Source organism: uncultured Ruminococcus sp. (genome assembly GCF_934476685.1).
Classification (GTDB): domain Bacteria; phylum Bacillota; class Clostridia; order Oscillospirales; family Ruminococcaceae; genus Hominimerdicola.
Window position 1 is genome coordinate 1 of the sequence record NZ_CAKSNX010000006.1, and the last position, 57,671, is coordinate 57,671.

Annotated in this window: 46 protein-coding genes, 1 tRNA gene and 1 CRISPR repeat array (1 of these 48 running past the window's edge); of the genes, 6 read left to right on the forward strand and 41 right to left on the reverse strand. The window is 44.1% G+C overall.

What is annotated here, in order from left to right; genetic code table 11:
* Nucleotides 1-42 precede the first annotated feature (42 nt).
* A CRISPR array of direct repeats spans nt 43-2,131; the repeat unit is 32 nt; unit sequence ATTTCAATCAACACTCCCACGAAGGGAGTGAC.
* Between the two features lie 157 nt (nt 2,132-2,288).
* The 14 genes from cas2 to metA form a co-directional block, all read right to left on the reverse strand.
* On the reverse strand, nt 2,289-2,579 hold the full coding sequence (gene cas2 / locus Q0E19_RS07435) for a CRISPR-associated endonuclease Cas2 (RefSeq protein WP_294408542.1): 291 nt from the start codon (nt 2,577-2,579) through the stop codon (nt 2,289-2,291).
* A gap of 9 nt (nt 2,580-2,588) precedes the next feature.
* Nucleotides 2,589-3,620: a type I-C CRISPR-associated endonuclease Cas1c gene (cas1c, locus tag Q0E19_RS07440; RefSeq protein WP_294408688.1), complete on the reverse strand. Its 1,032-nt coding sequence runs from the start codon at nt 3,618-3,620 to the stop codon at nt 2,589-2,591.
* Nucleotides 3,621-3,645: 25 nt separating this feature from the next.
* The gene (cas4, locus tag Q0E19_RS07445) at nt 3,646-4,308 is read right to left on the reverse strand and encodes a CRISPR-associated protein Cas4 (protein WP_294408544.1); all 663 of its coding nucleotides are present in this window, start codon (nt 4,306-4,308) and stop codon (nt 3,646-3,648) included.
* Nucleotides 4,308-5,165, reverse strand: a complete 858-nt coding sequence (cas7c, locus tag Q0E19_RS07450) for a type I-C CRISPR-associated protein Cas7/Csd2 (protein ID WP_294408546.1) — start codon at nt 5,163-5,165, stop codon at nt 4,308-4,310. The genes cas4 and cas7c overlap by 1 nt, the downstream gene beginning before the upstream one ends.
* A gap of 2 nt (nt 5,166-5,167) precedes the next feature.
* On the reverse strand, nt 5,168-7,018 hold the full coding sequence (gene cas8c / locus Q0E19_RS07455; RefSeq protein WP_294408547.1) for a type I-C CRISPR-associated protein Cas8c/Csd1: 1,851 nt from the start codon (nt 7,016-7,018) through the stop codon (nt 5,168-5,170).
* A 1-nt stretch (nt 7,019) separates the two neighbouring features.
* Nucleotides 7,020-7,799, reverse strand: coding sequence for a type I-C CRISPR-associated protein Cas5c (cas5c, locus tag Q0E19_RS07460; protein ID WP_294408549.1), 780 nt, complete (start codon nt 7,797-7,799; stop codon nt 7,020-7,022).
* Nucleotides 7,800-7,814: 15 nt separating this feature from the next.
* The gene (gene cas3, locus Q0E19_RS07465) at nt 7,815-10,313 is read right to left on the reverse strand and encodes a CRISPR-associated helicase Cas3' (protein WP_294408550.1); all 2,499 of its coding nucleotides are present in this window, start codon (nt 10,311-10,313) and stop codon (nt 7,815-7,817) included.
* Between the two features lie 289 nt (nt 10,314-10,602).
* Nucleotides 10,603-11,658, reverse strand: a complete 1,056-nt coding sequence (locus tag Q0E19_RS07470) for an FkbM family methyltransferase (protein ID WP_294408551.1) — start codon at nt 11,656-11,658, stop codon at nt 10,603-10,605.
* Between the two features lie 65 nt (nt 11,659-11,723).
* Nucleotides 11,724-12,131 carry a PH domain-containing protein gene (locus tag Q0E19_RS07475; RefSeq protein WP_294408552.1) on the reverse strand — a complete coding sequence of 136 codons (408 nt, stop codon included), beginning with the start codon at nt 12,129-12,131 and terminating at the stop codon, nt 11,724-11,726.
* 914 nt (nt 12,132-13,045) lie between these two features.
* Nucleotides 13,046-13,122, reverse strand: a tRNA-Arg gene (locus Q0E19_RS07480).
* 168 nt (nt 13,123-13,290) lie between these two features.
* Nucleotides 13,291-14,685 (reverse strand): C40 family peptidase, encoded by a 1,395-nt coding sequence (locus Q0E19_RS07485; RefSeq protein WP_294408689.1) that lies wholly within the window; start codon nt 14,683-14,685, stop codon nt 13,291-13,293.
* Between the two features lie 1,472 nt (nt 14,686-16,157).
* Nucleotides 16,158-18,917 (reverse strand): glycoside hydrolase family 3 protein, encoded by a 2,760-nt coding sequence (locus Q0E19_RS07490; RefSeq protein WP_294408553.1) that lies wholly within the window; start codon nt 18,915-18,917, stop codon nt 16,158-16,160.
* Nucleotides 18,914-19,597: a YoaK family protein gene (locus Q0E19_RS07495; protein ID WP_294408554.1), complete on the reverse strand. Its 684-nt coding sequence runs from the start codon at nt 19,595-19,597 to the stop codon at nt 18,914-18,916. The genes Q0E19_RS07490 and Q0E19_RS07495 overlap by 4 nt, the downstream gene beginning before the upstream one ends.
* 2 nt (nt 19,598-19,599) lie before the next feature.
* Entirely contained in the window at nt 19,600-20,532 is a 933-nt protein-coding gene (metA, locus tag Q0E19_RS07500) for a homoserine O-succinyltransferase (protein WP_294408555.1), read from the reverse strand.
* A 255-nt stretch (nt 20,533-20,787) separates the two neighbouring features.
* On the opposite strand from metA, the gene Q0E19_RS07505 reads away from it, so the two are divergent.
* The 3 genes from Q0E19_RS07505 to glyA all read left to right on the forward strand — a co-directional run bounded on the left by Q0E19_RS07505 (nt 20,788) and on the right by glyA (nt 25,560).
* A complete protein-coding gene (locus tag Q0E19_RS07505; protein WP_294408556.1) occupies nt 20,788-21,363 on the forward strand; it encodes a phosphate propanoyltransferase in 576 nt (191 codons plus the stop codon).
* A gap of 1,112 nt (nt 21,364-22,475) precedes the next feature.
* Entirely contained in the window at nt 22,476-23,291 is an 816-nt protein-coding gene (locus Q0E19_RS07510) for a DUF6709 family protein (protein ID WP_294408557.1), read from the forward strand.
* Nucleotides 23,292-24,312: 1,021 nt separating this feature from the next.
* Nucleotides 24,313-25,560, forward strand: coding sequence for a serine hydroxymethyltransferase (gene glyA / locus Q0E19_RS07515; RefSeq protein ID WP_294408559.1), 1,248 nt, complete (start codon nt 24,313-24,315; stop codon nt 25,558-25,560).
* An 82-nt stretch (nt 25,561-25,642) separates the two neighbouring features.
* Here glyA and nspC read toward each other — a convergent pair whose 3' ends face one another.
* The 10 genes from nspC to Q0E19_RS07565 form a co-directional block, all read right to left on the reverse strand.
* On the reverse strand, nt 25,643-26,803 hold the full coding sequence (gene nspC / locus Q0E19_RS07520; protein WP_294408560.1) for a carboxynorspermidine decarboxylase: 1,161 nt from the start codon (nt 26,801-26,803) through the stop codon (nt 25,643-25,645).
* Entirely contained in the window at nt 26,796-27,083 is a 288-nt protein-coding gene (locus Q0E19_RS07525) for a hypothetical protein (RefSeq protein WP_294408562.1), read from the reverse strand. Before Q0E19_RS07525 ends, nspC begins: the two co-directional genes overlap by 8 nt.
* A gap of 30 nt (nt 27,084-27,113) precedes the next feature.
* Complete coding sequence (locus Q0E19_RS07530; protein WP_294408564.1) at nt 27,114-27,353, reverse strand: hypothetical protein; 240 nt, start codon at nt 27,351-27,353, stop codon at nt 27,114-27,116.
* A gap of 37 nt (nt 27,354-27,390) precedes the next feature.
* Complete coding sequence (locus tag Q0E19_RS07535) at nt 27,391-28,593, reverse strand: saccharopine dehydrogenase family protein (protein WP_294408565.1); 1,203 nt, start codon at nt 28,591-28,593, stop codon at nt 27,391-27,393.
* 28 nt (nt 28,594-28,621) lie between these two features.
* A complete protein-coding gene (locus tag Q0E19_RS07540) occupies nt 28,622-29,530 on the reverse strand; it encodes a DUF1963 domain-containing protein (RefSeq protein WP_294408567.1) in 909 nt (302 codons plus the stop codon).
* Nucleotides 29,531-29,544: 14 nt separating this feature from the next.
* The gene (gene speB, locus Q0E19_RS07545; protein WP_294408569.1) at nt 29,545-30,396 is read right to left on the reverse strand and encodes an agmatinase; all 852 of its coding nucleotides are present in this window, start codon (nt 30,394-30,396) and stop codon (nt 29,545-29,547) included.
* Entirely contained in the window at nt 30,386-31,237 is an 852-nt protein-coding gene (gene speE / locus Q0E19_RS07550) for a polyamine aminopropyltransferase (protein ID WP_294408570.1), read from the reverse strand. The genes speB and speE overlap by 11 nt, the downstream gene beginning before the upstream one ends.
* A 16-nt stretch (nt 31,238-31,253) precedes the next feature.
* Nucleotides 31,254-32,714: an aminotransferase class I/II-fold pyridoxal phosphate-dependent enzyme gene (locus Q0E19_RS07555; protein ID WP_294408571.1), complete on the reverse strand. Its 1,461-nt coding sequence runs from the start codon at nt 32,712-32,714 to the stop codon at nt 31,254-31,256.
* A gap of 12 nt (nt 32,715-32,726) precedes the next feature.
* Nucleotides 32,727-33,542, reverse strand: a complete 816-nt coding sequence (speD, locus tag Q0E19_RS07560; protein ID WP_294408573.1) for an adenosylmethionine decarboxylase — start codon at nt 33,540-33,542, stop codon at nt 32,727-32,729.
* A 227-nt stretch (nt 33,543-33,769) separates the two neighbouring features.
* Nucleotides 33,770-35,665: a collagen-binding domain-containing protein gene (locus Q0E19_RS07565; RefSeq protein ID WP_294408575.1), complete on the reverse strand. Its 1,896-nt coding sequence runs from the start codon at nt 35,663-35,665 to the stop codon at nt 33,770-33,772.
* A gap of 390 nt (nt 35,666-36,055) precedes the next feature.
* Between Q0E19_RS07565 and Q0E19_RS07570 the strand changes: the two genes are divergently transcribed.
* Both Q0E19_RS07570 and Q0E19_RS07575 read left to right on the forward strand, forming a co-directional pair.
* Nucleotides 36,056-38,002 (forward strand): ABC-F family ATP-binding cassette domain-containing protein, encoded by a 1,947-nt coding sequence (locus Q0E19_RS07570; protein ID WP_294408576.1) that lies wholly within the window; start codon nt 36,056-36,058, stop codon nt 38,000-38,002.
* A gap of 71 nt (nt 38,003-38,073) precedes the next feature.
* Nucleotides 38,074-38,604, forward strand: coding sequence for a hypothetical protein (locus Q0E19_RS07575; protein WP_294408577.1), 531 nt, complete (start codon nt 38,074-38,076; stop codon nt 38,602-38,604).
* A gap of 10 nt (nt 38,605-38,614) precedes the next feature.
* Here the strand turns inward: Q0E19_RS07575 and rpe are convergent, their stop codons facing one another.
* From rpe to Q0E19_RS07595, 4 genes are all read right to left on the reverse strand, one after another.
* A complete protein-coding gene (rpe, locus tag Q0E19_RS07580; protein ID WP_294408578.1) occupies nt 38,615-39,259 on the reverse strand; it encodes a ribulose-phosphate 3-epimerase in 645 nt (214 codons plus the stop codon).
* 107 nt (nt 39,260-39,366) lie between these two features.
* Nucleotides 39,367-39,951: a 5'-deoxynucleotidase gene (gene yfbR, locus Q0E19_RS07585; protein ID WP_294408579.1), complete on the reverse strand. Its 585-nt coding sequence runs from the start codon at nt 39,949-39,951 to the stop codon at nt 39,367-39,369.
* A 69-nt stretch (nt 39,952-40,020) separates the two neighbouring features.
* Complete coding sequence (locus Q0E19_RS07590; protein ID WP_294408580.1) at nt 40,021-41,244, reverse strand: sodium ion-translocating decarboxylase subunit beta; 1,224 nt, start codon at nt 41,242-41,244, stop codon at nt 40,021-40,023.
* Between the two features lie 41 nt (nt 41,245-41,285).
* Nucleotides 41,286-41,735 (reverse strand): OadG family transporter subunit, encoded by a 450-nt coding sequence (locus Q0E19_RS07595; RefSeq protein WP_294408581.1) that lies wholly within the window; start codon nt 41,733-41,735, stop codon nt 41,286-41,288.
* A 244-nt stretch (nt 41,736-41,979) separates the two neighbouring features.
* Here Q0E19_RS07595 and Q0E19_RS07600 point away from each other — a divergent pair, with 244 nt between their 5' ends.
* Complete coding sequence (locus Q0E19_RS07600) at nt 41,980-42,783, forward strand: mechanosensitive ion channel family protein (RefSeq protein ID WP_294408582.1); 804 nt, start codon at nt 41,980-41,982, stop codon at nt 42,781-42,783.
* 15 nt (nt 42,784-42,798) lie between these two features.
* On the opposite strand, the gene Q0E19_RS07605 is transcribed toward Q0E19_RS07600, so the two are convergent.
* From Q0E19_RS07605 to Q0E19_RS07665, 13 genes are all read right to left on the reverse strand, one after another.
* Nucleotides 42,799-43,059 carry a hypothetical protein gene (locus tag Q0E19_RS07605; protein WP_294408584.1) on the reverse strand — a complete coding sequence of 87 codons (261 nt, stop codon included), beginning with the start codon at nt 43,057-43,059 and terminating at the stop codon, nt 42,799-42,801.
* A complete protein-coding gene (locus Q0E19_RS07610) occupies nt 43,056-43,253 on the reverse strand; it encodes a hypothetical protein (RefSeq protein ID WP_294408585.1) in 198 nt (65 codons plus the stop codon). The genes Q0E19_RS07605 and Q0E19_RS07610 overlap by 4 nt, the downstream gene beginning before the upstream one ends.
* A gap of 87 nt (nt 43,254-43,340) precedes the next feature.
* Entirely contained in the window at nt 43,341-44,015 is a 675-nt protein-coding gene (locus Q0E19_RS07615) for a phosphoribosyltransferase family protein (RefSeq protein ID WP_294408587.1), read from the reverse strand.
* Complete coding sequence (locus tag Q0E19_RS07620) at nt 43,990-46,236, reverse strand: ATP-dependent RecD-like DNA helicase (protein WP_294408588.1); 2,247 nt, start codon at nt 46,234-46,236, stop codon at nt 43,990-43,992. Before Q0E19_RS07620 ends, Q0E19_RS07615 begins: the two co-directional genes overlap by 26 nt.
* A complete protein-coding gene (locus Q0E19_RS07625; protein WP_294408590.1) occupies nt 46,202-46,591 on the reverse strand; it encodes a hypothetical protein in 390 nt (129 codons plus the stop codon). The genes Q0E19_RS07620 and Q0E19_RS07625 overlap by 35 nt, the downstream gene beginning before the upstream one ends.
* Nucleotides 46,592-46,732: 141 nt before the next feature.
* Nucleotides 46,733-48,847, reverse strand: a complete 2,115-nt coding sequence (locus tag Q0E19_RS07630; protein WP_294408591.1) for a polyribonucleotide nucleotidyltransferase — start codon at nt 48,845-48,847, stop codon at nt 46,733-46,735.
* A 168-nt stretch (nt 48,848-49,015) separates the two neighbouring features.
* Complete coding sequence (gene rpsO, locus Q0E19_RS07635) at nt 49,016-49,282, reverse strand: 30S ribosomal protein S15 (protein ID WP_294408592.1); 267 nt, start codon at nt 49,280-49,282, stop codon at nt 49,016-49,018.
* Between the two features lie 219 nt (nt 49,283-49,501).
* Nucleotides 49,502-50,356, reverse strand: a complete 855-nt coding sequence (gene folD / locus Q0E19_RS07640; RefSeq protein WP_294408593.1) for a bifunctional methylenetetrahydrofolate dehydrogenase/methenyltetrahydrofolate cyclohydrolase FolD — start codon at nt 50,354-50,356, stop codon at nt 49,502-49,504.
* A gap of 5 nt (nt 50,357-50,361) precedes the next feature.
* Nucleotides 50,362-51,636 carry a prolipoprotein diacylglyceryl transferase gene (gene lgt, locus Q0E19_RS07645; protein WP_294408594.1) on the reverse strand — a complete coding sequence of 425 codons (1,275 nt, stop codon included), beginning with the start codon at nt 51,634-51,636 and terminating at the stop codon, nt 50,362-50,364.
* A gap of 33 nt (nt 51,637-51,669) precedes the next feature.
* Nucleotides 51,670-52,947, reverse strand: a complete 1,278-nt coding sequence (locus Q0E19_RS07650) for a pitrilysin family protein (RefSeq protein WP_294408595.1) — start codon at nt 52,945-52,947, stop codon at nt 51,670-51,672.
* Nucleotides 52,940-54,229, reverse strand: coding sequence for an insulinase family protein (locus Q0E19_RS07655; protein ID WP_294408597.1), 1,290 nt, complete (start codon nt 54,227-54,229; stop codon nt 52,940-52,942). The genes Q0E19_RS07650 and Q0E19_RS07655 overlap by 8 nt, the downstream gene beginning before the upstream one ends.
* A gap of 118 nt (nt 54,230-54,347) precedes the next feature.
* On the reverse strand, nt 54,348-54,512 hold the full coding sequence (locus tag Q0E19_RS07660) for a hypothetical protein (RefSeq protein ID WP_294408598.1): 165 nt from the start codon (nt 54,510-54,512) through the stop codon (nt 54,348-54,350).
* Nucleotides 54,484-57,671: the 3' portion of a DNA polymerase III subunit alpha gene (locus Q0E19_RS07665; protein WP_294408599.1), read on the reverse strand. 319 nt of this gene lie beyond the right edge of the window; only the last 3,188 of its 3,507 coding nucleotides appear in the window; its start codon lies beyond the right edge, outside the window; the stop codon is at nt 54,484-54,486. Before Q0E19_RS07665 ends, Q0E19_RS07660 begins: the two co-directional genes overlap by 29 nt.

The window sequence follows — 57,671 nt, forward strand, 5'->3', positions numbered from 1 at the left end:
GAGTGACAACCAATCTACAGGCGCAGACTCTGGATATAATACATTTCAATCAACACTCCCACGAAGGGAGTGACAACAGTAACACAAAAATCGTAGGTTGGACACGTAAATTTCAATCAACACTCCCACGAAGGGAGTGACTTTGTGCAATATGTGGTACTATATTGGTATGGAATTTCAATCAACACTCCCACGAAGGGAGTGACATGCGGAAGACTTTAAATCTTCCGCATATTTTTTTATTTCAATCAACACTCCCACGAAGGGAGTGACCTATCTGTACAAGGGTGCTTGTCTTACCAGTACCATTTCAATCAACACTCCCACGAAGGGAGTGACAGGTTTTTTGTCGTATAAATTTTCCTATATCCCACATTTCAATCAACACTCCCACGAAGGGAGTGACACAAAATAATTAAAGGTTTGTTCAATGCTATGGTATTTCAATCAACACTCCCACGAAGGGAGTGACCATTGTTTTTAACAAAGTGCTTCGTGCAATTCAATTTCAATCAACACTCCCACGAAGGGAGTGACCAGAACAAGAAGAAGAAATTATGCAAGCCTTTTATATTTCAATCAACACTCCCACGAAGGGAGTGACGCATAGCGACAGGTACAGGAAATACGAGTTATTTTATTTCAATCAACACTCCCACGAAGGGAGTGACCTTGGACGTTGGAAACTTTTTTTACAAGCAAAAATATTTCAATCAACACTCCCACGAAGGGAGTGACTGATTGTTCACCTTTACCTCTTGCAACTGACGTGTATTTCAATCAACACTCCCACGAAGGGAGTGACTCAGCAAATTGTAATGGTGCAGAGGTTCAAATTTATATTTCAATCAACACTCCCACGAAGGGAGTGACGATAAAGCGAATTAACATCTGCGGTTGTCCCGTTGTATTTCAATCAACACTCCCACGAAGGGAGTGACCATTATAAAATAATCAAGGCTGTGGAACAAACGTATTTCAATCAACACTCCCACGAAGGGAGTGACTGTGTTTTGTAAATACAAAGCAGATTGTAAAAGTATTTCAATCAACACTCCCACGAAGGGAGTGACGATTGTTCGCCTTTACCCCTTGCAACGGACGTATATTTCAATCAACACTCCCACGAAGGGAGTGACTGACATTTGAGGAATTTGTAAAAAAGTACAACGATTTCAATCAACACTCCCACGAAGGGAGTGACCAATGTAGCACAGGACGGCGAAAACCTTACAGGCATTTCAATCAACACTCCCACGAAGGGAGTGACGCACCGCAGACCGTAAATTGGAGTGTTGATAATATTTCAATCAACACTCCCACGAAGGGAGTGACTATAATGGTTCGTTGTTCTGACGGCAAAGGCGCAATTTCAATCAACACTCCCACGAAGGGAGTGACGAAATCAGAAAAAGTTGAGATACACAATAGCATTATTTCAATCAACACTCCCACGAAGGGAGTGACTAACGAGTGCTTAACAACTTCTGACATTTGGGTTATTTCAATCAACACTCCCACGAAGGGAGTGACTTTACAATCAGGATAACGTAATTTACATTTAAAAAATTTCAATCAACACTCCCACGAAGGGAGTGACAAATGTCTTAGGATAATCAAGCGAAAATTGATAAATTTCAATCAACACTCCCACGAAGGGAGTGACCTACTTAGCGGTAATGATTGTAGTCCAAGCAGGGATTTCAATCAACACTCCCACGAAGGGAGTGACTTACCACTTTTGCTGTGCATTACTGATGGATAAAGAATTTCAATCAACACTCCCACGAAGGGAGTGACTTGCATCACAGACAAGAGCAATAACTGTTGTTACAATTTCAATCAACACTCCCACGAAGGGAGTGACGGCAAGCTAGACGTTTATAACAACCCGATAAACCATTTCAATCAACACTCCCACGAAGGGAGTGACTGCGTGACAGCTTGAAATTATTGCCTTTTTCCGTTATTTCAATCAACACTCCCACGAAGGGAGTGACTTGTCATAGTCCTTATTGTCCGACTTCTCATTATATTTCAATCAACACTCCCACGAAGGGAGTGACGCAGGAACGAACGATTATAGACAAAACGTTGCAATTTCAATCAACACTCCCACGAAGGGAGTGACTGCGAAATATACAAAAATATTCCGCAACCAATATTCATTTTGCATAAATATTGGATTTTTTTATTGTTCTTTTCTTTATTTGTCTGCACTTCCTGGCTGATAAAGCACTTGTTTTTATGTTCACAACGCACTCATTTTATGAGTACTTGGGGTTCGCTCAGAATATCATATCGTCTTCGGGAAGGTATGTTTCCTTTGCGCCGTAATGCTCTATCTTTGATTTATAGCTGCTGCCCAGATTATATATCCGCAGACTGTCTGTTGACGTGTTTATTACTTTCAGCAGCTTATCTCTCACCACACACAGCTGCACTGGATCAAGGCTGCATTCAAACACCGAATTCTGCACACGCTGTCCGTAATCTACACATATTTTTGCGGCTTTTCTCAGCCGTTTCTTCCCTGCCGCTGTTTCTGTATTCACATCATATGTTATAAGCACAAGCATTTTTTACACCTACTTCCACATATAGGGAGGGTAACTTTCCATATCTCCCCTTATGGTTCTTGCCAGCAGCATTGCCTGAACATATGGCAGCATTCCTATCTCGACTTTTTCATTAAGGAATGGGTGCGTCAGCGTTTCACGCTTTTTAGTCTGCCATGCTGACAGCAGCTTTTTTCTGCCGCTGTCATTGAGCAGAACTCCGTGATTTTCCTGTTCGTGAAAGTCTTTATAGGTCAATATCTTCCTGTTTATGAGAGTCAGCACAAATCTGTCGCATACACACGCTCTGAACTCCTCTACCATATCAAGAGCAAGTGAACATCTTCCCGGACGTTCGGTATGATAAACTCCGCAGTAGGGGTCAAGTCCCACACTTTCCAGAGCGCTTACGCACATTGAGGTCATAAGGCTGTAAACAAAGGAAAGCAGCGCATTTACGTTATCCATAGGCGGCCGCCTTGAACGTGAGCGGTAATAAAAATCTTCTTTCTGCTGAAGTATAAGATCGTCGAACAATGAAAAATAGATGTTCGCAGCCTCCCCCTCTATACCTCTCAGACTGTCTGCATTTGTACATTCAAAAGCCTGCATTGACGCTGTTTTAAGCATTTCAGAACTGTTCATAAAACGCTGCTCGTCTATACGCATAGGGTGGTCACGCAAGGCTCGCTGAATTACGGAATTTGAGTTATGTATTTTTGCACATATTATATTTGCCGCAAAAGATATCTTCTCATCTTCCCTGTCGCAAAGCCTGTACTGCTGTCTGCGCAGAAGAATATTTCCGTATGCTTTGCCGGTTATTTTCGCAAGAAATTTTCCGCTTGGTTTGAGAAAGACCAGCTGTTTGTTAAGCTCCGAACATTTTCCCATTAGTGCAGGACTTGCGCCGACATAACCGAACAGCATTATGCCGTCGATCGTATGTATCGGCACTCGCCCCAGCACCTTGCCGTTTTCGGATACCACAACGTTCTCTCCGTCAAGAGAAAGATATGCCTGTTCATTTGTAACATAAAGTGTATTAAGCAGCTTTTTCAAATGTATCACTTACCTTTCTCTTTTATTACGGCTGTTCCTCAAGATTTTTCAGTATGTACTTCTGCGGATCTCCTGCCCTGCCGAGTTTAGGCAGACAGAGGTCTTTCAGCGAACAGGCATTGCAGCTTTTGGTCGGCTTTACCTTTGGTATATACGAATTTTTCATATAGTGGTGCATAAGCTCAAACATCTCACGGACTTCTGTTCGCATAGCGTCGGTAAACTGCACCTTTGTCCGCCGTTTTGTTTCGCCGTAAAACAACGCACCTTCTGATATTTCACAGACCAGCATTTCTTCAAGGCACATTGCCTGTGCGCACAGCTGGAAAACGTCCGCATTATGCTCTTTCGGACTGCCGTGCTTGTACTCCACAGGATACACCTTGTATCTTCCCTCTCTTCCGCTGAGGGATATACCGTTATCATCTCGGATAAATTCTACCACGTCACATTCTCCGCTTACGCCCATAGCTCTTGAAAATACAGGCAGTCCTCGTGATATCAGTATATCTCCCCTGCTTTCGGAGGACATACTGTCATGGCATTTATCGTGCATTATCTCTCCCTCAGCCGTCCGCAGGTTTTCTTCCCACAGCATATCTATATGTATTAGCGCCCATTGCCGCTGACAAAAGCAGAAATGCTGTATACCCGACAGCATAAGGAAGTCTTCCTCACGATATTCCATTATATGCCTTCGATTATCTCAGGCTTAAGACCTTCAAGGTCTGTTTCGCAGATATCGTAGTCGTCGAAGCTTGCAGGAACATCAACGCCGTCCTTTGGTGTGATCTTTATTGTATTGTGTACCTTTGCGGAGGAATACTGACCTATCTTATTGTTATGCTTCCACCAGTAAACTCTGCAAACCTCCATACTTCCGTCAGGTCTTGCCGCTGAACAATCGTTTACGAAAAGCGTTCTCAGGCACTCCTTTATCTTCTCTGCGTCCTCTTCGGAGAATTTTGTCTTTTCAGCCAGCTGAACATTGATTGAACCCTTTATAACATACAGCCCGAATGCTACCATATGCTTGCTTCCCATTGTGTCGGAGGACTTTCCGCCGTCGGAAGTAGTTTCGGAGTTCACGCTCTTTGTTATCTGCATTGTGGATACGTCAACAGGTGAAACGCTCAAAGCCTGATGTAAAGTAACAGGTCCTCTTACGCCTACAGAAACGCCAGCTCCCTTTTCCTTTTTGGACTTGTATGCAAATACCTGTCCGAAGCTTCTTACATCTATCCACTTTGCGCAAGCCTGTTCAGCATAATCATCTGTGGAAGAATATGATGTTATAGTACCCGACGCTCTGTCGCTGAGGCTCTTGAACTCATCGTCTGTTTTTTCTGCCGACTGAACAAAAATGCTTTCGCCCATATCCTGAAGTCTGTTTCTTATTTTCCTCTTTATGCATACGTCTGATATCTCGCCATGACCGCTGTATGTTGTTCTCGGTCTGTTTCCATCGATAGGATCTCCGTTCGGATTAGCGTTGTTTACTGTGCAAAGTACCATAAAGTCGATTTTGTTAGCAAGTGTTCCCATAATTAATTTTCCTCCTTAGTTTTTGTAAACATTTCTTTTCTCTGAAGATAATATCCAAGCAGATAACTCTCGCTGAGCGGTCTGTTAAGAGCCGTAACATCATCTGTTTCAAACATTGAAAGTATCTTTCCGATAAGCGATTTGTAATATGCCACCGAGGCTGGGGCAGTCTGTTTGAAATACGGCACAAGCTTGTCCTCCAGCAGACTCCATGTATGTAATGGGTGATTTACGAACGCAGGCTGTAACTGTGTTGCATTTGTCACTCTTGCGCTCTTGTCAGAATTATTGTACGTTCTGTACTCGACCACCTCTGCTATGGCTAAAAGCCTGCCGAAAAGGTAACTTCTGTCTGTTTTGTTTTCGTCAAGTTTCATTTCAAATTTCACATCCTTTTTTAAATCATTGTAATATTTAGCTGCAACGGCGCAGGCTGTTGACAGCACATTTCTGTAATTACTGCGGTTTTTATACCTCTGAGGATTTGAGGCTCTTATGAAAAGCGCCCTTACGATATCTCTCGGAACAGGCTGACAGTCTGCTATGCAGTGAACTATTCTCTGTACCTGCTCTTTAAGTATCTTGTCATTCAGATCAATAAAATCTCCTCTTTCATCTCCGAAAGCGTACTTTATTATCCTTATCGTATCGGGTGTTTTTACCCTGTCTCCGTAACTTCCGTCCGAAAGCTTTGCAGTAAAGTACCAGCAGCAGCTTTCTGCCCAGCGTTCCATTCTGTCCATAAAGTCGGAAGCTTTAAGCTCATTATAATAGGTTATGGAAAGCCGTCCTGTCGTAGCCGCATCTAGTGCAATGATTATATTCACATCAGTTTCGGAAAACTTTGCTTTCTGACCATTAAAAAGGTTTCTGACCTCGTTTTTATACTCCTCATGAGTACCGCCGTCTATCTCTTTCTGACCCCACCTTGGATCAACAAGGTTTATAGTCTTTTTTCCTCCCGGACACCAGCATATATATGTACGCTTAGTCTGCATACCTACTGTATATCCCTGATTTTTAGCAAGCCATGATAAAGCGTTATGCGCCTTCTGAGTTGCCTCATAGCTTACTGTGCAGGCTTCGTCCGAATCCAAAAAACGTCCTCTGAAAGTAAAATTTGCTTTATCATTTGCAGAGATAAGCTTTGCACCATAGTTTGACGCAACTATTCCTTTCGGGTGGTTTACGCATACGGTCTGCTCTTTTCCGCTCACATAGCATTTATCACGTCTGCCGTCATTGACGGAAAAATAATAATCTATAAATGCCTTATACAATGATTTATCCTTCCAGCAAGCCTCTTGTGTATCTTCCATACTGCGCACTCTGAATCTTACCAAAGCTTTTTCGTATGAGTTTCCTGCTATCTTCTTATCCGAAAGTATCCCATTATCATCAAGCTGAACGACGCCAGCCTTTACAAGGTCGGATATTACCTGTCCTTTGCTGAGATATGCATATATCGCCTTTACTTTCGGGTGTGAATATTCTGACTCAGACCAGTTTTTCAAACCCTCGATATACGCATTAAATTTGTCATTCTGCTTCTTTATCTCTTTTTCATCTCGGATATATTCTGAATAATCCCCTGCAATATATGAAAGAGTATCGCTGAGGGGGTGTGGAGCAATGCCCGACGCTCTTCCTCCCGATTCTTGCGTTACCGGGATAAGCGTCGTACAGTTATCCTTATCGACTGTTTCAGCTTCAAGAAAATTACCCTCGCTGTCTATTATCATCTCGATCTGAGCCTTTGCATTCATATGCGAGATAACAGGCATTGCTTTATCTCCGTTGTCTAAGCCGACGTTGTTGTCGTAGGTTTCACAAAGTGTGCTTATCCATGACATATTACTCCACCTCCTTTTCCGTTTCTTCAACGCTCTTGAAATTCTCATGCTCTGTGCCGAAAGGCTTTATGCTCATTTCGTGCAGAGGTCTTTGGATACAGCTGCCGTAAACGTGGTTAAGCTGTGCTTTCATATCCCCCAGACCACGCTTTATTTCATCGGGGTCTGAATAAGATATCACTCCGTTTTTCATTACTGTATGTTTAAGCCTTACTGTCATTCTGCCTTTGGTTTCTTCCGAATAAGCTTCATCGGCATAGGTTATGCCGTGATACATTATTCCGTAGTCTATCTGAGGTACATTATCGTATGCACCCTCCCCTTCATCAAACACTGTGGGAGCGGCATATGCCTGACACTCTCTTGTGCCGAGAAAGATATCACGAGTACCTCCCCTTTCTATCATTCGCTGTGCGATATTGTGGTGCTTGTTTTCATTCCTGTCCTTTTCTAGTTCAGGTCTGTTCTCATTCCATATTAAATGCGCCCGAACCTTGTACCGCACATCTTTTAAATAGGTATAGTAGGAAAGGTCATTGCCGCCTGTATTGTATTTTATCGGACGTATTCCCTTTGTTTCCGTCTGTATGGGATTCATTACTCTAACCTTGTCTATCACCCATATAAAAGTCGGTTTCCAATAAATGCTTTTCAGCACTCCTTTTATGGCTTCATATGTTGGTATCTGCATGGTGAATTTCTCTCCGCCTATCCTTGTTATCGGGTCGGAGAACAAGGCATATTCACCCCATACTTCAAACTCTACTGCATTTTCATGCATTACATTTTCCTCCCTTCAATATATCTCATCACGCTGCAAGGCGATACCTGTCATTTCATCGTAACAGCTTGCGTCAAGCGTGAATATATGACCGTCATTATATGATTTTATCATTCCGCTGTGTGTCAGCTCTTCAAAAACATTTGAAAATACCGATACGGTATATGGTTTCGCCATACTCACAAGCTTAGCCATAAATCCGATGTCAAATTCCGCCTTTTGTGAATTCATATCTGCGATTATCTTCTTCGCCGTTTCGTCATAGGGTACGATAAGATCGTATGTATTATCATCAAAGACAGTAAACTGCTTTCCTGCCTCGGCAAAAGCCTGATTTAAAATGTATTTATTCTGCGGCGACCATTTCTGATTACTGCTGAGCATATCAAAAATATTATTATTATAAAACGGTTTAACTATCTGATATCTGTAATACTTCTTATCTATTATGTTCTTGAACAGCAGTTGATAATACTCCGCCACGGACTTGCCGCTCAGTATATCATCGTCATACCTTGAACTGTCATTGCGGAAGCGATCAAGCAAACTGCCTGCTGCATGACGTGCGTTCTTTATTTCTTCAAGCTTATCAAGCTTTTCAAAATTCTCATCTGCTCTCACAAGATATACGCTGCATATATGCCCGTAATCAAAGCTTCTGTTGCATCTTCCTGCCGACTGGGCAAGATTATCAAGTCCTGCCTGCAAACGGATAAGGCTCTCAAAGGAGAAATCTACTCCTGCTTCCACAAGCTGAGTGGAAACGCATATCATTTTCTCACCGCTTTTCAGACAGCGGTTTATTTTCTCCAGCACGTCCTCCCTGTGTTTCATACACATAGCCGCTGTCAGACAGTACAGCTTTATATCCTCCGAACATCTGAGTTTAAGCTCCTTGAACAAACTCAGCGCAGACCTTTTCGTATTGCATATGACAAGAAGATTTCTGCTATCTTCCATTATCTCCAAAGACAGGTCTGTCAGTCCGTCAAGACTGATATACTTTTTTGCCATATCCTTTATCCGGGTACGTCTGAAAGTATCTGTTATGCGGCTGCATGGCTTTATTATATTGCTGTCCTCCTGCTGAGCGATACAGTAGCCGACCTTTTCAAAGCAAGGCTGTGTTGCAGAGCAAAGGACAACTTTACAGCCGCAGAAATATGCTAAAAAGTCCACCGCAAGGTTGAACATATACAGCATTTTAAACGGAACAGACTGCACCTCGTCTATGATTATGACCGAACCTGCAAGGGCGTTCATTCGCCTTATGCAGCTTGTCTTTCCCGAAAAGAGCGTGTTCAGCAGCTGAACAAGTGTTGTTATGATCATCCCGTTGTTCCAGTTTTCACATATAAGCTCATATCTGTCAAGCTCATCAGCGTCAAGATTTTCTTTAATGACATTGCTGTGATGTTCCGTCACGATATCCTTGTCAAAAGAATTATCCCTTATGACCTTTGCATTCTGGTCAAGCACCGAAAGCAGCGGCATTACGCAGAATATCCTGCTTACATTATCTTTCTCATTCACCGCCGCTGTATAAGCATACCTCAGCGCTGTAAGGGTTTTTCCTGCGCCTGTGGGGACGTTAAGGCGGTAAACCCCTCCGCCCGAATGATTTGCGGCAAACCGAGCCGCCTCATCGGAGATATCCTTTCTCACGCAGTTTATAACGCTGTCAGCTTTAAATTCTCCCAGCTTTTTTTCCAGGTAGTCAAGCTGTCCCTGCCACAAAGCCTTGTCCGCTTTGAACTTGCTGTGAGATGAGCCGCTCATAAATTCTGCCGTATCACGTCTGTCCGCATCAATAAGTGCGGAGAGCAGTATTCTCGCAAGCATACCAAGCATAAAATCATACGAAGTTTGTATATCTCCCTTTTCTTCCAAGTTGCAGAATGCTTTGTCTTTGCACATACGAATCATCTTATCTTCAAAGACTTTCAGTTTTTTTCTGGCAGCTTGAAAATACTCTTCAAGCTTTTTCTCTGCCGCACAGCACTTATGAAATCTTTCTGCGGCTAGTCTGTACTCTATATCCTGCCTTGAACATTCAAGTCTGTGGTCAAAGCCGCTGTTTTTATCAGGATCATAGCTGTCGAACATACCGTGATGACTTCCCACAGCAAATGCCGCAAGCTCGGCGGTTATTTTTGCTATGATATCGCCATTATTAAAATTTTTATTAAAATTTTCAAGGATATATATAACTCCTGCAAAGGTGTGATTTACAGAACCTCGGCGGACGTTCTCGCCGTTGGCGGAACTTCTCAGATACTTTTGAAACTTATCCGAATATTTTCCCATATCGTGAACAAGACCGATAAAATATCCAAGCTCCCCAAGTCCCAGCGGAGCTAAATTCTCACGGCAGTATTCAGCCGTTTTCCTGCAATGCTCTTCTACTGTCTGAACACATTCCCTGCCGTTATCGTTTCTAATGTGCGCAAAGAACTGTTCTTTCAGTTCATCATTATTTTCGCCTGTTTTTCCCTGATAATTTTTACCGTCCATTTGTTACACCTCAACAAAAAATCTGTTTATTTCTTTTGTCTTATTGTAATTATACACATCTTTTCATATTTTGTCAATAATTTCATTGCCTTTGTAAGTTTTTATTAACAAACGTCGAAAGATTAGACAAAAGCTGTTTTTTCTGACTTATCTTTGTTTATTTTCTACATTATAGCACATATAAAATCATTTGTGGTAACTTTTTTTGGACAGTTAAGACTTTTTCACAAAAAAACAGGAAAGATCAGATGTGATCTCTCCTGTAAAGTCTGTAAAGCACATATTAAATTTAATTGTCAGCATTTACCGCATAGATATTTGTTTCCCAAGCGGGGTAATACGGCGACTGACGCATATAGAATTTATAGCCGCTTTTTATACTATTTATATACAGCGGTATATCCACATGATCGTAACAGCGGTGATAGAGCGCACAGCATATTTTCGGCGAAAACTTTTTAATAGTATTCTTTGAACCATTCAGCGCAGGTATATCCGCACCCTCAACATCATACTTGATATATGTACATTCTCTTCCGCCCAGCAGGTCATCAAGACTGCGGACGGCAGCTTTTTTCGTATTGTTTTTTACTGATCTGTCTGTTATCTTTGCCTGTCTGCCCGAACCGCCGTCAAAGATCTGCTCTCCGTCCTCCGACCAAGCGGCGGCATTATAAATCTCGACATTATCCAGTTTCATATCCACAACACTGCGCAGGCATTTCTGAAAGTTGCGTTTTTCCGGTTCAAGGGCATATATCCTGCGGTAGCGGCAGTTTGTTCTTTTCACAAATTCTCTTATAGTATCGCCGTTATACGCACCGAGGTCGCAGTATATTTCCTTATCGTCAAGGTGCAGGGGCGGCTGTTCATTTGTAAAAATGCTCCTTAAATAATCAAGCTTGCCTGTTATTTTATATGCGTTAAGGTACACAAAGGTTTTCCTTGATTCATCATCGGAAAGCAGTTCATAGGCTTTTTTCGCTCTGCCGATATCGCTAATAAAATCCTGCTTATCGAAATGCTTTTCCCCTATAACGGGAACATCAGGGGCATAAAGCTCATGCTTTTTCCCGATATTTTCGATATGCTCCATTACGTCCGGCAGGCTTGTTCCGAACGCAAGGAGGACTAAGAGATCTGCGTTATCTGCGTCACTTCCGCACTCCTGCTCCGCCTCGCCGAGAGTTTTAACTGTATATCCGCAAAAGCTTTGTCCACGGACGAACTCATCACTTGCAAAGACACCCGAAACTTTTATATTATAGTACTCACACCAGCGGATTATCTTCTCTGCGCCGTTGCCCATACCATATATATAGACAGGTTTTTTGCTGTTCAGCACTCTGTCGGGGCAGGATTCAAGTGAGCGGAAAAACTTTTCGCACTCGTCCCAGTTATTATATTTTATCAGAATTCATCTCCGTCCATAAGGTCAGCGTCGTGCATATAGAGATCTCCGCCGATCATATCTCTTCCACGGGTGCGGTACCTATCACGGTTGATATTTATATACTCATCAAGCTTAGCAAGCACCTCTCTCGGAGCTTTGACCGACTTGACCTCTTTAACAGGAGTATCGACATCACGGACGTTCATAATTATTGTGCCGCACTTAAATATCCTCTGACCCAGCGGCAGGACAAGCTTTTTATCTGTCACACGATAAAGTTCCAGTTCGTCCTCCTCAACATTGAGAAAGCCTTTTCTGGTAATAAATTTTGTTTCGGTAAGAAAATATCTTGTAAACGAAAGCGGCAGACCGAACAGCGTTCTTTTCTTATCCGTCCAGATATAATCAAACATATCTTTTTTCATAATGCGACCCCCACACACTTATAATACTTCTATAACTATACCACACTCCCCTCCCCTTGTCAATGGTCTTCCCAGACGGGTCGTTCGGGACACTCGTAAACTCGCTGTCTGCTGTCGGGTCTGTTACTATGCGCTCGGAAGAAACCAATATATGACTTTTACTAAAACCGACTATGCTAAGGTCTTGTATCGGCTCTTTTCAATTTGATGAGGTCTTATCTCACTTTTCAAATCCTGCACACAAACCATAAACACCAAATAAAGAAAAAGCAATCACAAACCCTCAAACGCACAAAGCAAGTTTTAGGCTAAAGCCCTTTTCCAAAAGGGCTTTCAGGGGCTCAAAGGGGGCAGCGCCCCTTTGTCGCTCCCGCAGGAGCGAAACTCCCCCACGGAGGAGCTCCGCATAGGGTGAATTTGAAAATAGTCCAGCGGACTGTTTTCAAAGAGGGGCACGCCCTGCGATAGAGGGCTGCCACTTACTTGCCTACCGCACAAACTCCCCCGCAAGGGCTTGCCCCTTGCGACCTCACCGGTCGGGGTCGTTCGTGACACTCGCAAGCTCGCTGTCTACTGTCGGGTCTTCTCATTTTGTTCTCGGAAGAAACTGAGATATGACTTTTACTGAAACAGGGTTTGATGAGGTCTAATGTGGATTTTCTCTCAATGTTTCCGTAGGGGCGACCTGTGGTCGCCCGCTTCTACCACCGCCGACTTTAATGAGGTCTTATCTTCTCTTTTTTTGCAATTCTAGCACATACATAATTTAACAAAGGCTTATTTTTTTATATTTAATTGCCTGCTCATGTTAAACTAAACCTTAATACGGTCTTGCATTGACAAAACTTAAATAAGCACCCATTTTAAGCAACAAAAAAACGCACCCTGCGAACTTGCAAAGTGCGTAAATACGTTGGTGCGCCAGGAGGGACTCGAACCCCCGACCTACTGGTTCGTAGCCAGTCACTCTATCCAGCTGAGCTACTGGCGCACATTCAACTATAATATTATATCATTACTATGCAATATTGTCAAGCTTTTTCTTGCTCGCATATCACTTTTTACATTTTATTCACATTTACACAAGCGGCATATGGAATTTTAATGCTTAATACCTTTACTGCCGCCTGTGCTGTGAATAATTGGAAGCATACCATAATTACAGCAAACGCTTTATGGTTGTGATATTGTTATATATTGAGAATGACGCAAGGTTTGAGATAACTATGCCTGTGTATGAATTTTCTGCGTGAACTATCCTGCCGTCACCTATGTAAAGTGCAACGTGGTATATGCTTGAATATGACGAGCCGCCAAAGAAAACAACATCTCCCGGCTGAAGATTGCTGTATGAAACAGTTGTGCCGTAGCTTGCCTGTGAAGCTGCATAGTGCGGAAGAGAAATTCCTGCCTTTGCAAAGCTTATCATAATAAGTCCCGAACAATCGCAGGCACGGAAAGCCGAGCCGCCCCACACATACGCTCCCCCGACATTGCTCTTTGCATATGCTATTACAGCATTTATTTTATCCTGTCTGCTGCTGTCGCCGCCGTTATTATCCCCTCCGTTGTCAGAAGGTGAAGTTGTTGTGGTCTGCGGTTTCTGAGTAGTTTCGGGTGCTTCTGTGGCAGTCTGCTTTTTGGTAGTTGTTGTACCGTCATTATTATCTGCTTTTTTGGTAGTGGTGGTCTGCTTTTCAGTTTTCTTTGTGGTAGTCTTGCCGTCATTATCCGAATTTTTCTTTGTGGTGGTTTTGGAGGTTTCCTTTGTGGTGGTAGTTTCCGCAAGGCTAGATATCATGTCATAGTCCTCTGCAATGCTCTGTGACTGTGACTGAAGCTTATCACGTTCCGCCTCAAGGTCAACTATTTTTCCGCCCGATTCCTCTTTCATTTTCAGCAGTTCAGCCTGCTCGTCCGCAAGCTCGCTCTGCTTTTCGGCATAGTCCTGCGCCTTTGTTTTAAGCTGCTCAGACTGCTCCTCGACCTCTTTCTGTGTTTTTTCCAGCTGACGTTTTTGCTCCATAAGATTATCGAGTGCATCGCTGTCATGCTTTGCCACACGCTTAACAAGCTCCGTCCGCATAAGAATATCATAGAAATCAGAAGAATTTACCAATATGTTTTCATATGAAGCAGAGCCGCCCGCCACATACATAGCACGGACACGCTCCATAAAATCCGCTTTCGCCGCCTCGATCTCCTCGTTCTGCTTATCAAGGCTGTAACGTGAATCACGCAGCTTTGCATCTATATCCACCATCTGATCTTCCAGTTCGGCGGTCTGTTCCTCTATATTTTTTATTTTCTTTTTAAGCGCCTTATACTTATCGTTTATTGCCTCAAGATTATTATTCTCGTCGTCGATTTTGCTTTGAGCCTGAGCGATCTGTGCATCTATCTCATTCTGCTGTTTTTTCAGCTCTTCCAGCTGACTTTCGTACTGCTCCTTAGCGTCATCGGCGGAAGTCCTGAGTGCGGCATCATTTTCAGAAGCACCAAAAACGGCAAGTGCCATCAAAAAGGCAACACAAGCGGCGCATATTTTTTTCATCCCGTACAATTTACGCATAAAATCCTCCCGATTTTCACGCCCTATATTCAAGGTTTGTAACTCTTTTGTAATCATCTCAATTATACCACACTCCCCTCCCCTTGTCAACCGGTCCTAAGGCCGGACGGGCCATTACGCTACGCTCGATAAACTCGCTGTCTGCTGTGCGGACTTCTCATTTCGTGCTCGGAAGAGTCTTCCCAGACGGGGGCGTTCGGGACGCTCGGCAAGCTCACTGTCTGCTGTCAGGTTTTCTCATTTTGCGCTCGGAAGAAACCAAGATATTACTTTTACTGAAACATACTTTGATGAGGGCTTGTATTGGCTCTTTTAGGGGTTGATGAGGTCTTATGCAGGTTTTTTCTCAACGTTTGCGTAGGGGCGACCTGCGGTCGCCAGTTCCTACCAACTCCGACTTCACTACGCTCTTATCTCGCTTTTCAAATCCTGCGGTTGCCCACTTATACCGACTTTGTCAAAACCTACCGCCATTCCCAATTATCTGCATTCCCCTGCTCTCGCAAGAACAAACTTTGCAAGGTTTTATCTCGGCTTAATAAGATTTACATTTTGGTGTGGGCAACCTGCGTTTGCCTGTTTTCACCACCGCCGACTTTAATAAGATTTTATCTTTTTTTCATTTCTAACACATACATAATTTAACAAACCATTATGCCTTACAACCTTTGTATAACCTTTATGCTGTGAAAAAGGCATACAAAAAGAGGCGGTCAAAAACCGCCCCTTATACATTATAAATTTACAATAATATTCGCTCGCATTTTGTTTCTTTAAAATATAAGTGCATTGCCTACGTCTGAGAGGACATTGGCAACCGCAGGTAGTTGAGAAACAGCGGCAAGTTTAACAAAGTTCATGCGTCAAAACTGGCGACCACAGGTCGCCCCTACCTAATTATCGAACCTTGTAAAGCCTAGATAAAGCCCTCATCTAACCGAAAAGAGCAAATATAAGACCTTAACAAAGTCGGTTTAAGTAAAAGTTAGCACTCCGTTTCTTCCGAGAACTAAATGAGAAGTTCGGACAGCAGACAGCGAGCTTGCCGAGTGTCCCGAATTACCCCGTCCGGGGAGGACTCTTCCGAGCACTAAATGAAAAGACCGCACCGCAGACAGCGAGTTTACGAGCGTCCCGAACTGGCCCGTCCGGCCTTAGGACTGGTACAGGCTTGCGGGAGTTTACCCTCTGCCTGCTCGTCTGTCCCCAACCCAGAGGACAGTCTATGATTCTGTTGGCTTGTGACCAATCAATCATTTCCCTGCTCATTAAAATATAAAACTTTAGGTAATGAGCCGTCCGTCATGTGCTTTTTTGCCAGCAGACATATGCCCGCAGCTGCACACAACGTTTGATATTATACCATACTCCACTTGCCTTGTCAACAGCTTTTTTGCCATTCGGTGGTAAATATTGCATGGATAAATAAAATTATTTACCTATATGCCGATCGCCTATAAAACCTTGTCTGTAAGCTCAAAATCAACGCTGCGAAGTTTAAGTCCGCTCTGCGCAAAGAACATCTTCATGGAAATAAATCTTGAAAACATAGGTATCTCCAGCGACTTTTCTGCGACCTCACCGTTAGTTCCGCTGAAAGTGAGAGTTCCGAACGGCGTTCCTACTGAGAATATCGTGACAGGTATCTGCGCAAGTTCGCTCTGATCGGAGCTTGCCTTTACCGTTACCTTGTAAACTCCGGGCTTGTCAACTATGAGCGCAAAACTCTTGTATGTTCCCTTTTCTGAAACGTAGCCCTCCATCGGCAATTCAAGACTGCCTTTGAGATCAAAAAATTCTACACTGTCTGAGTCAACGTCCTGCTCGTCAGCAGGCTTTCCTGTTACTTCAACACTTGTGTCTTGTCCCATAATGCGCTTCATAGCGTTGGTTTCCATAAGCACACGAAGTATGTTTTCTGCGTTGCGCTGAAGTTCACTGCGGCGCAGTGTTCCGCTTTTAAGACAGCTCAGAGTGTTGTCATTATTGTTCTCACCGTCTGCACAAACCATATATACGTCATTCTGCGCAGCTGCCATTGCCGCAAGGTCTGTCTTGTCAGGCTCGCAGCCACGGCGGTTTATGTTTGCCCACCAGTCTGTCATGGTAAGTCCCTTAAAACCCCATTCATTGCGCAGTATCTGCGTGTTCAGGTCAAAACTGCCTGCCGTCCACAGTCCGTTCACCTTGCCGTATGTGGTCATGATAGTCTTTGCTCCGCCGTCCTTGACAGCAAGTTCAAAGCCTTTGAGATATATCTCCCTCAGCGCCCTTTCAGATACAACAGAATCAAGGAAATGCCTGTTGGTTTCCTGATTGTTGGCGCAGAAATGCTTTATCGTGCCTGTTACACCCGAAGAATGCATACCCTTAAGCTCCGCACAAGCCATTGTTCCTGTGAGAAAAGGATCTTCGGAGAAATATTCAAAATTACGTCCGTTGAGAGGGTGGCGGTGAATGTTCATTCCGGGACCAAGCAGACAGTCTACCTTGTTGGCTGCCATTTCAAGTCCCATATATTCAAACAGCTTTGTTACAAGCTTCTTGTTGAATGTGGAGGCTGTCATTGTTCCGTTAGGCAGGCTGAAAGCATTTGTTCCGCAGTCAAGACGCATTCCCGAAGGGCCGTCTGAACAGCAGCCGCATGGTACACCGAACTCACCGAGCCTTTTTGAAACTCCGCCGAAAGCCGCAGCCGTTCCTGCTGTGACCTTTGGACTTCCCATACCCTCGCCACGAATTATGCAGGCAAGGTCTTCGTCAGCAAGCTGTGCGGTAAATTCATCAAGAGTGTTCCTGCCCTTGACAACGTCGGCAAGCTTTATCCCCCTGTCACCGGTGTATTCAAGTTCAGCAGGCATATTCTCTTCACGGCGTTTTGCCTCATTGACCTGTGAAACAGGCACTTTTTCATATGTGACCTCGTATTTTCCGTCCTTGCATACCGCTTTCATTCTGTCAAATCCCACAACAGGAGCAAGAGCCTGTGCGTGTCTTGAGATAACGATATCCTCAGACAGCTCGAAAGAAAGTGCCTTTTTTGCACTCCTTACGTCTGTGCCAACATAGAAAACATATTCTCCCGCTTCAAGTACAAAGCAGTTTTTATTGCCCGTAACACCGCTGTCGTCATAAGATGCGATATCACTAAGGCGAACGCTTATTTTCAGAGTTTCACTTTCGCCAACAGCAAGCTTTTCTGTCTTTTCATAACCGCAAAGCACCCTTGCCGCCTTGCCAAGCTTTCCCTGCGGTGCCTGACAGTATACCTGCACAACTTCCTTGCCGCTGTATTTTCCTGTGTTTTTTACAGCCACTTCAAAGTCAGCCGTATCTCCGTTTTTCTCTGCGCTTACTGTCTTTACGTCAAAATCAGTGTATGAAAGACCATATCCAAAAGGATACATTACTCTATCCTTTGCAAAGGTTTCAAAGTACCTGTATCCCACAAAAATATCCTCGCTGTAAACATCTCTGTCCTCACTGCCGAAATTCTTGTCCGACGAATAATCATTTACATTGTATGCAATGGTATCAGGCAGTTTTCCGCAGGGAGATACCTCGCCTGTCAGAACTCTTGCCGTACCTGTTCCGCCTGTCATACCGCCCTGCCATACATAAAGCACAGCGTCAGGGTCAGCCTCATTGATATCATTCATATCGATTATATTGCCCACGTTCAGCAGCAGAACAGTCTTTTTGAAATGTCTGCACACCTTTGAAAGCATATCCTTTTCAAGCTCCGTGAGGAAATATGAACCAGCCGTAAGTCGGTTGTCCTGTTCCTCGCCTGCTGTTCTGCCGATAATAACGACCGCCGTATCACAGCTTTCAGCTATCTTTTCCGCAAGCTTTTCGTCAAGGGGCATTTCCTGCTGACACCAAGGCTCGCCGCCCCAGCCTGCTCCTTTATCGAAAGGATTTTCCTCGTCCCATTTCTTGTAGACGTTTAAAAGCTCCTCATTTACCTTTACACCGCATTCGGTCAGCCCCTCAACGATATTCGTGACCTTTGAAACGTTCACCATTCCGCCCGAACCTGTACCGCTTTTATAATAGTGCAGCTGTATCCTGCCGAAAACGGCTGTTTCGCTGTTCTTATCCAGCGGCAATGCGTTGTTTTCATTTTTCAGCATTACTATTCCCTCGGCAACTGTCTGTGCGGCAGTTTCAAGGTACTCGTTCCAGTCAAGTTTCATAGTTTTAATGTTCATACATCTCCGCCTTTCTTTTCCGACATTTCGTCTGCTTTAAGAACCGTCAGCGCAGCACAAAGGCTGATAAGGCATATCCAGCTTGCCCTTGTATTCAAAGCTTTCGTCATCACCGCTCCGAACCCTGCGCCGCATATGAATATAAGTATTATTCCGTAATACTGCAAAGCGTTTTTTAATTTCTGCTTATCTCCGCCCGATATGAACTGAAAAAGGTTATCCGTTCCGCTGCGGAGATTTCCTGTACACATTGTGGTTGCATATGGGTTTCCGTTCATTCTTCTGAAAGCCTCCACCTGCATCGCACAGGTCAGCGAAACAAGGACGTTTGCTGCGCTGTTCATACTGTCGGGGAGAAATCCCACAGCAGCTATGACGACCATTTCTATCATCAGTATCACCTGATGCCAATGGACTTTCGGATGCTCGTTGAACTTTGCTTTGAGCATCTCCACCACAAGCACGCCCAGCATAAATGACACTATCGGTATAAGATAGGTCAGCGCTCTGAGAAAATTTCCTTCGGAGAGGTTAAGTCCGAAAAGGACGATATTTCCCGTCTGCGCATTCGCAAAAACTCCGTCCCTGCTGATATAGGTGTACGCATCGAGAAATCCTCCCGAAAATGCCAGCAGAGCGCCCACACCGTAAAATTCAGCTATATGTCTGCCGTTGTGCATATTCAGTCCTCCCTGAGAGGCTGGATATTGCTGAGGTCATACGGCGTTCTCTGATATACGCAATAGTTCAGCCAGTTTGAATAGAGCAGGTTCGCCGAACAGCTCCAGTTGAAAACAGGTGTTTTGGATGGGTCATCGTCTGGGAAATAATTGTATGGGAGCTGTATATCCAGTCCCTTTTCCTTATCCCTGAAATACTCTCCTGCAAGAGTTTCCCTGTCATACTCCCAATGTCCGAAAAGGAAATACTGTCTTTCCGCCTTGTCACACACAAGATGTACGCCCGCCTCGTTGGACAGCGCAACGATAGTCAGCTGAGGAACTTTCTCTATATCCTCCTGCCTTACTTCGGTGTGTCTTGAATGAGGACAATGGAAAACATCTCCAAAGCCTTTGAGTATCATACTTTCGGGAACGTCTATATGATGCTTGAAATTGCCGAACATTTTCTGATCCAGCATATGCTTTGGTATACCATAATGGTAGTACAGACCTGCCTGCGCACCCCAGCAGATATGGATAGTCGAAAACACATTCGTCTTGCTCCATTCCATTACTCTGCAAAGCTCGTCCCAGTAGTCCACCTCTTCAAATTCCAGCTGTTCAACAGGCGCACCTGTGATAATAAGTCCGTCATAGCGGTTATCCTTCACCTCGTCAAAGGTCTTGTAAAAGGCGAGCATATGCTCCTGCGAAGTATTCTTTGAGGTATGGCTGCTCATCTGGATAAGGTCGATATCCACATGGAGCGGAGTGTTGCTGAGCAGTCTGAGCAGCTGAGTTTCAGTAGTTATTTTATCGGGCATCAGGTTAAGTATGGCTATTTTCAGAGCACGGATATCCTGATGAGCCGCTCTGTCATCGGGTATAACAAATATACGTTCTTTCTCCAGCGTTCTGAACGCAGGGAGATCGTTTGGTATTTTAATAGGCAAAACTTTTCCCACCTTTTGATAATACTATATTATTATTCTAAAACATTATTGTATCATATTTTTATTTTTAATTCAACGTCCGAAAAATTATTTCACAATTTATTTAACTTTCGACATATTTCACAGATACAGGGAAATATGGTACTGCCGACAGGTGGTTCTGTTTAACAAAAAAGTGCGAAAATATACTTGACCTGAACACAAAATAGTAGTAAAATAAATGTATGAGATTTATATTGAAAGGATATGTTAAAAATGGCTGAATTTATTGTAGAAACATCTGCCAGACATGTACACGTTACTAAGGAAACACTTGAGACCCTCTTTGGCGCAGGTCACGAACTTACAAAGAAGAAGGATCTTTCACAGCCTGGACAGTTCGCTTGTGAGGAAAGAGTTACTGTTGTGGGACCTAAGAAGGAACTTGCAAACGTATCTATTCTCGGACCATGCCGTCCTGCTGACCAGATCGAGCTTTCAGCTACTGACGCAAGATCTATCGGAATTGCCGCTCCTATCAGAGAGTCAGGCGATGTTGCAGGCTCAGGTGCTTGCAAGCTTGTAGGACCTTGCGGTGAGGTAGAAGTCAAGGAAGGTGTTATCGTAGCAAAAAGACACATTCACATGACACCTGCTGACGCAGAAGCTTTCGGTGTATCAAACGGCGAGATCGTTGCTGTTAAGATCGAGTCACCTGAGAGAACAGCAATCCTCTGCGACACAGTTATTCGTGTAAGCGAAAAGTACGCTCTTGCAATGCACATTGACACAGACGAGTCAAACGCAGTAGGCGCAGGCAGAGATCAGAAAGGCACAATCATAAAGCTCTAGTCCTCGCCGGACGGGCGACCTCACCGGTCGGGGTCGTTCGGGACGCTCGTAAACTCGCTGTCGGCGGTGCGGACTTCTCATTTAGTTCTCGGAAGAAACGGAGATATGACTTTTACTTAAACTTACTTTGATAAGGTCTTATATTTGCTCTTTTCGGTTAGATGAGGGCTTTATCTAGGCTTTCCAAGGTTCGATAATTAGTTAGGGGCGACCTGCGGTCGCCAGTTTTGACGCATGAACTTTGTTAAACTTGCCGCCGTTTCTCAACTACCTGCGGTTGCCAATGTCCTCGTGCGGACGGCTCAGTTCGGGACGCTCGGAAGAAACAATATGCGAGCGAATATTATTGTAATTTTATAATGTGTAAGGGGCGGTTTATGACCGCCTCTTTTTGTATGCCTTTTCACAGCATACAGGCTATACAAAGGTTGTAAGGCATAATGGTTTGTTAAATTATGTATGTGCTGTAATTATCAAAAAAGGAAGATAAGACCTCATTAAAGTCGGCGATGGTAAAAAAAGGCGAACTCAGGTTCCCACACCAAAACGATAAATTTTATTAAGCCGAGATAAGACTGTGACAAAGTTTGTTCTTGTGAGAGCAGGTAAATTAAGGTAAGTAGGAATAGTTTCAAGTTTTAGCGAAGTTGGTATAAGCTGGCAACCGCAGGATTTGAAAAGCGAGATAAGAGTTTAGTGAAATCAGAGTTGGTAAGAATAGGCGAATTAAGATAATTGGGAATAGCGTTAGGTTTTAACAAAGTTGGTATAAGCGGGCGACCGCAGGATTTGAAAAGCGAGATAAGAGCGTAGTGAAGTCGGAGTTGGTAGGAACTGGCGACCACAGGTCGCCCCTACGCAAACGTTGAGAAAAAATCCACATTAGACCTCATCAAACCTAAAAAGAGCCATTACAAGACCTCATCAAAGTATGTTTCAGTAAAAGATATATCTTAGTTTCTTCCGAGAACTAAATGAGAAGTTCGGACAGCAGACAGCGAGTTTACGAGTGTCCCGAATTACCCCGTCTGGGAAGACCTATTGACAAAGGGAGGGGAAAAGGGTATAATTAGGGTAGCCGTTTGGCAAAAAAATTATAGGGAGAATTGAATATGAAAAGAATTGTATCAGTCTACATCGTAGCTATGCTTATTGGGCTTTTTATGGTCATAACCAGCATAGGCGATTGCATGAACCTCGTGAAAAATGAACCTGCGGAATTTTCAACAAAAACGCTTGAAAATTTCAAAGAGGGTGAAATGGTGGAGGGCAATGTCCAGTATGTTTTCGACGTCGTTGCTACTCTTGAAACGAGCAAAACTATGTACGGAGTGCCTTACCACAAGGAAGAAACACCATACTATCTTGTTATGGTAACAGACAAAGATGACATTATTCAGGGGTATGTCGTTATGCATATAACGAACAAGAATAATATCACACAGTTTGATAAACTTTCTCTCAGCACATACAAACTGATGACTGACGAGAATTACAATGGCGATCTTCCTGATCCTGTAAAGGTTCAGACAAAGACTCAGGAAATGCCGAAAGATCTGAAAAAGTGTGTTTATGACTACTTTGCAGACGGCGGAATGAGCAAGTCTGAATGTGATGAGCTGGTTTCAAACTATGTTCTTGAGCAGAAGAATTTTGAAACCCTTAAGAAAATGCCTATATACGGCGCAGCAATAATGATCGTTGCAACCGTTATATTCCTCATCATACTGTTTGCAGTAAAGGGCAGAAAAAAGAAGGTTTATGTAAACGAAATTCCTAACTTCAACGCTGCTAACCCTGATTTCAATGCTACTAACAACGGAAACAATTATTACAGCGCACCTCAGAACGCAGCCAGCACAAGCCGTTACGGAGATGCTTACAAGGAAATAAACAAAGGCGTCAACTCCGACGACTTCCTCTCCTAGTCCTCGCCGGACGGGGTCGTTCGGGACGCTCGTAAACTCGCTGTCGACGGTGTGGTCTTTTACTTTTGCGCTCGGAAGAAACGAAGATATGGCTTTTACTAAAACCGACTATGCTAGGGTCTTATCTTGGCTCTTTTTAGGTTTAATAAGGTCTAATGTAGATTTTTTCTCAAAGTTAGCGTAGGGGCGACCTGTGGTCGCCAGTGTCCTATCAGACGTAGGCAATGCATTTATATTTTGAAGAAACAAAATGCGAGCAAATATTATTGTAAATTTATAATGTGTAAGGGGCGGTTTATGACCGCCTCTTTTTGTATGCCTTTTCACAGCATACAGGCTATACAAAGGTTGTAAGGCATAATGATTTGTTAAATTTATATGTACTAAAATTGAAAAAAAGAAAGATAAATCTTATTAAAGTCGGTGGTGAACATAGGCGAACGCAGGTCGCCCACACCAAAACGATAAATCTTATTAAGCCGAGATAAAACCTTGCAAAGTTTGGTCTTGTGAGAGCAGGTAATTGGAAATGGCAGTAGGTATAGGAAAGCTGAGATTGGTGAGAACAGGAAAATGTGGGTAAGTAGGAATAGTTTCCAGTTTTAGCAAAGTTGGTATAAGTGGGCAATCAAAGGTAATTTGAAAATTGCAGTAGGTATAGGAAAGTTAGGATTGATATACGCAGGCGACCACAGGTCGCCCCTACGGAAAACGTTGAGGAAAAATCCAAAATAGACCGCATCAAAGTGGGTTTTAGTAAAAGATATATCTTGGTTTCTTCCGAGCGCAAAGTAACAGCCCCGACAGCAGACAGCGAGCTTGTCGAGTGTCCCGAATTACCCCGTCCGGCGAGGACTCTTCCGAGCGCAAAAGTAAAAGACCACACCGCGGACAGCGAGTTTACGAGCGTCCCGAACTGAGCCGTCCGCCCGAGGACAAAGGACTTGCAAAATTCAAAAAAATAAGTTATAATATATAGTAACGGATTACCGTAAATTTTTATTGATAGGAGATTTTTAAAATGAAGATACTTGATACTATCGGTTTTGTTGAAAATGTCGATAATGAAGTCGGCGCAGCTATGAATACTGAGCTTGCAAGACAGAGAAGAAACCTCGAGCTTATCGCAAGCGAAAATATCGTTTCACCTGCTGTTATGGCTGCTATGGGTACTGTTCTTACTAATAAGTACGCTGAAGGCTACCCTGGAAAGAGATATTACGGCGGATGCGAGTGCGTTGACGTTGTCGAAAATATCGCTATCGAAAGAGCCTGCAAGCTTTTCGGCGCAAAGTATGCAAATGTTCAGCCACATTCAGGCGCACAGGCTAATACTGCCGTTTACTTTGCTCTCCTTAACCCTGGCGATACTGTTATGGGTATGAACCTCGCCGAGGGCGGTCACCTTACACATGGCTCACCTGTAAACCTCTCAGGTAAATATTTCAACTTCATTTCATATGGTCTTAACGACGAAGGCTTCCTCGATTATGACGCACTTGAAAAGAAGGCTCTTGAGGCTAAGCCAAAGCTTATCGTTGCAGGCGCATCAGCTTATCCGAGAGTAATTGATTTCGAGAGAATTTCAAAGATAGCTAAGTCTGTCGGCGCATACTTAATGGTAGATATGGCGCATATCGCAGGACTTGTTGCCGCCGGTCTGCACCCATCACCTGTTCCGTATGCTGATATCGTTACAACTACAACTCACAAGACTCTCAGAGGTCCAAGAGGCGGTCTTATCCTTACAAATGATGAGGAGCTTGCTAAGAAGATCAATAAGGCTATCTTCCCAGGAACACAGGGCGGTCCGCTTATGCACATCATTGCTGCAAAGGCAGTTTGCTTCGGCGAGGCTCTTAAGCCTGAGTTCAAGGCTTATGCTGAGCAGGTAGTAAAGAACGCACAGGCTCTTGCAAAGGGACTTCTCGACAGAGGATTCAACCTTGTTTCAGGCGGCACAGACAACCACCTTATGCTTGTTGACCTCAGACCTTTCAGCATCACAGGCAAGGAGCTTGAAAAGAAGCTTGACGAGGTGTACATAACTGTAAACAAGAACGCTATCCCTAACGATCCTGAAAAGCCGTTCGTTACCAGCGGCGTTAGAATCGGTACTCCTGCCGTTACAACAAGAGGACTTGTTGAAGAGGATATGGACGTTATCGCTGAGTGTATCTACCTTACTGCATCTGACTTTGACAACAAGTCTGATGAGATCAGAGCAAAGGTAACTGCTATCTGCGAAAAGTATCCGCTTTACGAATAATTCAGTAAACAGAATTTATTCTATAACATTAAAAGCTGCCAGCATTTTTGCTGACAGCTTTTTTTTAGTCTATTAAGCTTATTTATAATCTTGATTTGAAGTCCTCATAGCCGAAACGCTTAACAAGCTCTACCTTTCCGTCAAGCTTTTCAAGGTAAATAGACGGCAGCGGCATTCCGTTGAACGTGTTGTTCTTGCACATTGAATATATCGCCATGTCGCAGAACACAAGCCTGTCCCCTGCCGAAAGCGGCTGATCGAATGAATAATCTCCGATTATATCTCCCGCAAGACAGGTCGGACCGCCAAGTCTATAAGTGTACGCCTTTTCATTCGGCATACCTGCTCCGATCACCTCAGGTCGGTATGGCATTTCAAGTACATCTGGCATATGACAAGCCGCAGAAGTGTCGGTTATAGCTATGTCGATACCGTTTTTTGAGGTTTCAAGCACCTCCGTCACAAGCCAGCCTGCGTTGAGCGCAGCAGCCTCACCGGGTTCAAGATAGACTTGAATATCATACTTCTCTTTAAGGTATGTGACAGTTTCGCAAAGCAGATCAATATTATATCCAGACTTTGTTATGTGGTGTCCGCCGCCGAGATTTATCCATTTCATATCGTAAAGATACTTTCCGAACTTCTCCTCGATATGCGGCACTGTCCTTGCAAGAACTTCCGCACCCTGCTCGCACATGGTGTGAAAATGCAGTCCGTCTATGCCCTCCAGCTCGTCCTCCTCAAAATTTTCAAGAGTTGTGCCGAGCCTTGAACCTGTAAAGCAAGGGTTATATATGTCCGTTTCGATCTCCGAATACTCCGGATTGCAGCGTATCCCGCAGGATATCTTACGTCCGCAGTTTTTTACAAGACTGCGGTATTTTTTCCACTGTGAAAAGCTGTTGAATACAATATGGTCGCATATGGTCACAAGCTCTTCCATTTCAGCCTGCCTGTATGCAGGATTGAAAACATGGACTTCTCCATTAAACTCTTCCCTGCCCAGTCTTGCCTCAAATATTCCGCTGGCAGTAGTTCCGCAAAGGTGCTTTTCAAGGAGCGGATATGTGCTGTACATCGAAAAAGCTTTCTGCGCAAGCAGTATCTTACAGCCTGTACGCTCCATGACCTTATCCATTATCTCCATATTCTCCAGCAGCTTTTTCTCGCTCACAAGATAGCAGGGTGTTTCCAGTGAATTTACGTCTGCTGAAAAATGATCTTTATAGTTACTGTTAAACAAGATTTTCCTCTCCATGCTGAAACTCTATTTTGAGCTTTTTGTTCACCATACGGCAGTCCATTATAACGCTTATCATCTTCTTTGCGAACTTTCTTCTGTCCTCAGTGATATCGTCATAATCGTGAACTATTATCTCCAGCGGCTCTTTGAATTCGCTCACCGCATCATAAAGCTCATCTTCGTTCTTTATGCCGTCAGCGCCCAAACCGAGGCTCTGTCCCATAAATACGAAAAAGGTTTCGTCAGTTCTGAACTGAACGTCATCTATCATTACCAGCAATTTTACCTCTCCTTTTTATTATCAGTCTTATCAGTCAAAAACAAGCTTTTTCTTGCCGTTTTTGTTCTTAGGATACTCCCTTATCCTGATGATATTGTCGATATTCACAATGCTCTCATTGCTGCCGTCGTCCTGAGATATCTTTACCCAGCCTTCGCCTATCTCTTCCAGAACACAGTCTATCGCAGCCTGCACAGATCCTCCCGATGAGATCGTATATACAAGAACATCTTTATAAAGAAATCTTTCAAATGCCTGTTCTATTGTCATTTATATTTCCTCCGTTCTCTCCCCTGTCGGAATGGTATTAGTCAACCAGTACAGGATCAAAATTCTCTGTCCAAGGCAGTCCCCACTTGTTGAGTGCGTCCATGAACGGATCCGGATCAAACTCCTCGATATTATAAACTCCAGGCTTCTTCCACTTTCCTGTCAGTATCATCATTGCGCCGATCATTGCGGGTACGCCTGTTGTATAGGAGATAGCCTGTGAGCCGACTTCCTTATAGCACTCCTGATGATCGCAGACATTGTAAACGTAGTAGGTCTTATCCTTACCGTCCTTCTTGCCCTGGAAGATACAGCCGATATTTGTCTTGCCCTTTGTTCTCGGACCGAGTGACGCAGGATCAGGCAGAACAGCCTTGAGGAACTGGAGCGGAACTATCTTCTTGCCCTCAAAGTCGATAGGCTCGATAGATGTCATACCTACGTTTTCAAGGCACTTTAGGTGTGTAAGATAGCTCTGACCGAATGTCATAAAGAAACGTATTCTCTTTATGCCCTTGATATTGAGTGCAAGAGATTCAAGCTCTTCGTGGTGGAGAAGATACATATCCTTTTCGCCCACCTGATCGAAATTGTAAACTCTCTTTATCTCCATAGGCTCTGTTTCTACCCACTTGCCGTCCTGAATATAAGAACCCTTTGCAGATACTTCTCTTATATTTATCTCAGGGTTGAAGTTTGTTGCGAAAGGATATCCGTGGTCGCCGCCGTTGCAGTCGAGGATATCTATATAGTTTATCTCGTCAAAATAATGCTTCTGAGCGTAAGCGCAGAACACGCCTGTTACACCTGGGTCAAATCCCGAACCGAGGAGTGCAGTTATGCCTGCCTTTTCAAATCTCTCACGATATGCCCACTGCCACTTGTACTCAAACTTTGCTGTATCCTCCGGCTCGTAGTTTGCAGTATCAACATAGTCCACCTTACATTCAAGGCAAGCGTCCATAATATGAAGGTCCTGATAAGGAAGAGCAACATTTATGCATATATCAGGCTTATATTCCTTCATAAGCGCAACAAGCTCAGCCACATTGTCAGCGTCTACCTGTGCGGTAGTGATATTGGTCTTTGTCTTATCCTGAAGCTCCTCTTTGAACTTATCGCACTTTGACTTTGTTCTGCTGGCGATACAGATATCTGTAAATACCTCGCTGTTCTGACAGCACTTATGGATAACAACACCTGCTACTCCGCCTGCACCAATTATTAAAGTTCTTGACATTTTTCAACATTCCTTTCTGAAATAATTATCAGTAACAATCCCAATTATATATAACATCACTAAAATCAAGATTTTTTAGTTTTTCCTTGTTTATAAAAAATCCGCAGACACCCGAATCTCCCCACATAATTTTATCATTGCCTTTGCCGTAATCGCTGTCCAGCTGTAAAATCAGGAAATCGTGTTCCGTATCCTCAGCACGGGGGTCATACTGGGTAAATGCAGGATAACCGCCTATCTTATGACCAAATGCGTACTCATTAGGCTTTTCATATTCCGGAACTTCGTCTGCAACATCAATATACAGATCGTTTAATGAACCTATATTCTCAGGCGGCTGACATTCATTATAGCTTTCGCAGAACAGCTTTTTAAACCTCACATCATAGTCGCTCATAATGTCAGTGTTCTGAGTAAACTTCACACCAAATTCGCCGAACACAGGCATACTGTTTACATCGTCAAATTCATTTTTCTTGAATTTAGCCTTGACTTCTTCCTCTGTAACGGTCTTGTCGATATCCTTATGATAAACTATTCTGAACGTGTCCTGACAGGTATTGTCATTAAACGACATTCCGTAAACATCATCGTTTAATATCCAAAACTGCAAAAGTCCGCTTTCGGGAAAATCTTCGATAGCCGCCTGCGAACAATCTATCTGCGCAAGAAGTCTTAACTGCCTGCCCTTTTTATCTTCGGGAATAATTCCGTTGTGGGGAACATAACCCATTCCGCCGACCTTGCTTTCAAACAGCGTTGGCTTATCCTCCGTAAGTTCAAGCCTTGTGCATAGCGTTTCCGTCTTTTTCATTACTGCTTTAACAGCTCTCTTTGCAGCCTCTATCTCAGCCAAATTGTCATTCACAATGTTTGTATCTGCCGCTTTCATAGCTGTATCAGTATTTTTCTTCTTAAAAATATCAAACAACCCCATGATTTTCCCCTTCTTTATTTATAAAAATACAGCAGTATCTCCCTCAGTATCTTGCAGGCAAATGCAGTTGATCTTCCAGTCTGATCGTATACAGGTGAAAGCTCGTTCACATCAAAGCCGACTATATTCAGCTTTGATACCTCCCTTACAGCACCCAGAAGATCGTTAAAGCTTACTCCGCCAGCCTCAGGAGTTCCCGTTCCCGGAAACTCAGAGGGATCGACAACATCGAGGTCGAGAGTAAAGTAAACAGGCTTCTGTCCGATTTTCTGTACCTGTTCAGCAAGGGTATCAAAATTGAACTTGTTCATATATGTGTGCTGCTGTGCAAACTTAAACTCTTCCCTGTCGCCGCTCCTGATGCCGAACTGAAATATCCTGCCGTCGCCCACGATATCCCAACACCTGTGCAGAACGCAGGCATGAGAATTTTTCACGCCAAGATAATCGTCACGAAGATCTGCGTGAGCGTCAAAATGAACTATGTGAAGATCATCATACTTCTTTGCCGCCGCTCTTACCGCGCCAAGGGTAACAAGATGCTCTCCGCCTATCATACAAGGTATCTTCCCATCGGAAAGGATAGTTTCCGCTCTGCTTTCGATATCTTCAAGGGCTCTGTCGGGATTGCCGAAAGGCAGCTCAAGATCTCCGCTGTCGAACACATTCACATCAAGCAGATCCTTGTCCTGATATGGTGAATATGTTTCTATACCAAAGCTCTCGCTCCTCATTGCCTGACTGGCGAACCTTGTTCCGGGTCTGAAAGAGGTCGTGCTGTCATACGGCGCACCAAAAAGAACTATCTTAGCGTCCTCATATTCACAGTCACAGCCGATAAATGTTGAAACGTTCTTATCTAGCATCTTCCAGCACCTCCAGTACATAATTCGGCAGAGCAAAGCAGCCTTTGTGCAGCTCGGTATTGTAATACTTTGTTTTTATCCCCAGACTGTTCCACTTCTCCGCTTTAAGGTCGTAAACAGGGTGAAGATTTTTTGACGCAAAACCGAAAAGCCAATGTCCCGACGGATAAGTCGGTATATGCGCCTGATATACCATTGACACAGGGAAGCTTGCGCCTATCCTCCTGTGAGTTCTCTGCACCATATCCACATATGAATCATAGTATGTGCTTTCGTGCTGATTGATAAGTATGCCGTCATCTGTCAGCGCCTTGAAACAGTTGCCGTAAAACTCCTTAGTGAAAAGACCCTCACCGGGACCGAATGGATCGGTAGAGTCAACTATTATAAGGTCATACTCATTATGCTTTCTTCTTACATATTTCAAGCCGTCCTCGAAGTACAGATGCACCCTCGGATCGTCAAATTTGCAGGCCGTCTGCGGCAGAAATTCCTTGCAGACCTTTACGACCTGCTCATCTATCTCCACCATATCAATATTTTCTATATTATCGTATCTTGTAAGCTCTCTTATGGTGCCGCCGTCGCCTGCTCCGATAACAAGGACGTTCTTTATATCGGGATTCACCGCCATAGGCACAGCGGTCACCATTTCGTGATAAATATACTCGTCCTTTTCCGTCAGCATTATAAAGCCGTCCAGCACAAGCACCCTGCCGAATTCATAGGTATCAAAAACATCTATCTGCTGATAGTAGCTTTTGTCCGAATAAAGCTGGGTCTTGACCTTTATTGTAAAATTCACATCATCAGTGTGCTTTTCCGTAAACCATAAATCCATTTCATCGACCTCCCGATCAGACCACAACGTTGATGTTATTTATCTCAAGATCTTCCGTACCCGTAAGGAAACAGCCTTTCTCCTTGCAGTATGCGATATAGCTAAGTATCTCCTTCGTGATACGCTCTCCAGGAGCAAGGATAGGTATTCCGGGCGGATAGCACATCACGAACTCTCCGCATATCATACCGCTGCTCTCGCCTATCGGCACAGATCTTTTTTCGCTGTAAAACGCCTGCTGCGGCGCAATATCAACTATCGGGTTGATATATTCGTGGTCAAACAGACCTGTCGGGTCTTTTGAATAAAGTCTTTTTATCTCGGAAAGCGAGGATATGAAACGCTCTATCTCAAGCTCACGGTCGCCTGCCGAAACTATGGCGAGTATATTTCCTATATCGCCGAATTCTATCTGTATATCGTAGTCGTCACGGAGTATGTCATAAACCTCTACCCCCGCAAGTCCCATTGCTCTTGTATGCACAGAAAGCTTTGTGGAATCAAAAGCATAGAAATCATCGCCGTTTTCAAGTTCTTTTCCGAAAGCGTAATAGCCGCCTATCTTGTTTATCTCTTCCCTTGCATAATCAGCATATGCCACAGACTTCGCAAAAAGTTCCCTGCCGTTAAGTGCAAGATTTTTCCTTGCAAGGTCAAGGGAAACCATAAGCAGATACGAACCGCTGGTAGTCTGGGTAAGGTTTATTATCTGCCTTACATAACCCTCCGAAACTGTATCCGCACACAGCAGCAGTGAGGACTGAGTAAGGCTTCCGCCTGTTTTATGTATAGACACCGCCGCCATATCCGCACCTGCGTCCATTGCACTGCAAGGCAGCCCCTCGCCAAAATAAAGATGCGTTCCGTGCGCCTCGTCAGCCAGCACCAGCATACCATGCTCATGGGCAAGCTTGACTATCCGCTTTATATCAGAACAGATACCGTAATACGTCGGATTATTCACCAGCACAGCCTTTGCGTCAGGGTTTTCCAGTATAGCCTTTTCCACGTCCGCAACAGACATACCAAGCGGTATACCAAGCTGTTTGTTTGTACCAGGATTTACATACACAGGCACAGCGCCGCACACAACGAGAGCATTTATAGCGCTCCTGTGAACGTTTCTCGGCATTATTATCTTATCCCCCGCCTTGCAGGTGGCGAATACCATAGTCTGCACAGCGGCAGTAGTGCCGTTTACGATAAAAAATGCGTGTTTCGCACGAAAAGCCTGTGCCGCAAGGCTCTCAGCGTCCTTTATTACCGAAACAGGGTGGCAGAGATTATCGAGGTTTTTCATAGAGTTCACGTCACATTTAAGACATTGCTCACCAAGAAAGTCCCTCAGTTCCTTATTCATTCTTCCGCCCTTATGCCCAGGTACGTCCAGCCGCACAACACGGTTTTTCAGATGTTTTTTCAAAGCCTCATAGACAGGTGCATTGTTCTGTGTCAAATCAAAATTCAAATCTATCATCACGACCTTTGCCTATTCGTAAACGTTCATACCGCTGTATATCTCTATCATCTCACGTCTTAAGCTGTCCGAAATGTCAAGACGCTGTTTCGGAGTAAGCTCGTAAACGTCCTTTCTGAAAAGATAGTTCTGGAGATCTATCTCCTTTATGAGCAGTTTAGTGTGAAAAATATTGGACTGATAAACGTTCACATCGGTAGCGTCATATTTTGTGAGAGTTGCTTTATCTATATAATCCTGTATAGAAGTGATCTTATGATCTATAAAAAATTTCTTGCCGAGAACATCTCTTGTAAAGCCTCTTACCCTGTAATCTATGGTGATTATGTCAGAATCAAAGCTTGCGATAAGATAGTTCAGCGCATTAAGCGGCGATATCGTTCCGCAGGTGGAAACGTCGATATCCACTCTGAAAGTCGAGATAGAATTATCAGGGTGGTATTCGGGGAATGTGTGTACCGTAACATGGCTCTTATCAAGATGTGCGTGTATTATTTCAGGTGTATTCGGCAGCTGTCCCTGATTGCAGGAAGGATCTATTGATTCCTCATCAAGTTCCTTTTCCGCAATAAGCACATTAACGGAAGCTCCCTGCGGTTCGTAGTCCTGTTTGGAAATATTAAGCACTCTCGCTCCTATCATTTCCGTGACATCGCAAAGAATTTTTGTCAGTCTTTCCGAATTATACTGTTCGTCGATATAGGCTATATAGCCTTTCTGTTCACGTTCTCCTTTAGCATAGCAAACATCATAAATGTTAAAACTCAGGGTTTTTGTCAGATTATTAAATCCGTACAAAGAAAGCTTTTGCTCCAACCCTAACATCACCCAACCTTTCAGGAAAGTATAGTCGATACGCAGTTCTGCCTTTCATTGAAGCACCTCCGAAAAGCAAAAAGGCAAAATTATAGACTTGAATTTATTATAGCACATCTTAACTCAAAAGTATATAGTTTTGCGCACTTTTTTTACAAATTTGCACACGGTTTTACAAAAAAATGTCCCGCAGCATTTCTGCCGCAGGACGTTTAAGAACAAATATATACATTTAAAAATTACTTTTTATTCTTGCGTGAGATAACAAGTGCCGCTGCGGCAGCCAGCATAGCTGCGCCAGTTGCTGCACCTGCGCCTGTTGACGGGTTAGCAAGAGTATTTGCTGACTTTACAGAAGCAGAAGATACTGAGCTTACTTTCTGTGAGTTATTGTTTGAAGACGCATTGGAAGAATTCTTTCCGCCGTCATTTTCAACTATGCCGGAAGACTCGCTGCTGCTATCCGAGCTGTCTGTATTTGAGGAAGAGTCTGTGTCTGATGAACTATCTGCCTGTGATGATGAATCTGTATCTGATGAACTGTCTGCCTGCGAGGAAGAATCTGTGTCTGATGAACTATCAGCCTCTGAGGAAGAATCTGTGTCTGATGAACTATCTGCCTCTGAGGAAGAATCTGTATCTGATGAACTGTCCGCCTGTGAAGATGAGTCTATGTCTGATGAGCTGTCCACCTGTGAAGATGAGTCTATGTCTGATGAACTATCTGCCTCTGAAGATGAATCTGTGTCTGATGAACTGTCTGCCTCTGAGGAAGAATCTGTATCTGATGAACTGTCTGCCTGTGAGGATGAATCTGTGTCTGATGAACTGTCCGCCTGTGAAGATGAGTCTATGTCTGATGAGCTGTCCGCCTGTGAGGACGAATCTGTGTCTGATGAGCTATCAGCCTGTGATGATGAATCTGCGGTAGAAGAGTTGTCCGACTTTGATGTGCTGTCGTCTATTCTTGAAGTATCTGTATCTGAGGAACTTTCAGCGTCAGAAGATGTATCTGCTGCTGAAGATTCAGCCATTGATGATGAACTTTCTGCTGATGAAGGATCTGCCGCAGAAGAGCTTTCAATATCGGAAGAAGGGTCTGCCTGTGATGAGCTGTCATCATCTATCGGATCAGAAATTGTCGGTGTACTGAATGGGAAGTAGTGAGCCTGAGCGCCGCCGTCATTCATATTTCTTGCAATAACGCCGCCTTCAAGTCTGCCGCTGTCATCTATGCTGACATTTGCGTTCGGAGCAACAAAATGACCGCCGAGTGCGGCAATGCTTGCGCTCTTTGCGTCTGGTACGTTCCATACAAGCTTAAAGCCTTCAAGATTGATCTGATTGCCGTTTGTTCCGCCCTCTAAATTCTGCATGATATAGTTGTCGCAGAACTCACCGTTCCAGCGCACATATGCTCTGCCGTTCTTTCCGCTTATGCCGTAGTTGAATGAAATGCTGAAATTAACGTCCTCGGGAACGTCTGAAACAGAAATGTAAACAGGATTTTCCTTGAAATATTCAACATCATCAAAAACAAGGTTTATGATATCTGTCTGCTCATATACTGTCCAAGGGATATTTATGCTGCCCTTTGTAACGTCGATATTGAGCTGATTTGTATCCTGCGCCCAGTCTGCAAAAGGAACGAGGTCAGCTTCGGTACAGACATAAGCTGATGTATTCGCAATATCAAGTGACTCCTGACAGATGCTTTCAAATGCCTGATCCATATCTATGTAGTTGTTGTTCTGCTTGAAATTGTCGGGAAGTTCTTCCTCAGAATTGTTCACGCCATAATATACGGTCTTATTTCCCTCATAATATTTTCCCGAACCGAAGTTAGCAGTTTCGATATCATAAATATATGAAGGGTTTACCTGTCCGTCGCCGAAAGTGTTGGTCTTGTTCATTACTCCGCCGACTGCAATAGCTCCGACAGTATGTCCGCCGCCTGTCGGACCGCCGCCGGTGAGGTCGCCTTTTACAAAATACTGAAAATCGCTGAGAGCATTTTCAATAGTATATGGCTTTGAATACTCTACACTGTTTGCTGAAACATAAATTGCAGCTGCGCTTGCCGATACCATAAGTGCTGTTACTGCTGCGGCTGATCTTTTAGCGTTCATTTTCATATTAACCCAAACTCCTTCTTAAATTAATCTCTCAATACTTGGATATTAGTTTTAATATAATTACATATATTAATTTTCAACTGTAATTATAGCATCAGTACAAGTAATAGTCAATATATTTAAGCAAAAATAGGTATATATTACAATATGAACATTTACTTTTAACTTGTTTATTGTTTAAGTTTTCTAACTTAATTAACTAAATATCATTAGCCTAAATAAATCTACATTAATCTACTGTTACTGTAATAATAAAACATATGTACCTATCTTAGCCTGCATTTAGAACAATGATCGGCAAATTTTATTTTTAATTCTTTTGCCCTTGCAATTATTCATAAAAAAGTGTATAATTAAAATGATACTTACATTAACGCAAGGAGAATATCAATGCTGGTAAATATTGAACACGTTTATAAATATTTCGGCGGCGAACCGCTGCTGAAAGATATAAATCTTACCATAGAAAACCGTGAAACTATCGGTCTTATAGGTGTGAACGGCTGCGGAAAATCCACGCTGCTGAACATCATCACCGGCAGAGAGGGTTTCGACCGCACTCCTGAGGGTGACGGATCGGTCAACATCTCTTCCGGCGCTGTTATAGGCTTTTTAAGACAGAACAGCGGTCTTGACAGCGATTCAACTATCGACGAGGAACTTCACAAGGCTTTTTCCGAACTGCTGGACGTTCAGAACAGAATGAAAAAACTTGAAGAGCGTATGACCACCCTTACAGGCAGTGACCTTGAAATGGTCAGCGGTGAATATGCCGAGCTTTCATCATATTTTGAATCAAGGGACGGCTATCGTATAGATGTAAAGATAAAGCAGGTTCTCAACGGTATGGGGTTCGGCGAAACTCCTGTTGACAGAGTTATCTCAACGCTGTCTGGCGGTGAAAAAACACGTCTTGCACTGGCAAAACTGCTGCTGGAAGAACCCGACCTGCTTATTCTTGACGAGCCGACCAACCACCTTGATTTCACCACCCTTATGTGGCTGGAGGATTACCTCAAAGGCTATAAAGGCTCTATCCTCATCGTTTCCCACGACAGATATTTTCTCGATAAGGTCTGTACAAGGATATGCGAGATCGAACTTGGCAGGCTGACTTCATACAAGGGCGACTATTCCGCCTTTCTCGTGCAGAAAAAAATGAACTCCGAAAGGCAGCTCAAGGAATGGGAGGCTCAGCAGAAAGAGATCGAAAAGCTGGAGGACTACATCGTCCGCAACAAGACGAGAGCCTCCACCGCAAAAATGGCAAAGTCAAGGCAGCATATGCTTGACCGCATTGAGATAGTGGACAAGCCGCTTATGTTCCAGAAACCGCCGAAGATCGAGCTGGAATATGATATCGAGCCGACAAAGGATATCGTCAGAGTTATCGACTGCCCTCTTGTGGTAGGCAGCGGTGATGAGAAAAAGACGCTCATATCCGACCTTAACCTTCATATCCGCAGGGGCGAACACGCCGCTATAATTGGCGCAAACGGCATAGGAAAGACCTCTGTGCTGAAACTTATACAGGGCATTATCCCCCACGAGTCGGGCAATATCATATGGGGAAACAATGTAAAAATATCCTATTTTGAGCAGGAGCATAATATCCTCAATCCACGAAACACCGTGCTTGATGAAATGCTCAGCCGTTTTCCGAGAATGACCGAAGCCGAGGCAAGGAAAGCTTTAGGTGCTGTGCTGCTTTCGGGAGAAGATGTTTTCAAGCAGATATCTGTACTCAGCGGCGGCGAACGTGCAAAGCTGTGTTTTGCGATAATGGCATACACAAGAGGAAATGTGCTTGTGCTTGACGAGCCGACCAACCACCTTGACCTCAACACAAAGGAAGTTCTGGAGGACGCACTTGCAGAATTTCAGGGAACGATCATACTGGTTTCCCACGACAGATATCTGCTCAACAAGGTGGCAAGCAGGATAATCGAAGTTAAGAAGGACTCCGTCACAAGCTATGACGGCAACTTTGACGCATATGCTCAGGCTGTAAACGCCGCCGAAAAAGCCAAGGAAGAAGCTGAGGCAGAGCGTAAAAAGGCGCAGCAGCTTGAAGAATACAAGGAAAATAAGATCAAGCAGTACCGCTCCAAAGAACAGCGTGCGGAGGCAGCGAAAAAACGCAACCGCATAAGAGAGCTTGAAAAGGAGATAGAGGACACTGAGGTGCTGATATTCGACCTTGAAAATGAGATAGCCGACCCTGAGGTCGCCGCAAACTATGGTCTGATGAGCGAAAAATGTCATGCGCTTGAAGAGGCGAGAACTGCCCTTGATGAAAAAATGGACGAGTGGGCAGAGCTTTCAGACTCCCTATAATAACACAATCCCTCCAATGTGAGTATAATGAGAGTATAAACTCAGACATTTACTGCAATGGAGGGATTTTTTTGAAGATAACCAAAACGGACAGCGGAATAAAAATAATTTTAAGCTACGAAGAGCTTGATTCGACAGGGATAAGCATTTCTGACCTTGAAAAGAACTCCCTGTCGGCGCAGATATTTATAGCAGGGCTTATTTCAGCGCTGAGCAGGCTGGATCTTACTGAACTTTCCGAAGATATTGCTGTGACAGTTTCAAGGACGGAAGAATTTATCATCATACGGCTCTCTCCGGTTTCTGAAAATCCAGAGGGCAAGGCCCATACATACTGCACCTATGAGTTTGCAGGCAGCAGTCAGTTGACAGAGTTCTGCAAAAACACACTGCGCAGCTATACCGACAGGATACAAAGCTGTGAACTGTACAGTTTTATGGACAAATATTATCTTATAGTAAATTTCCGCTACGCAAGATCGACCATATCTTCAAAAAAAGAACTTCGCCGCTGTACATTTTCCACCATTTTCGCCGCAAAAATAAAGGAGTACGGAAAAAAGCTTTCCGATACTCCTTTAGAAAAAATATTTCAGATCTGATATATCTCACTTATCTCAGCGAGTCAATGGCAGCCTTTTTATCAGCTGCGCTGAAAGCATATGACCCCGAAACAAGAACGTTTGCCCCTGCATTGCGGCACACAGCGGCAGTTTCGCCGTTTATTCCGCCGTCTACCTGCAGGAAAATATCCCTGCCGCTTTTAGTGATAAGCTCCCTTACTTCCTTGATCTTGTCAACAGTTTCGGTCATGAAAGACTGTCCGCCGAAACCAGGTTCAACGGTCATAACAAGCACCATATCAACGCTTTCGAGATAAGGTTCTACTGCCGACGCAGGTGTGGCTGGCTTTACGGAAATGCCTGCTTTCAGACCTCTTGAATGTATCTTGTCAATAACAGCCTGCGGATCTTCCGCCGCCTCTATATGAAAAGTGATGATATCCGAACCGCAGTCGGCATAGTTGTCTATATACCTTATAGGATCAATAATCATAAGATGTGTATCAACAGGCACACTGATATGCTTTTTGATCTTTTTCAGCACAGGTTCACCAAAGCTGATATTCGGCACAAACACACCGTCCATAACGTCATAATGCAGCCAGTCTGTACCTGCCTGCTGAATATTTTTCAGCTCCTGAGCGATGTCAGAAAGATCGCAGCCGAGAAGCGATGCGGAAATCAATGTATCCAAAATTATCCTCCTGTTACTAATGCAGACTTACCATAGCGGAACAGTTCTGCTGAAAATTTTAATACTTGTTAATTATACAACATTACTATTCCAATGTCAAGAGAGTTTTAAGCCTGTTCATCAAGTGTTAAACCATATGCAGGAATAAATTCATCAAGAAACACCTTGACCTCAGGGATATCCATTTTCTGCACGGCTTTAAGCGTAGACTTTTCAGCTGAGAGAAAGTCAGCATTGCCCATTTTTCTTTCCTCAATACACTTTATAAGGGCAGACAGCTTGTCCGCACCTTTCACCAGCTGCCAAAGTTCCTTTTCCTTTTCAGTGGGTGAAAGCAGCGGCTCATAATACTCACGGAGATCGTCGGGCAGATATGAAAGCAGAGTATTCTCTGCCTTTTTTTCTATCTCATCATATGCGCCCTTTATATCCGAGTTGTAATATTTAACAGGTGTCGGCAGGTCGCCAGTGATTATCTCAGTAGTATCATGGTACATTGCAAGCAAAGCGCAGCGCTCAGGATCAACATTTCCGCCGAAACGCTTGTTTCTGATAAGTGCAAGGGCATGAGCAATAAAAGCCGTTTCGAGGGAATGTTCGCTGATATTTTCGGTAATGGTATTTCTCATAAGCGACCAGCGGTTAATATATTTCATTCGTGAAACGACAGCAAAAAATTTACTTTCTTTCATAATAATTCTCCTTACAAAAAAGCGGATATGCTTTAACATATCCGCTGATTTATTTGATTTTACAACAAACTATTTAACAATAGCTAACAGTACACCGGCTGCAACGGCAGAACCGATAACACCTGCTACGTTAGGACCCATAGCGTGCATAAGGAGGTAGTTCGTAGGAACTTCTTCCTGACCAACCTTCTGTGAGATACGGGCAGCCATAGGAACGGCAGATACACCTGCTGAACCGATAAGCGGATTGATCTTTCCGCCTGATACGATGTACATTACCTTACCGATAAGAACACCGCAGGCTGTACCAAGACCAAATGCGATAACACCAAGGATCATAACCTTAGCGAAGTCAATGCTGAGGACCTTGTCTGCCTGTGTAGTAGCACCAACAGATACGCCGAGGAAGATAGTGATGATATTCATAAGCTCATTCTGAGCAGTCTTTACAAGTCTGTCGCAAGCGCCGCTTTCCTTAAGGAGGTTACCGAACATCAGCATACCTACCAGCGGAGCAGCAGATGGGATCATAAGTGCAATAACGAGTGTTACGAGTACAGGGAAGATAAGCTTTTCAAGTCTTGATACCTGTCTGAGCTGACCCATAACTACTGAACGCTCTTTCTTTGTTGTGAGCAGCTTCATGATAGGCGGCTGAATGATAGGCACGAGAGCCATGTATGTATAAGCCGCAAGTGCGATAGTACCTACGTTGTTGCTGCTTTCAGAAGTAAGAAGTCTTGATGAAACGAAGATAGATGTCGGGCCGTCTGCACCGCCGATGATAGCGATAGACGCACAGTCTGCTGCGCTGAGTCCGAGAACGGCTGCGCCGACGAATGTGAAGAAGATACCGCCCTGTGCAGCAGCACCGAGGAGGAAGCTTCTAGGGCTTGCGATCAGCGGACCGAAGTCGGTCATAGCGCCGATGCCAAGGAATATCAGAGGCGGATACAACTGCAACTTAACGCCCATATACAGTATATCCAACAAGCCGCCTTCTTCTAAGACACGCTTATAATCTATAAAGTGTTCATATTCAGGGTTATCAACATATTCCCAGAACTCAGGGTGATAAAGACCTGCGCCAGGAAGGTTTGTAAGAAGCATACCGAATGAGATAGGGAGCAGCAGCAGAGGTTCAAAACCCTTTGCTATTGCCAGATACATAAACAGGAATGAAACAAGTATCATAATGATATTTTTCCATCCGTCCCCTGCAAACAGTCCGGCGAAACCGGATTCAGATGCAAGAGCACTCATTGTATCCAAAAACGAATTAATAATTGTCATGAATCAACCACATTCCTTTCACGATAAAATTGCAAAATTGATTAAAACGGTCTTGTATTCTCTATAATGCCTGCTGAAGACCATGCCGATCTCTGCGGCTTTGCAGTTTTAACGCTTCTAAGGACCATTTTCTTGCCTGTGCCTGCGCTCATAGCGGAAATAGCTGCCATAATTACTGCAACGGTTTCCTCTTCGATGCCGCTTTCTACAACAGGTGCAGGTGCTGCCGGAGCAGGTTCAGCCTTTTTAACTTCTGCTGCCTTTGCAGCTGCAGCCGCTGCGGCTTTGGCGTCCGAACGTTTATTGATAGCTTCAAATATTTTTCCGTAGACTGTTACGAGAAGGATCAGAATTATCAATCCAATAAATACAACAGATATACCTGTGATAACAACAGAAGCGACCGTACCTGCGTCGAGGTCAACTTTATTAGGATCGATTGTGCTGCCGTTAGCAAGGATTTGTGCTGAAGATAATAGTGAATAGCCCATAAAATTACTCCTTACCGAAATATTAATATAATCAAACTTAAGTATAATTATACACCAATCCCGCAGAAATTACAAGTACTTTTATCACTTTTTTTTCACAAAATTGTCCGAAGTTACACATTATTTTTTGTTACCATTTATAAATTGTGAAATTCATATAAATTGCACCGGCGGACGGGTTGCTTTTTTGACTTATTGTGGTATAATATTAGTGTTATCATACATTTTTTTCAGGAGTAAAGCTATGATTGAAAGATTTTTAAATTATATTGAAAACATGATACCCTCCCTTGTCGGGGCGGCGATAATACTTATTGCAGGCTACTTTGTGACAAAGCTCACATTAAAGCTTATGACAAAGGGGCTGACTTTAAAGCACGTTGACACGACGATACATAAATTTCTGATGTCAGTTGTCCGTGTTACGTTAACAATTATAATTGCGGTAATGGCTCTCACTGTGCTGAAAGTGCCTATGACCTCTATCGTAACGGCTATCGGTACGGCAGGACTTGCTATCGGTCTTGCACTTCAGGACAGCCTTTCAAATGTCGCAGGCGGATTTATCATACTCTTTTCAAAGCCTTTCAAGTGCGGAGATTACATCTCCATAAACGGCGAAGAGGGTACAGTGGATATGATCTCCATTCTCTACACAAGACTTCTGACCATTGAAAACAAGGCTGTAATGATACCTAACGGCACAGTTTCAAAAGCTACCATAGTGAACCTGACAGCTGAGGAGAAAAGGCGGCTGGAGCTGAAATTTTCCATAAGTTACAGCGACGACCACCACAAGGCAATGGATATCATCAGAAACGTAATTACGGCAGACGACCGCATACTTCACGAACCGAACGAACCTCTTATAGCAATGTGCGAACATCAGGACAGCGCAATTATACTTCTGCTGCGTGTGTGGGTACCGACCGAGCAATACTGGGATATGCGCTTTAAGTTTATTGAAGAGGTCAAGGAGCAGTTCGACGCAAACGGAATAACCATTCCGTTCAATCAGCTTGACGTACATCTCCCCTCTGCGCAATGACTATGCATACTCATTCTACGCTTTATCGCAGTTTTCCTGACTTTCTCTGAATTTTATTATGTCGGACTTTGCAGCATATTTTGTATCATCTGTCAGCTTGTACAGACCTTCAAGTTCTGCAAGCTTTTCGGCAAGTCTGAGATGTCCGTCGAGGACTGCTCTGATATTTTCACCGCTGTTCTCCCCTGCACATTCGCAGTAAACCCTTGCATATTCGGCGGCAGTGAACCGCTGAGCGTCCCTAAGACCTTTTATAATGGCAAGATCGCTGTTCATTCAGACACCTCCGTCAGCTCCATAAGAGCCTGTTTATGATTGCTCACCGCAGCGGAAAGCTTTTGCAGTTCTTCCCGCAGATGAGGCTCTTTAGCCTGCTTTTCGCCCTCTTTTAGTCTGTAAAACAGTTGATTTTCAGCATTGACAAGACTTCTTATCCCATTAAATTCATTGACCGTAAGATCTTTCGGCATACTCCGACCTCCAAATATGATTTTTCAAAAAACAAAGGCAGTGCATTTCAGCGCACCGCCTTTTTATTTTTCCCTTGGATAACATATTTATTCATCATGATCGGTTTTCGCCGCAGAACAGCCATATACAGCCGCCGCACCCATTTCTTTAAGCAGTCTTGCGCAGGCATTCATTGTAGAACCTGTTGTGATAACATCATCACAGATAAGTACAGTTTTTCCGTCTATCCTGCCATGCTTTGGATTTTTTATGTAGACCATATCTGCGTGCTGCTTACGTTCCCGTGCAGAAAGCATATGCTGTTCCGTCTTGTCCCTTGTACGTTTCAGCAAATGCAGATCAGCAGGCTTGCCGAGTATATCCGCTGTGAGCTTTGCCAGCAGTTCAGCCTGATCTCCGCCCCTTAAACGCTTTTTGGATATATGCATAGGCACAGCCGTAACAATATCTATCTTATCTGCCACTCCGTCAATTTTCATATATCCTGCCGTAAGCATAGCGCTGTACTCCGCAAAATTCCCCGATGCGCCCGAATATTTAAGGCTGTATATCAGATCCTTTACCTTGTCCTTATAAACGAATGCAGAATATGTCATTTCACATTCCTCTGCACCGCTTTTGTTCAGTTCCGCCAGCGGAAGTGTGTCTATGCATTTTTCACAGACAAGCTTGTCCCATTTTATGACTTTTGAACAGACAGGACATCTGTTCGGCAGGATAATATCTATGAGATACTTATAGCTTGAACGTCTGCTGACCACTGTCGTCGCCCTCCGCATTCTCCATAAGCATATTTTTCAGCGCAGTGTATCTTAGAGTACGCCTGTTGTTGTCAATCATAAAGTCCACACGCTTCTGCGAACCGACTATAATAAGCATCTTCTTTGCCCTTGTAACAGCGGTGTAAAGCAGATTTCTGTAATAAAGCTTATCATATCCACCAAACACAGTTAATATGACCACATCAAATTCCGAACCCTGACTTTTATGCACAGTTACCGCATAAGCAAGCTCCAGATTTTCAAGCATCTGCTCCGTATAGACCGCAACTCTGCCCTCAAAATCTATGGTAACGGATTTCAATATTTTGTTGACGTTGATTATTATGCCGATATCGCCATTGAATATGCCTGTGCCGCTCTCGGTGTTTTCATCGTCCAGCTGCTTTTTCCAAAGTATCTCGTAATCATTTTTCGTCTGCATTACCTTGTCGCCGCAGCGGTATATGTATTTTGGTGTTTTTATCTCGGATTTTCCTGCCGCTTTAGGGTTAAGCTCCTCCTGAAGTCTGCGGTTAAGCTCCATCGTTCCTGCCGGACCTTTTCTTGTCGGCGAAAGCACCTGTATATTTTCTATGGGCGAAAAGCCGTATGCCTTAGGCAGTCTTTCCCTGCACAGCTCCACCACAAGCGACTGCAAACCTTCAAAATCCAGCCGCTGAAAGAAAAAGAAATCCTTATCCTTTTTCTTAAGGTCTATATGCTCACCGCTGACGATCTTATGAGCGTTCATAACTATATCAGACTCCTGAGCCTGTCGGAAAATCTCTTTCAGCGTCACCACCGACATAACTCCGCTGTCGATAATATCTTTCAGCACATTTCCTGCTCCCACCGACGGCAGCTGATCGCTGTCCCCCACAAGTACCAGCTTGCAGGTAACGCTTATGGCTCTCAGCAGTGCTTCAAACAGGCATGAATCCACCATTGACATCTCGTCCACCACCAAAGCGTCGCAGTCAAGCAGATTATTTTCATCATGCACAAATTTCAGCGTATCGCCGCTTGTATACTGCACCTCAAGAAGTCTGTGGATAGTTTTTGCGTCATATCCGGTAAGATCGGATATACGCTTTGCCGCACGTCCTGTTGGGGCGGCTATCATTACTTCCAATCCCTGCTGACGGTAAAGTGAGATTATGGCATTGAGCGTAGTCGTCTTTCCCGTTCCCGGTCCGCCTGTCATAACAAGGAAACCCTTTGAAAGCGCAAGATTTATTGCCTGACGCTGTATCTTTTCATAATGTATGCCGTTTGTTTCCTCTTCAATGTCGATAACGTCTGAGAAGTCTATATTATTGTTATAGCTTATGGAACGCATTATTTCAAGACGTCTTGCAATATATTCCTCCGCCTTGTAGTAGTCACGGAGCATTATATACGGTCTTTGCTGTTTCATATACCGAAAGAGATTTTCCTCAGCTATCTCGCTTTCAAGCACCTTGTCAAAAAGCTCTGCGCTTATGCCGAGAAATTTCACAGCCATATTCCTGAGTGCCTCCTCAGGCAGACAAGTATGACCTGCGTCACCGTTCTGCCGCAGGATACAGGCTATTCCTGCGCTTATCCTGTTCTCGCTGTCTTTAGGGATATCCTGTTTTTCGGCTATCTCGTCAGCTTTTGAGAAAGGTATATCTATCTCATTTCCGCACAGGGTATAGGGGTTTGACTTTATGATATTTTCCGCACAGTCGCCCCAGCGTTTCCAAGCCTTTATGCTGTAAGAAGTAGGTATCTCGAACTGACTGAGATACACAAGCAGCGAACGGACGGCAAAAGTCGTCTTGAACTCCTTCTGCATCTTCTCTGCTTTCTTTTTGGTTATGCCGTCTATTTCAAGCAGCTGGTCGGGATCATTTTCGATAACTTCAAGAGTCATGTCGCCGAACATCTTCACCATACGTCTTGCCAGTATAGGACCTATGCCCGATATAGCACCACTGGAAAGATAACGCTGTATAGCGGCTGAGGTGGTGGGCAGTGAGCGTTCAAAGACCGAAACCTTGAACTGCTCGCCGAACTTGCGGTGAGTGGTATACTCCCCCGTCAGCACAAGCTCTTCGCCCTCCTCCACGTCGCCCATTTCGCCGACCACCGTTATAAGGTCGTTATCGCTGTTGAGCATCAGCACGCAGAAGCCCGTATCTTCATTTTTAAAGACAATACTGTCAACCTCGCCCTGAATTTTTTCCAGTTTTCCCATTAAACTCTCTCCGATTATAGCAACTAAGCTCTTTCTTTTTAAGATATTCCGTCAGCTCGGAAATATCCACTGCTTTTACGATAGAATATTCCTGCTCCAGCATTCTCGCCGTGTAATAGTTCTCGTTTTTCTCCATATGAACGATAAGTATTTCCCTGCCAAGTTCCTCGCTCTCAAAGACCTCTTCCCAATAGAAAGCCTTTACGGTCTTTTCGAGATCCTTTGTGTCCGCCGTGCAAGGAACGATAACATACCCGTTCTTTACTCCCCTGCATGAGTCCGTCATATGCTTTTTCAAAGCATAGAACACTACGCTCAGCATACAAAGGACAGCCGCAATTATTATTCCGATCATTGATGTCACCTCCGCAAATTTCTGCCTTATATTATGCAGAAAACTGCGTTAATGTCACCGTAATTATATTTTTAAGACAAATATGACAAAAAGGGCGGACATATTGCAGTCCGCCCGATAAGTCAGCTATTCAAAACGATATTATTCTGCGGACTTCTTTGCCTCGATGTCTGCAAGAGCGTCTTTTCTTGAAAGATTGATCCTGCCCTGATCGTCGATCTCCATTACCTTTACAACGATCTGGTCGCCGACATTTACAACGTCCTCTACCTTTTCAACTCTTGACTTGTCAAGCTTTGAAATGTGAACAAGTCCGTCCTTGCCTGGAGCGATCTCTACAAATGCGCCGAAGTTCATTATCTTAACTACCTTGCCTCTGTAAATAGCGCCGATCTCAGGATCGTTTGCGATAGTGTTGATAATTGTGATAGCCTGCTCAGCCTTATCCTTGTCAAGACCTGAAACAAATACGTTTCCGTCCTCAGAAATGTCGATCTTAACGTCGCACTCAGCGGAGATCTTCTGAATGACCTTTCCGCCGGAACCGATAACTTCTCTGATCTTGTCAACAGGAACCTTTGTTGTGAGCATCTTAGGAGCCCACTTGTTTACCTCTGCACGAGGAGCAGGGATTGCCTTGAGCATTATTTCATCAAGAATGTACATTCTTGCTTTTCTTGTCTTTTCAAAAGCGCTTGCGATGATATCATAGGTAAGACCGTCTACCTTGATGTCAACCTGAATAGCAGTGATACCGTTCTTTGTACCGCCTACCTTAAAGTCCATATCGCCGTAGAAGTCCTCAAGGCCCTGAATATCTACCATTGTCATCCAGCTGCCGTCTTCCTTAGTGATAAGACCGCATGAGATACCTGCAACAGGCTCTTTGATCGGAACGCCTGCGTCCATAAGAGCAAGTGTTGAACCGCAGATCGAACCCTGTGAAGTAGAACCGTTTGAAGAAAGAACTTCAGAAACGCATCTGATAGCATATGGGAAATCTTCAACAGAAGGGATAACCGGAACGAGAGCTCTCTCAGCAAGTGCGCCGTGACCGATCTCTCTTCTTCCAGGACCTCTTGAAGGTCTTGTTTCACCAACAGAGTATGATGGGAAGTTGTACTGGTGCATATATCTCTTGCTTGTTTCCTCGTCAATGCCGTCAAGCTTCTGAGCGTCGGAAACAGGTCCGAGTGTACAGATAGTCATTACCTGTGTCTGTCCTCTTGTGAAGATACCTGAACCGTGAACTCTTGGGAGCATACCAACTTCAGCAGCGAGCGGTCTGATCTCGTCGATCCCTCTTCCGTCAACTCTCTTTCCGTCATAGAGCCAGTTTCTTACTATCTTCTTCTGGAGCTTATAAAGAACCTCGTCCAGCATAGCTGTGTTGTCAGCATACTGCTCATCATACTTCTCATGAACAGCGTCGATTATCGGCTGGAGTCTTGCATCTCTTACATTCTTATCGTCTGTGTCGAGAGCGACCTTAACGTCCTCTCCTACCATAGCCTCGATCTCATCAAACAGATCGTGATCTATCTCCATAGACTGGAACTCAAACTTAGGCTTACCGATCTGAGCCTTGATGTCCTCGATGAAAGCTACCATCTTCTTGATCTCTGCGTGACCTGTCTTGATAGCTTCGAGCATAAGATCGTCAGGGATCTCGTCTGCGCCTGCCTCGATCATAACTACCTTTTCAGCAGAGCCTGCAACTGTAAGGTTGAGCTTGTTGTTAGCTCTCTGCTCAAGAGTAGGGTTAAGAACGAGCTGTCCGTCAACGTAGCCTACGTTGATAGATGCAACAGGTCCGTTCCATGGGATATCTGAAATTGAAAGTGCGATAGAAGTTGCGATCATGCCTGTGATCTCAGGTGAGTTATCAGGATCAACAGCGAGTACAGTCATAACAACTGATACGTCGTTTCTCATATCCTTAGGGAAGAGCGGTCTGATAGGTCTGTCAACGCATCTTGATGCGAGTATAGCCTTATCGCTTGCCTTGCCCTCTCTCTTTGTGAAAGATCCCGGTATTTTGCCTACTGAATACATCTTCTCCTCGAAGTCAACTGAGAGCGGGAAGAAATCAACACCATCTCTTGGCTTCTTTGAAGCTGTAACGTTAGCCATAACAACTGTTTCACCATATCTTACCCAGCATGAGCCGTTGGAAAGTCCGCAGGTCTTTCCTGTTTCAACAACGACAGGTCTGCCGGCATAAGTCGTTTCAAAGGTTCTGTAATTCTCGAACATAATTATCCTCCAATTCTTTGACGGGTGAAAGCATTAGCAATAAACAGAACACACGAGTTTCGCATACTCTGTTTAATGCTAAATTACTTTTCACCAAACGCCGTTAGTCTTTAATATACACCAAAAGGCAGTGGCAAAAAATTGCCTCTGCCTTGGTAGTTTACAAAATTACTTACGGATACCCAGCTTCTCGATAGTAGCTCTGTATCTCTCGATATCTGTCTTCTTAAGGTAGTTAAGAAGATTTCTTCTCTTACCGATCATCTTGAACAGACCGCTTCTTGAGTGGTTGTCCTTCTTGTGTACCTTGAGGTGCTCTGTGAGGTCGCTGATTCTCTTTGTAAGGATAGCGATCTGTACCTCAGGTGATCCTGTGTCAGTTTCATGAGTTCTGTTAGCTTCGATAACAGCTGTCTTTTCGTCTTTTCTAAGCATTTTTCATACCTCTTTCAAAATATTTCCGCTGTAAAAGGATATGGCAGGTATTATTCTCACTAAGGAGCGCAGCCCATATTCTGTTGCAGGGATACTTGCTGATGCGCACATTCTGCTTTACCTTACACGCAATACAGCTTTATAATTATACACTTTTTCCTATCCTCTGTAAATAGGGTGAAAATAGTCTTAACAGAAAATTTACATTTCTATTTTACATTACTTTATGCCGTGGTGCAGCTTTCCTGCTGTCAGCGTATTCTTCATAAGCATAGCGATAGTCATAGGACCTACTCCGCCCGGAACAGGTGTGATATAGCCTGCTTTTTCCTTGCAGTCCTCGAAATCAACGTCGCCGCAGAGTTTTCCGTTCTCATCTCTGTCCATTCCAACGTCGATTACTACTGCGCCCTCCTTGATATAGCCGGCTGTTATCATTTTAGGTCTGCCAACAGCAGCCACAAGGATATCCGCTCTTGAACAAACTTCTTTGAGGTTCTTTGTCTTTGAATGGCAGATAGTTACTGTACCGCTTCTGTGGAGCAGCAGCATAGCCTGCGGCTTGCCGACGATATTGCTTCTTCCGATAACAACGCACTCCTTGCCTGCAACGTCGATACCGGTCGAGTCAATAAGTTCCATTACTCCCGCAGGGGTGCATGGGAGAAAGCTGTAATCTCCTATCATTATCTTGCCCACATTTACAGGGTGGAAAGCGTCAACGTCCTTGTCGGGGCGGATATTATTTATAATGATCTTGTCATCAAGATGCTTTGGCAGCGGCAGCTGAACAAGTATGCCGTCAACTCTGTCGTCATTGTTGAGCTTGTCCACCAGCGCAAGCAGCTCTTCCTCAGTTGTTTCAGCAGGCAGCGCATACTTGAAAGAATTAAATCCAACAGCCTCGCAAGCCTTTTCCTTATTTCTTACATACACCTGTGATGCAGGATCTTCGCCTACGATAACTACCGCAAGACCTATCTCTACGCCCTGCTCCTTAAGCTTTTCTACCTCTGCTCTGATATTTTCCTTTACCTTAGCAGAAACTGCCTTTCCGTCTATGATATTTGCCATTTCTATCATTCCTCTCCGTCAGTTTTTTCTTCATTATCTTCTTTATTGTCATTTTCATCTGAGTTTTCAGACTTCTCGTCCTCTTCCTCATCGTCCGCAAGGATAGACTCATACTCTTCGTTTGAGGTTTCCACCTTATCATGTTCCTCAGCATTTTTAAGAGCGTCTTTTTTCGCCTTTACAGCGTCCTTGCCGAACTTTTCATCATATTCCTTCTGAAGTTCAGCAAAGCTCTCGCCCTTTGACTTAGCCTCGCTTATCTTCTTTTTAAGCTCTTTCTTTTCCTTCTGCTCCTCAGCGTATGAATCATACTCTGCAAGCTGAGCCTTTGAAAGCTCTGTTTCATAGAAGAATTTATAACTGCCGCTGCGTCTTACCATATTTCTGAATATGATTATGAGCAGTATAGAGGCGACAACGCAAGCACCTGCAACAAGCTGTGAAACTCTTATCTGACCGAGATAGAGCGAATCCGTTCTCAGTCCCTCGATGAAAAATCTGCCCAGACCGTACCAGCCGATATACATAAGGAAGATCTCTCCGTCGAACTTTCTGTGCTTGAAATAAAGGTGCAGACCGATAAATCCGATAAGACACCAAATAGACTCATAAAGGAAACATGGGTGTACAGGTGAGAACTGATCCATATCGAGGATATCGTGGTTAGCAATAAAGTTAGCTGTTGTCCATGACATCATTCCCCATGGAGCGTCAGTATTTGTGCCGAAAGCCTCCTGATTGAAAAAGTTGCCCCATCTGCCTATGCACTGTCCGATAAGGAAGCAAGGTGCGACTACATCAAGCAGAGCGATAAGTTTAAGCTTGCGCAGTTTTGCGATAATGCCGCCCACAAGGATAGCGCCGATTATTCCGCCGTATATAGCAAGTCCGCCGTCCCTTATCTTGAAAAATTCGGTCAGCTTCATTCCCTCTGTGTTGAAAATGATATAGTAAAGTCTTGCGCAAACGATAGCGCCGATTATTCCGCCTATAACAGCGTCAGTTGCTCTGTCGGGATCTATTCCCACAGACTTCATCTTGCGGAATCCGTATATCATTGCAAGAAGTATGCCGAGGGCGATAAGAAAGCCGTACCAGTATATCTGGATATCAGTTCCCGGGATAGTGAACATTACTCTGTCGATAGAGATACCCTCTTTGAGGATATTATCTCCGTTGCCGAAATTCGGGAAGTACACCTTGTCGGGGTTAGCCTTTAGTGTTTCCCTTGTCTGCGCCGTATCGGCAAATACAGCGGCAAGCCTTGTCAGTTGAAACATTTGAAATTTCTCTCCTTAGATGTTAAAATTATGCTATTTATTATCCACGACCGAGATCGCCGATCTTTCCGTATCAAACAGCACATCAAGCGCTCTGCGGCAGTCCTCTGCGGTGATATCCGCCAGCAGCTTTGCCGACTCAAAGACCGTTGTGCCGTTGAAATAGCTTTCCATCATACTGTTCGCACAGTTTTCCACATTGTTGAGCGCTCTGACTATTCCGCCGTATTTGGACTTTTTGCAAATCTCAAAACGCTTTTCGTCAAAACCTTCTTTTTTCACACGCTCTATCTCGCCGCAAAGTCTTTTGTAAACCTCGTCAGGATCTCTTGACTCACCTGAGATTATGCAGGTGAAAAAGCTGTCCGTTCCCGAAAATTCTTCAAAACCGAACTGCGAATTGATAAGTCCCTCTTCAAAAAGCTCCTTATGCAGCGGTGATGTTGAACCTATGAGCAGCTGCATTATAAGTGACGAAAGAACTCCCCTGCGCTCATATTCCATTTCTCCGCAGGGTTCTGACTTGAATCCTATGCAGAATATCGGCAGTCCCACAGGGAACACAGCCGTTATCTTCTTCTGAGCCACTCCGGCAGGTTCTTCTGGGAATTTCGTTTCGACGCATATATCATTTGCAGGCTTTAACAGCCTGTCGCATATTTCTATTACCTTATCCTCGTCAACATTTCCTGCAATGGAAAGCACCATATTGTGAAGATTATAGAAAGTATTGTAACATTCATAAAGCAATTCAGGTGTGATATGTGAGATAGACTCCACCGTTCCTGCAATATCTATCTTGACAGGGTGTTCAACATACAGCGCTTTCAGCAGATTGTAAAAGCACTGCCTTTCGGGTGAATCTCCGCACATTTTAATTTCCTGTCCGATTATGCCCTGTTCCTTTTCAACGGTTTCCTTTGTGAAATATGGTTTCTGAACAAAATCCAGCAGTATTTCAAGAGCCTGCTCCCAGTTTTCCGAGGTGCTGAAAGTGTATGCAGTTTCATAGAACGAAGTGTAAGCGTTTGCGCTTGCGCCTGTTGCGGCATAGAGGTCGAACACATCGGTATCCTCGTTCTCGAAAAGCTTATGCTCAAGATAGTGGGCAATGCCCTCAGGAACAGTAGTGAAATCTCCGCTGCCCTTTACTCTGAAACAGTTGTTTATCGAGCCGTACTTTGTGGCAAACGCAGCCTCAGTGGTCGTAAAGCCGTCCATTTTCCACACAAGCACATCAAGTCCCGATGGGTGCTTTATAAGGCTGTACTGCTCGCCGAGAGCCTCGCTTTTTATGATCTTCTTATCCATTCTGCAAGCCCTCCTCCGATGTCAGTATATATATGCTGTCGGGCTTAAAGCTTTCAGCACATTCGATTATCTGTTCTCTTGTAACGGCATTGATAAATCCTGCCGCCTGTTCCGGTGTATAGCTTGTACCCCTTGTATTCTGCGCCTCGAACCATGACGCCATATCCCATTCGGAATCATAGTTTGACTTATACGCTCCGCACATATAAAGCTTGGTATTTTCAAGCTCCTCATCGGTGAAATCTCCCGCCGCAACGGCAGCGATCTGTTCGCCTATCGCCTTTCGTGCAGCTTCGATATCCTTTGCCTCAACGCCGCTGTCGATCATAAGCGTACCTTTAAGGTCAAGGTATGCGGCTGAACAGTAATAACACAGCGACAGCTTTTCACGGACATTTGTGAACAGCTTTGAGAAAGGTGAATTTCCCAGCAGCACAGAGAAAAGCTTGCACACATATATGTTCTCATAATCCGACTTATAGGACATATACATCTTGCTCTGGCTGACCGCCATTTTCTCGGTGATATTTTCAAGTTCCGACTTCAAAGGTGAATTTCTGCGGTAAACTATCTTCTCCGTATTCTCCCTTTCAAGCTTTGAGAAAGCGTCCTTTATCATTTCCACAGCATTATCAATGCCGCCTCCGCCGCATACGGTTATTTCGATATGGGCGCTTTTAAGAAGATATCTGTACTGTCTCATAAGGTCTTCCTGTGTGACCTTTTCTGCCTTTTCGGCAGTTATCCCTGCTGCAACAGCGGCAGGCTCGTTTCTGAAAGTCAGTCCCTTTGCTTTCATATAACCGTAGGAACGCTTTTCATTTACAGTCGCCGATATAATATCCATCAGCTCCTGCTTTCTTATTCTGAAATAGTCCTCGTTGAACTTTCCGTCCTTTATATCAGGACTAAGCGCACAGAGAAGTATCTGTCTTACCACCTCTTCCGAGATGACCTCGCCGCCTATGGTAAATCTGTCGCATATCGGTGTGGTCGAAAATCCTAACACCTGATAATCGCCCATGCTGTCAAATATCGCTCCGACAGACGTTCCGTAAAGTCCCGCAAACTTCTGCGAAAGCTCTGTCTTTGATGTTATCTCTGAGTTCGATGTGACAAGTACAGGTGGCAAAAGTGCATTTGCGGCATAATTCTCTTCCGATATTGCCGTAATGAACTTTATCCTTATATTGTTGGTCTTGAATTTCGGATCGTATATCTCGTTAAGATATATCCCGTCGCCTATACAGGTCCTTTTATTTGTAATGTTTTTTTCTGACATCTGCCATTCTCCGATCTCTCCTGCCTTTAAGCAGGGATAAAATGAATACTCTATAAAGTATACCACATTCCGCCGAGCATTTCCATAGTTTTCACAAGATTTTCATTATCCGAATGTGCTAGATTATAGTATACACAAAATTTTCCCAATGGAGCATTGTACCCTCATCGGTTTCGTCAGGCAGCAGCGCTCTCGCCATAAGCAGATCTTCACCTGTTTCAACATTCTCCAGATGAGCATAATCTCCGTCTATTTTAGTAACTCTGTACGTTCTTGGTTCCATTTACGTTATCTCTCCTTTCCATAAAAGCGGCATTGCTTTCGCCGCATATCAGCTGAAACTGCTTTAAAGTCTGTGCCGTCAGCTTTATCGTCTGCGCAGAGCGTATGCCTGTGGTCTTTTTGATATCGCTGAAATAAACCACCAGTCTGTTCGGCGAATTTTCGTCAGCTATGCTTTGTGCATACTCCATAACCTTTCTCGCCGTCGCCTTATCATGTGAATCCATTCGCAGACAAAGGCTTTTCTTCTGAGCCTGCTGAACGAACCGCTCGCCGCTTTCTATAAACTCTGCGATTATTTTAGGGTTTTCGTCCTCTTTGCATGAAAGCTTGCCTCTGACATGAAGCACCGCTCTCTCCTTAAACAGCGACGCTGCCGCTGAAAACACTTTCGGGAACACGACTACTTCCAAAGAAGAGAACTTGTCCTCCAGCTGGACAAAGCACATCATATCTCCCTTTTTGGTTTTCAGCTGCTTTTTATGGGTAAGCATACCTATAATATCCACCATTGTTCCGTCACGCAGCCGCTGATTTTTATTCACGTCTTTTTCCTCTGTGCTGCGTATTATATCCATGGAAGTAACAAATTTTGACGCAAGCGCATAAGGTTCATACTGATCTATCGGGTGCGCCGAAACATACATTCCCAGTGCTTCATGTTCAAATTCAAGCAGCTTTTCAGGGCTGAATTCCTCAACAGGGTGTATATCCGCATCGGAATAGCTCTCTCCTCCGCCCATATCAAAGAAATCAAGCTGACCCTCCAGTCGTTGGTTATTAGACTTTGAGATATCCGTCATAAGCCGTTCCGCACTGTTGAGCATTTCGTGCCTGTTGTGTGGGAAACTGTCGAACGCTCCACTTTTTATAAGTGCCTCAACAGTCCTTGTATTCATATCTCTTCCCTGCATTCTTGTACAGAAATCATTGAGCGTCTTGAAAACTCCGTTATGCTTGCGCTGTGAGATTATTCCTGCTATCGCACCCTCGCCCAGACCTTTCACCGCCAGCAGGGCAAAGCGTATGCCGCCCTCCTGCGGAACAAATCCACGCTCGCTCTTGTTTATATCCACAGGCAGTATCTTAACGCCGTTCTTTTCAGCGTCCGAGATATATCCTGCCAGCTTTTCCGTACTTTCAAGCAGAGCGTTCGTCATAAGCGCAGCCATATATTCATTATAGAAATGCCTTTTCAGATATGCAGTCTGATATGATACGGTAGCGTATGCCGCCGCATGGGATTTATTGAAAGCATAGCTTGCAAAAGATGTCATTTCATCAAATATCTCATTTGCAACATTCTCAGGCACTCCGTTCGCCACAGCGCCGCAGCACTGCCCTTTTTCGCCGTAAATAAAGGCTCTTCGCTCATTTTCAAGCACATCGGCTTTCTTTTTCGCCATGGCTCGCCTTACGATATCCGCTCTGCCATATGAATATCCTGCCAGAGTTCTGAATATCTGCATTACCTGTTCCTGATAAACTATACAGCCGTATGTGACTTCAAGTATATCCTTCAAAAGAGGGTGCTTATACGTCACAAGCGACGGATTGTGCCTGTTTCTTATATATGTGGGGATAGAGTCCATCGGTCCCGGTCTGTAAAGGGATATGACGGCTATGAGATCCTCTATTCCCGTTGGTTTTAACCTCATTATGGCAGAGGTCATTCCTGCGCTTTCAAACTGGAAAACGCCCTCTGTCTTGCCCTGCGACAGCATTTCATACACCGCAGGATCGTCAAGGGGTATCCTGCTGACATCAAAATCAGGGTGCTTTTTCCTGACCTCTTCACAGCAGTGCTTTATGATAGTAAGGTTTCTCAATCCGAGAAAATCTATTTTCAGCAGTCCGAGCCTTTCAAGAATGGTCATAGTGTACTGCGTTGAAACCGCTCCGTCCCTTGCGTAAAGAGGAACATAGAAGTCAACAGGCTCTTTAGTTATAACGACTCCTGCTGCGTGGGTAGATACGTTTCGTGGCATTCCCTCCACTTTCATAGCGGTGTCGATGACCTGATGTATCTTAGGATCGTTTTCGTACAGCTGTTTAAGCTCCGTTATATTCTGCACCGACCAGCCCAGCGGATATCCTCTCGGAACGGCTTTTGCTATAACGTCGCCAGTCTGATAGCTTAACCCCATTGCCCTTGAAACGTCACGGACAGCCTGCTTTGCCGCAAGGGTACCGAAAGTCGCTATCTGTGCAACGTGATCCGAGCCGTACTTTCTGACAACATAGTCTATTACCTGCTGTCTGCCCTCCATACAGAAATCAATATCAAAGTCGGGCATTGAAACTCTTTCAGGGTTTAAAAATCTTTCAAAGAGCAGATTATATCTTAATGGGTCTATACCTGTTATCCCTATGCAGTATGCGCAAAGGCTTCCTGCGCCCGAACCTCTTCCGGGACCCACGGGGATATTCTGCTGTTTTGCATAGTTGATAAAATCCCACACTATAAGGTAATAGTCAGTATACCCCATCTGCGTGATGATATCAAGCTCATATTCAAGCCTTTTCACAGCCTCTTCCGTAGGTTTTCCGTACCTTTTCACAAGACCTTTTCTGCACATATCACGGAGAAACTTCTCGTTATCCTCCACTCCGTCTATGTGGAAATACGGCAGTTTCGTGCTGCCAAACTCAAAGGTCACATTGCATCTTTCTGCGATCTTCACCGTGTTTTCAAGAGCCTGCGGCTGTGACGGAAAAAGCTCCTCCATTTCCTCAGCGGATTTTACATAGAACTCGTCCGTAGGGAAAGACATTGCATTCGGATCGTCAATGGTTGTCGCAGTGGAAATACACATCAGCACCTGCTGAGCGTATGCGTCCTCCTTACGGAGATAGTGGCAGTCGTTTGTTGCGCACAGCGGTATCCCCGTTTCTTTTGACAGCTTTATGAGCAGAGGGTTTATACGCTGCTGCTCGGAAAAGCGGTGGTTTTGTATCTCAATAAAATAATTTCCTCTGCCGAAGATATCCAAATATTCAAGGGCAGCTTTTTTTGCCCCCTCAAAATTCCTTTCCGAAAGCCTCTGGGGTATCTCTCCTGCAAGACAGGCTGAAAGGCAGATAAGTCCGCCGCTGTATTTCCTCAGCAGCTCTTTATCCACTCTGGGACGGTTGTAAAATCCCTCTGTATAGCTCAGCG

Excerpts from the sequence above, each read along its gene's own strand:
- cas2 (WP_294408542.1), bottom strand. The coding sequence starts at position 2,579 with ATGCTTGTGCTTATAACATATGATGTGAATACAGAAACAGCGGCAGGG.
- cas4 (WP_294408544.1), bottom strand. The coding sequence starts at position 4,308 with ATGGAATATCGTGAGGAAGACTTCCTTATGCTGTCGGGTATACAGCAT.
- cas7c (WP_294408546.1), bottom strand. The coding sequence starts at position 5,165 with ATGGGAACACTTGCTAACAAAATCGACTTTATGGTACTTTGCACAGTA.
- cas8c (WP_294408547.1), bottom strand. The coding sequence starts at position 7,018 with ATGTCATGGATAAGCACACTTTGTGAAACCTACGACAACAACGTCGGC.
- cas5c (WP_294408549.1), bottom strand. The coding sequence starts at position 7,799 with ATGCATGAAAATGCAGTAGAGTTTGAAGTATGGGGTGAATATGCCTTG.
- cas3 (WP_294408550.1), bottom strand. The coding sequence starts at position 10,313 with ATGGACGGTAAAAATTATCAGGGAAAAACAGGCGAAAATAATGATGAA.
- Q0E19_RS07475 (WP_294408552.1), bottom strand. The coding sequence starts at position 12,131 with ATGAAAAAAGATATGTTTGATTATATCTGGACGGATAAGAAAAGAACG.
- Q0E19_RS07485 (WP_294408689.1), bottom strand. The coding sequence starts at position 14,685 with ATGAAAAAAATATGCGCCGCTTGTGTTGCCTTTTTGATGGCACTTGCC.
- Q0E19_RS07490 (WP_294408553.1), bottom strand. The coding sequence starts at position 18,917 with ATGAACATTAAAACTATGAAACTTGACTGGAACGAGTACCTTGAAACT.
- Q0E19_RS07495 (WP_294408554.1), bottom strand. The coding sequence starts at position 19,597 with ATGCACAACGGCAGACATATAGCTGAATTTTACGGTGTGGGCGCTCTG.
- Q0E19_RS07505 (WP_294408556.1), top strand. The coding sequence starts at position 20,788 with ATGGCTGAATTTATTGTAGAAACATCTGCCAGACATGTACACGTTACT.
- Q0E19_RS07510 (WP_294408557.1), top strand. The coding sequence starts at position 22,476 with ATGAAAAGAATTGTATCAGTCTACATCGTAGCTATGCTTATTGGGCTT.
- glyA (WP_294408559.1), top strand. The coding sequence starts at position 24,313 with ATGAAGATACTTGATACTATCGGTTTTGTTGAAAATGTCGATAATGAA.
- Q0E19_RS07530 (WP_294408564.1), bottom strand. The coding sequence starts at position 27,353 with ATGACAATAGAACAGGCATTTGAAAGATTTCTTTATAAAGATGTTCTT.
- Q0E19_RS07535 (WP_294408565.1), bottom strand. The coding sequence starts at position 28,593 with ATGTCAAGAACTTTAATAATTGGTGCAGGCGGAGTAGCAGGTGTTGTT.
- Q0E19_RS07540 (WP_294408567.1), bottom strand. The coding sequence starts at position 29,530 with ATGGGGTTGTTTGATATTTTTAAGAAGAAAAATACTGATACAGCTATG.
- speB (WP_294408569.1), bottom strand. The coding sequence starts at position 30,396 with ATGCTAGATAAGAACGTTTCAACATTTATCGGCTGTGACTGTGAATAT.
- speE (WP_294408570.1), bottom strand. The coding sequence starts at position 31,237 with ATGGATTTATGGTTTACGGAAAAGCACACTGATGATGTGAATTTTACA.
- Q0E19_RS07555 (WP_294408571.1), bottom strand. The coding sequence starts at position 32,714 with ATGATAGATTTGAATTTTGATTTGACACAGAACAATGCACCTGTCTAT.
- Q0E19_RS07565 (WP_294408575.1), bottom strand. The coding sequence starts at position 35,665 with ATGAAAATGAACGCTAAAAGATCAGCCGCAGCAGTAACAGCACTTATG.
- Q0E19_RS07570 (WP_294408576.1), top strand. The coding sequence starts at position 36,056 with ATGCTGGTAAATATTGAACACGTTTATAAATATTTCGGCGGCGAACCG.
- yfbR (WP_294408579.1), bottom strand. The coding sequence starts at position 39,951 with ATGAAAGAAAGTAAATTTTTTGCTGTCGTTTCACGAATGAAATATATT.
- Q0E19_RS07590 (WP_294408580.1), bottom strand. The coding sequence starts at position 41,244 with ATGACAATTATTAATTCGTTTTTGGATACAATGAGTGCTCTTGCATCT.
- Q0E19_RS07595 (WP_294408581.1), bottom strand. The coding sequence starts at position 41,735 with ATGGGCTATTCACTATTATCTTCAGCACAAATCCTTGCTAACGGCAGC.
- Q0E19_RS07600 (WP_294408582.1), top strand. The coding sequence starts at position 41,980 with ATGATTGAAAGATTTTTAAATTATATTGAAAACATGATACCCTCCCTT.
- Q0E19_RS07605 (WP_294408584.1), bottom strand. The coding sequence starts at position 43,059 with ATGAACAGCGATCTTGCCATTATAAAAGGTCTTAGGGACGCTCAGCGG.
- Q0E19_RS07610 (WP_294408585.1), bottom strand. The coding sequence starts at position 43,253 with ATGCCGAAAGATCTTACGGTCAATGAATTTAATGGGATAAGAAGTCTT.
- Q0E19_RS07620 (WP_294408588.1), bottom strand. The coding sequence starts at position 46,236 with ATGGGAAAACTGGAAAAAATTCAGGGCGAGGTTGACAGTATTGTCTTT.
- Q0E19_RS07625 (WP_294408590.1), bottom strand. The coding sequence starts at position 46,591 with ATGATCGGAATAATAATTGCGGCTGTCCTTTGTATGCTGAGCGTAGTG.
- Q0E19_RS07630 (WP_294408591.1), bottom strand. The coding sequence starts at position 48,847 with ATGTTCGAGAATTACAGAACCTTTGAAACGACTTATGCCGGCAGACCT.
- rpsO (WP_294408592.1), bottom strand. The coding sequence starts at position 49,282 with ATGCTTAGAAAAGACGAAAAGACAGCTGTTATCGAAGCTAACAGAACT.
- folD (WP_294408593.1), bottom strand. The coding sequence starts at position 50,356 with ATGGCAAATATCATAGACGGAAAGGCAGTTTCTGCTAAGGTAAAGGAA.
- lgt (WP_294408594.1), bottom strand. The coding sequence starts at position 51,636 with ATGTTTCAACTGACAAGGCTTGCCGCTGTATTTGCCGATACGGCGCAG.
- Q0E19_RS07650 (WP_294408595.1), bottom strand. The coding sequence starts at position 52,947 with ATGGATAAGAAGATCATAAAAAGCGAGGCTCTCGGCGAGCAGTACAGC.
- Q0E19_RS07655 (WP_294408597.1), bottom strand. The coding sequence starts at position 54,229 with ATGTCAGAAAAAAACATTACAAATAAAAGGACCTGTATAGGCGACGGG.
- Q0E19_RS07660 (WP_294408598.1), bottom strand. The coding sequence starts at position 54,512 with ATGGAACCAAGAACGTACAGAGTTACTAAAATAGACGGAGATTATGCT.